The organism is Streptomyces sp. NPDC101151 (genome assembly GCF_044768335.1).
GTDB lineage: Bacteria > Actinomycetota > Actinomycetes > Streptomycetales > Streptomycetaceae > Streptomyces.
The window spans coordinates 112,033-167,906 of record NZ_JBIWPP010000010.1 but is presented as its reverse complement, the minus strand read 5'-3'; the positions used below and the strand labels follow the sequence as shown (position 1 = coordinate 167,906).

The following is a 55,874-nucleotide window of genomic DNA, read 5'->3' as shown; positions in this document are numbered from 1 at the left end:
GCGGGGTGGGCGTCGCTCTGGACCGCCTGGGCGGTCACGGTGCCGCCGACGGCCAGGGCCGCGCCGACGGCGGAGACCCCCAGGGCGGCGCGCAGCCTGCGCATACGGCGAGGGCGTGGGACACGGTGTGCGGACATGGGTTCCTTCGGTCGCTCGGGCCGGACATTCGGTCGAAGTGGAGGCCTCCACCCCGACAGACGTCCGACCCCGGGCGAGGTTGCGGGCGACGGCCGACCAATTTTCCGCACATGTGGCCGGCCGCCGCTCAGCGGGACCGCCGCATCAGCCGAGCTTCTTCAGCAGCTCCTGGGCGACCGGTGCCGAGGAGGCCGGGTTCTGGCCGGTGACCAGGTTGCGGTCGACGACGACGTACGGCCCCCAGGGGGCGGACACCCGGAGGTCGACGCCCGCCTCGGTCAGCCGGTCCTGGAGCAGCCACCTGGCCTGTGCGGCGAACCCGCTCTGCGTCTCCTCCTCGTTGGTGAAGGCCGTCGCCCGGTAACCGGCGAAAGCGTTCGAGCCGTCGGCCCGGACCGCCGCGAGCAGCGCGGCCGGACCGTGGCAGACCACCGCGAGCGGCTTGCCCGAGTCGAGGGCCGCGACGAGCAGCCGGCCCGAGTCGGCGTCCACGGCGAGGTCCTCCATGGGCCCGTGCCCACCGGGGTAGAACACGGCGGCGAAGTCGTCGAGGTCGACCTCCGCCAGCTTCACCGGCTCCCGCAGCTCGGCCATCCCGTCCAGGGCGCGCGCGATCTCCTCGGCCCCCTCCTGGCCGCCGTTGAACTCGGGCGCGAGGCTCGCCCGGTCGATGGTCGGCACCACACCGCCCGGCGTGGCGACGACGATCTCGTGGCCGGCCGCCTTGAGGGCCCGGTACGGGACCACGGCCTCCTCGGCCCAGAAGCCGGTCGGGTGCGCGGTGCCGTCGGCGAGCGTCCAGCGGTCGGCGCCGGTCAGCACGAAAAGGATCTTCGACATCAGTCTTCATCTCCTGGAACTTGCTCTGGTGAGGAAAACGTAGGCGACACCACCCATAGGCAACCAATGAAGCCGTCAATGGCAGACATAGGATCGCCTATGGGTGCTGCGGAGGGCGGCCCGGTGAATACTCGGCCTCGTGGACATCCCTTCCCTCGATCTGAACCTGCTCCGCACCTTCCTCGCGGTCCACCGCTCCGGCTCCTTCACCGGCGCCGCCCGTCTGTTGGGCCTGTCACAGCCGACGGTGACGACGCAGATGCGCACGCTGGAACGGCTGAGTGGCCGGGAGCTGTTCGAACGGCTGCCGCGCGGGGTCGCACCGACACCGGTGGCCGACGAACTGGCCGCCCGGATCGCGGCGCCCCTGGACGAGCTGGCCGCCGTCGCCGGAACCGAACCCCTGGAGGGCGCGCGCCCGGAGCCCGTCCACCTCGCAGGACCCGCCGAGTTCCTCTGCACGACCGTCCTGCCCGCCCTGGCCCCCCTGGTCACCGAGGGGGTACGCCTGCGAGTGGCCACCGGTCTGACCGAACCGCTGCTGGACGAACTGCGCGCGGGCCGCCACGACCTGGTGATCGCCACCACCCGCCCGCGCGGCCGCACACTCGACGCCGTGCCCCTCTCCGACGAGGAGTTCGTCCTGGTCGCCGCCCCCGTCTGGGCCGAGCCGCTGACGGACCGGCTGCCCACCGAAGGGCCCGCCGCTCTGCACTCCGTACCTCTGATCAGCTATGCCGACGACCTGCCGATCGCCCGCCGCTACTGGCGGCACGTCTTCGGCCGACGGCTGTCCTGTACCGCCGCCGTGACCGTCCCCGACCTGCGGGGGGTGGTGGCGGCGGTGGCCGCGGGCGCCGGATTCGGCGTCCTGCCCCGCTATCTGTGCGAGGACCTGCTGGCGTCCGGCGCCCTGGTGGCACTGCTGGAGCCGCAGGACCCGCCGATCAACACGGGCTTCCTCGTCCAGCGCCCGGGCGCCTCGGACAACCCCGCCGTGGCCCGCGTCCGCGAATTCCTGCTGCGGTCGGCGCGGACCTGGTAGCCACCGTGCCCCCGTCAGTCCGCCGCGCCGGTCCACTCCGGTGCCAGCACGGACCAGATCTCCTCGTCGTGCCGCTTCCCGCGGTACAGGTAACTCTCCCTGAGAACACCGTCCTTGCGCATCCCCAGCCGCCGGGCGACCGCGATGCTCGGGGCGTTCTGCGACGACACACACCACTCGACGCGGTGGATGCCCCGCTCCCGGATCGCCCAGTCGATGAGCACCCGGGCCGCACGGGTCACCAGGCCCCGGCCCACCGCCGCCGGCTCCAGCCAGCAGCCCGCCTCGGCAGTGCCCTGCGCCACGTCCATCCTGCGCAGGATCACCGCCCCGACCAGCGTGCCGCCGTACCGGATCCCGCAGATGCGGCCGGCGTCGGCCGCCTCCTTCTCGGCGTACGCCTGCAGGAACGCCCGGCCGGACGCCAGATCCATGACCACGTCCGGCAGCCCGTTGAACTGCCCGATGAACTCCCGTCCCCGGTCCACATGGTCGAGGAACTCCCCGGCCTGCCAGGGACCGAGGGGACACAGCTCGGCTCCGTCGTCACCGAGGGGGATCGCGTACATGGTCACCGTCGATCGATGGGATGGGACATCTGATAGGCCAGCCTACGGTCGGCTCCCTCCCCGATCCCCGACAGGGCGTCGTCCAGCTTCATGAACCACTCCCAGCCGGCCCGCCCGTCGGCGGTTGCCAGCCGAGCCACCACGAGGTCCTCCAGCTCCGGAACGCGTTTGCCCTTCCATGCTTTGTCGGCGAGGCTCACCAGCAGGTCCTCGACACCGATCCCCGGCGTGGCCCAGGAGGCGTGCGTCGCGGCGAACCGGGCCAGGCCGGCCTCCACACCGTGCTGCAGCAGCAGTTCCCGTCCGGCCTCCTCGTGCCGGTCGCCCGGGCCGGACAGCTCGGCCACGTGCACCGCCTTGCCGATGTCGTGGGTCGCGGCACCGAAGAGCACCGCCTCCGCGTCGAACTCCAGCCCGGGACAGTGCCGTTGCACCCACTCCACGAGCCGCGCCGCCACATCGTGCACCGCTCTGAGGTGGGCCACCAGACGCGGTGGGGCGTCAACCCCCGCCAGCAGTAAGGCGGCCCGCTCGGAAAGCGGCCGTAGCGGCGGATCTACGGTGGCGGCCGTGGCTATCGACACTGCACTCGTGGCTGTCATCGTGCCAGGGTAGGCACCCGGTGCGTGTGACGATCGGAATACGGAGGGCACTCATGACGGCGATGCACACGGCGTTTCTGCTCGGTACGGGACTTTTCTGGACCGTCGCGTATGTGTTGCTGATCCGTACGGGGCTGCGGGAGCGCACGTTCGGGATGCCCGTCGTCGCGTTCGCCACCAACATCAGCTGGGAGTTCATGTTCGCGTTCGTGCGGCCTCCGTCGGGGGTCATGCACGTGATCAACATCGTGTGGTTCTGCTTCGACGTCGCCATCGGCTACACCGTCGTACGCTTCGGGCGGGCCGAGTTTCCCCAGCTCCCCGACCGGTTGTTCCTGCCCGCGCTGGCCGTCCTGCTCGCTCTCGCCTACCCGGGCATGAACTACGCCTCCGAGCAGTTCGACGAGGGCGTCGGCGCGATCACCGCCTTCGGCAGCAACCTGGCCATGTCCGCCATGTTCCTGGCCATGCTGGCCGCCCGCCGGGGCACGCGCGGCCAGTCGGTGGGTATCGCCGTGGCCAAACTGCTGGGCACCGCCTGCGCCTCGCTCTCGATGCTCACCGACCCCGACGGGGAGCCGCGCTACGACAGTGCCCTCATGTACTACCTCTACATCGGCTGCTTCCTCCTCGATCTCGCCTATGCGTACGCGGTGTTCGCGGTGGGGCGCGCCGAGCGGACCTCCCACTCGGCCGAGGTGCCCGCCCAGAGCGCCCTCCAGCGCTGATCGGAACCCCCGTTGCAGCCTTATGCCGGCACCAGTTGCCACTGCTGATGGGGCCCGCCGTTCGCGGCCCACTGGATCACCGGCGCGTCCTGCGCGGTCGAGGCACCGCTGACGTCCGCCAGCAGGCCGCTGTTGCGGTTGATCAGTGTCCGGAGTCCGTCGCTCGCCGTGCCGAGCGTCCACTGCTGGTTGGCGCCGCCGTTGACGGTCCACTGCACGAGCTGTGTGCCCTGGGTGGTGGAGAAGCCGGGGACGTCCAGGGCCCGGTTGCTGCCGACGTTGACGAGCTGCACATGGGCGCCGGACGGCACCACGCGCCAGCGCTGGATCGCCGTGCCGGCGTCGGTCTGCTGCACGACCGCCGCGCCCTCCGCCGCGGAACCGGAGGCGAGCACCTTTCCGCTGTTCCGGTTCACGATCTTGTACGTGGTCGTCGGGCCCGGCGTGATCGAGAAGTTGTCGAACTGCACGGTGCGCCAGCGGTCGGCGACGGCGGTCTCCCCGACCCCCACCGCCACCCCGGCCGGACCGAGCCCGTACGCGGTGTCCTCGGCGCTGCCCAGGGTGACCCCGTCGACGAGCGCGGTCAGTGTCGAGTCCTGCAGCCGGAAGGCCACCTTGTGCCAGGTGTCCGGGTCCAGCGCGGCCCGGGTGCCGGAGGCGAGGACGGTCAGGGTGCCGGCGGTGTCGCCGCGCAGGATCTGCCAGCGGCCGGACTGGGCGATCTTCAGGTGGTACGCGTTGATCCGGCCCACCTGCCAGTAGTCCCGCGCTCCGAACCGGCCCAGCAGGGCCACCGAGCCGCCGGTGCGCTCGAACATCACATCCGACTGCACGGTGTAGTTCGTCAGCGAGTTGTCGCCGATCAGCGCGTACGCCGGACTGTCGTGGGGGTGCCAGGGGACGGGAGCCACGGGCGCCATCTGCCGCAGGCACCGCCCGCCGCGTCTGCCGCCGCAGGGCACGGTCTCGAACGAGCCGTGCTGGTCGGCGAGATAGCGGGCCTCACGGCCGGTGGCGTACCCGTCGAAGGAGTCGCTGTGCGGCAGCGGGAAGGACGCGGCCGCGGGGCCGGACGCGGTTCCCCTGCCCTGGCCGCCGGCGGTGCCGACGGAGTAGATGTGCCCCGGCTGCAGGGTCAGGGACCAGCTGCCGCCGGACGGCGTGACGTCCGGCTGCCGGACGAACCAGTCGGCCGGGTGGTCCGAGCTGAGGTCGGTGGCCCACACATGCAGCGGACCCTCGGCGGGCAGCCCGCCCGTGACGTTCGCCGTGAACCGCTCGGTGGTGGTGGCACGGGTGGTCTCGATGATCGTCGAATAGGCCGTGCTGCCCGGTGCCTTGAGGGTGACGTAGCTGCCGATGTCCCGGTCGCCGGACAGGTAGCCGCTCGCGGAGTCGAGGAACTGCCAGCCCGGCTGGGCGAACTGGTTCCAGTGCGCCTGCACCCACAGTCCCTTGCCCACGGAGTACTGGCCCGACCAGGGTTGCGGGGCCACCATCAATCCCGTGGTCTGGAACGGCAGTCCGGGTGGCAGGGCGGCGATCAGGGGCCAGTTGAGGTAGGCGGTCAGCTTGGCGTCGACATAGCCCCGGTTGAGCTGACGGGCCATCACCGGGCCGTTGGCGTAGTAGTCCTGGGAGCCGTTCTCGCTGGCCCACAGGGGCTTGCCCAGGTCCTGGGCGGCGGCCGGGGACTCGCAGCGGTCACCGGTGGACTCGGAGACGCCCTCGCACGGGTAGTGCGCGCCGACCACGTCGATCGCGTCGCGGAAGGCCTGGTCGCTCCGCAGGTCGTTCACCACGTCCCAGCCGCCGTCCGCGCCGACCAGCCGCACGTTCCCGAACCCGGCGGCGTCCAGCGCCGCCCGCAGCCGTACGAACCACCCGGCGTCCCAGCCGTTCTCGTTCCAGCCGCCCAGGTAGTCGATGGCCAGGCGGTGTGCGTCCCGGGCGCCGCGCACGTAGTTCACCAGGTAGGTGATCATGTTCTGGGTCCATACGTCGGACGTGCCGATCCAGCCCGGCGCCGACCATGCCAGAGCGGCCAGTTCGATGTGCGGATTGCGGGCCTTGGCCTGCTCCATCAGCCACCACTCGTAGCCGCGGTCGTAGTTCTGGTCGTCCGCGGTGTGCATATGGCTGGGTTCGGCGCCGTCCGTGGAGTTGGCGTCACCCCCGATCTCCACCTTCAGCAGCGAGACGCCCGCCCCGTAGCCCGGTTTGAAGAGGTAGTCGAGGATCTGGCTGCGCTGCGGCTCCGGATAGTCGTACAGCAGCTTGGAGTTGCCCCCGCCGCCGCTGACCGCGCCGACACCGTCGAAGATCCGGCCGGCCGCGGTGCCGTTGATGGTGACGGAGGTCGCGGCGTGGGCCCGGGCGGCGGGCAGGCCGAGGACGGTGGCCAGGAACGCCAGCACGAGCAGCGCACGCAGGGCGGGGGAGCGGACCGGTCGCGCACGCATCGGTGTCACGCCCTCTCCAGCTGCCACTGCTGCGAGGCCGCGTCGCTCACCGGACGCTGCACCACCGCGGCGCCGCCCGCCGTGCCGTCGATGTCCAGGGCCTTGCCGCTGTTGCGGTTGACGAGCCGCTGGTATCCGTCGCCGGCCGGCTGGAGGGCCCACTGCTGGGTGTTGGTGCCGTTGTGCGCCCACTGGTTCAGGGCGGTGCCGTCCGCGGTCGAGGAGCGCGGTACTTCCAGCACCTTGCCGCTGTTGAGGCAGGTCAGCTTGGTGTGGGCGCCGGATGTCGTGGCGATCCACCGCTGGTTGGCGCCCGTGTGCGGGGTCCAGGTGATCACTGCTCCGCCGTCCGAGAGGGAGGCGCCGCTCACGTCCATCGCCCGCCCGGTCGCCCGGTTGAGCAGCCGGAAGGTGCCGCTCGGCGCGGGTGCCGCGACCCGGTTGGCGCCGCGCAGCACGTTGCCCTCCGTGGTGAGGTAGTTGGTGGTGTAGTCGAAGCGCGGCGTCCCTGACCACAGCAGGTAGAAGTACTTCATGTTCTCCGAGTACCAGTAGCCGGGCGTCAGATCGCCCTTGGTCGTCGGTGTCGTCGTCATGTCCGACACGACCGAGTAGCCGTTCGCGACCTTGCAGTGCGCCTTCTGGGCGTCCCACAGCCACTTGGCGCGGTCCCGGTAGACCTCCTTGCCGGTCAGCAGATACAGGAAGAGCGCCGAGTCCGCGTACTCGGGGCGCAGTTGGTACTGGTTGCTGGTCGCGGCGAGCGTCGTGTAGTCGATCCCCTCCGGTGGCAGCCGGAACTGTGTCAGCGCCGCCGCCCACGACGCGTGGTACGACTCGCCCTCGCTCAGGTTGCCGCCCTGCCCGAGCAGTCCGGCGTAGAACGCGGTGAGTTCGGACTGTCCGCGGCCGGTCACCGCCCCGCTGTTCATGTTGACGGACCTGAACCACAGCCGCCCGTTGTAGGTCTCCCCGAGGCGCTGCAGGACGGCCGAGGTCAGCGTCTGGTACCAGCCGCGGATCTCGTTGTCGCCGAAGAACTGGTAGGCGTCCCACAGGTATTCGAAGTACGAGTCCACGGGCGGGTCGACCCGCGCGGTGGCGTCGGTCCACGCGCCGCTGTCCACGTTGAGCGTCGTACCGAGGAGGTTCAGCGAGGAGCGTCGGTCGTACGGGACCTTCAGTGCCTTCTTCGCCGCGTCGAAGTACTTCTGGTCACCGGTCAGCCGGGACAGCCACCCCAGCTCGGTGATGTTGCTGCCGATCTCGGCCAGCGGGACCTGATTGCCGCTGACCGCGCCGGTGCGCAGGTTCACGTACCGGTACGGCGCCCCGGTCGGCGACTTCGTGAACGCGGGCAGCAGCCGGTCGGCCAGGTCGCGGGCCTTGGCCAGCAGGGTCGGATCCCCGGTGCAGTGGTAGCCGGAGAGCAGCCCGCCGACCATCCGGATGATCGTCTCGAAGACGTGCACGCTCGCGTCGCGGTCGAAGTCCAGGTTGCCGCCGATCCAGGAGACCGCCGCGTCGAGTTCGCCGTCCAGCTCCATCAGGAAGAGGGTGTCCAGCGACTCGACGACGGTCAGCCCCAGCGGTACACCGCTGATGAAGAACTCCGAGCCGGTGCCGCTCACCGGGCGCAGTTCGTCGCGGCCCCAGGCCAGCCGACGGTAGGCGGTCCACGCCGTGAGGAACTCCTGGCGCACGTCGTCGGCGAGGGCGGGGTCGGCCGGGCCGGGCGCGGCGGACGCGGCTGCCGCTCCCGGGCCGCCGAGCACACAGAACGCGGCGGCCGCCCCTGCCGCTGTACGCAGCAGGGCGCGTCGCGTGAGCCTGGTGTCCACGGGAGTGACCGGGAAGTCGTCGGTGGGGGGTGTTGCCATGAGGGGCCTCCGTCCGGGGCGCGTTGACAACGTTGTCTCAACGTCTTGCGTGGCTCACGGTGCGGTGCGTTCGGGGCATGGGGCCGAAAAGGCGTCACGGCGGCGGCGGTTGGGGGGCGGACGCGGGCCGGCAGGGGGTGCGGGGTCGCGCAGACAGCCGAGTCTGCAGAGCGAGCATGGGCATGTCAATACTCGCGGACGAGACTACCTGCGCCGTCGGCCCATGGGCGCGGATTCTTCCGAATGGCGGTCCTGTGGGGCCGGGCCGACGATGGAGGCGTGGGGTACGGTCACCGCTGCGCCGGTGCCGTCCGAGGCCGCCGGGGGACGGGGGCCGGCCCCCGGCCGTGTGAAGCGGCCGGAAGGGAGGACACCGTGATGCTGGAAGTGAAGACGGTGGACAAGCCGGACGAGCGGCGCGACTTCCCCCGCGGCCACCTCGAAGCGCTCCATCTGACCGGGCTGGACTTCGCGGTGGGCACCTTCGAACCGGGCTGGCGCTGGTCCGAGTCCGTGGCGCCGATCGCGGGTACGGACAGCTGCATGGTCCACCACAACGGCTACGTGGTGCAGGGGCGCATGCACCTGCGCATGGACGACGGCGGGGAGTGCGAGGTCGGCCCCGGCGACGTCTTCGTGTGCTCGCCGGGCCACGACGCCTGGGTGGTGGGCGACGAGCAGGTCGTGGTGTTCGACTTCGCGGGGGGCATGGCACAGAACTACGCGAAGGCTCGGGGGGCGTGAGCCGGTCGGTGTGTGCCCCGCGGTGCGCGCGTCACCGCGGGGCACCGAACCGGCCGGCCGGCCCCGTCAGACGGTGACGACGACCTTCCCGCGTGCGTGCTCCACCTCCAGGTACCGGATGGCCTCGGGAGCCTCGACCAGCGGGTAGGTCCGGTCGATCACCGGGGCGAGTTTCCCGGCATCGGCCAGTTCCCGCAGCGCCGCAAGCACCGCCTTGGTGGGCTGAGGCCCGATGAGCGGGCGCAGCCGCTGACGGACGAAGGGGGAGAGCACGAGCCCCTTGAGGATGAGGACCGGAGCCCCGAGGAACTGCCCCGGGCTGCCCCCGCTGCCGAGGACGAGCGTCCCGGTGGGCGCGAGGGCGCGCCGGAGGCCGGAGATCCCGTGGTTGGCCGCGAGGTCGAGGACGACGTCGTACCGTCGCCCGGCGCGCGTGAAGTCCTCCCGTGTGTAGTCGACGACATGGTCCGCGCCCAGCGAACGGACCAGCTCGGTGTTGCGCGTGCTGCACACGCCGGTCACCTCCGCGCCGAGCGCCTTGGCGATCTGCACGGCGAACGTGCCGACCCCGCCGGAGGCGCCGTTGACCAGCACATGCTGGCCCGGCCGCAGCCCTGCCACGTCGCGCAGTCCGCGCAGGGCGGTGCTCCCGGCCAGCGGCAGCGCCGCCGCCTGCTCGAAGGTGAGGGCGGCGGGCTTGCGCTCCACCCAGGCGTCCGGGACACAGACGTACTCCGCGAACGTGCCGTCGACCTCGCCGAACACCTCGTCGCCCGGGCGGAGATCGGTCACGTTCCGGCCGACCGCCGCCACCTCGCCCGCGAAGTCCCGGCCCCGGATCCGGGCCCGGGGCGTGCGCGGCCCCAGCGCCAGCCGGGCCACGTACGGGTCACCGCGCATGAGGTGCCAGTCGTACGCGTTCAGCCCGGCGGCCCGCACCCGCACGAGTACCTCGTCGTCGCCGGGCACCGGCTCGTCCACGTCCCTGAGTTCCAGCACGTCCGGTGAGCCGTATTGATCCTGGACGACTGCCTTCATGGTTCTCTCCCCCTGCCGCGTACTGGCAGGTTAGAAGGAGGCCCTTCGGTGGGGAATCGGGGAAGTGCCGTAGTCCCGGGGGAGGACGAGGGCGTCTGCGTGTAGGGGGCCGCCGGTGCCGTCAGCCGTCAGCCGTCAGCCGTCAGCCGTCAGCCGTCAGCCGTCAGTGGTCAGCCTCAGCCGTCGTGGGCGAGGGCCCCCTGCTCGGCGTACGCGACGGCGTCCGCGTGGCCGAAGAGACCGGGCAGCCCACCGGTGTGCACGAACACGGTCTTCTCGCCCGGCCGTACCTCGCCGTCCCGGACGGCGGCGGCCAGTCCGGCCAGGGCCCGGCCGGTGTAGGTCGGGTCGAGGACGATTCCCTCGGTGCGGGCGGCGAGCCGGAGCGCCTGGGCCACCGAACCGGTCAGCGCCGCGTACCCGCTGCCCACCTGGTCCCGGCGCACCCGCAGCCGGTCCGCCGTGATCTTGTCCATGGTGAGCGCGCCCGCGAACTCCGTCACCGCGGCGGCCGGATCGGCCAGCGCGCCCACGTCGACACCGAGCACGGACTGCGTGCCGAGGGCGGCGACCAGGCCCGCCATGGTGCCGCCCGAGCCGAGCGCGACCACCGCCGTCCGCAGGTCCGGCACCTGAGTCCGCAGTTCCTCGCCGCATCGCACATAGCCTCGTGCGCCGAGCGCGCTGGACCCGCCGAACGGGATCAGCGCGGGACGGGCGCCGTCCGCGCGCAGCCGCGCACACACCTCGGCGGCCGCGGTGTCCAGTCCGGTCCGGTCCACGTCGCCCGCCCAGGCGAGCCGTGCCCCGAGAAGCCCGTCCAGGGCGAGGTTCCCGGAGTGCGAAAGACCCGGTGATCCGCGCAGCACAAGAACGGCGTCCAGGCCCAGCCGGGCGGCCGCGGCGGCCGTCAGCCGGGCGTGGTTGCTCTGCGGGGCGCCGGTGGTGACGAGGGTGTCCGCGCCCTCGGCCAGCGCCGCGCCCACGGTCCACTCCAGCTTGCGGATCTTGTTCCCGCCGCCGCCCAGGCCGGTCAGGTCGTCCCGCTTGATCCAGAGGTCCTCCGGTCCGAGCCCGAGCGCGGCGGCGAGCCGGGGCGCCGGTTCGACGGGCGTGGGGAAGGTGCCGAACTGCACGGGTTCGTGGCTCATGTCGTACGGTCCTCGTCTGCGGGCGGTTGGCGGGCGGTTGGCGGGCGATTGGCGGGCGGCCGACGGGCGCGGGGCCCCGTGGCCGGCCAGGGCCTGGCCCAGTCGACCATGCCCGGCCGCCCCGCGTCACACCGGCAGCAGCCGTGCGATGAGCGCGCCGAGCTGCCGGGCCGTGCGGCACTCGTGCATCTCCACCAGCTCGGCGTAGGAGGGTGCCGCCGAGTCGCCGGTGCCCCACTGGGCGCGCGGCTCGGGGTTCAGCCAGTAGACGCGCCGGGCGCGCCGGGCGACTTCGCGGACGGCCGGCAGGTTCGGGTCGCTCATGTTGGTGCGGGCGTCCCCGAGCACGAAGACGGTCGTGCGCGGGCCGACCGCGGCGTCGTACCGCTCGGCGAACTCGCCCAGGGCGACGCCGTAGTCGCTGCTGCCGTGCCAGCCGGTGAGCGTGGCCTCGGCGCGGATCCGGGCGCCGAGGCCGTCGGGGTCGGCGCGGCCGTGGTCGAGCAGGCCGGTCACCTCGTCGAGGCGGTTGACGAAGGCGAACACCCGGACCTTGCTGAACTGGTCGTGCAGCGCCTGCACCAGCAGCATCGTGAAGTCGGAGAACCCGGAGACCGAGCCCGACACATCGCACAGCAGCACCAGTTCGGGCCGGACCGGACGGCGCCTGCGCAGCACCGGCCGCATCGGCACCCCGCCCGTGGACAGCGAGGAGCGCAGTGTGCGGCGCAGGTCGACCGTGCCACGCGCGGCCCGGCGGCGGCGCGCGGCAAGCCGGGTCGCCAGCTTCCGCGCGAGCGGCTGAACCGTTCTGCGCAGCTCGGCGAGCTGGTCCCGGCCGGCGTACAGGAAGTCCACCCGGTCGGCGGTCGGCGCGACGGCCCGCCGGGCGATCTCGTCCCGGTCGCGCCGCTCGGCGACCCGGCGCCGCGCCTCCGTCGCGACCAGCTGCCGGAACACCTCGATACGGCGCCGGATCTCGTCGTCCAGCAGCCGGTCAGCGAACCCCGCGCCCCCGTCCCGGCCCCTGACGTCGGCCCGCACCCGGGCCAGCAGGGTCTGCGGACGGAGCCGGTCGAGGGTCTGGTACGCCGACCAGCCGTCCGAACCCGGTGAACTCCCGTACCCGCCGAAGCCGTCCACGGCCTCCGCCGCCAGCCGGGCCAGCAGCGACCGGTCGTCGGCGGCCAGCGCGTCCGCGAGCCGCTCGCGCAGCTCCTCCCGGCTTGTCCCGTCCAGGTCCGGACCGCCGACGCCGCGCGGGAAGTACAGGTCGAAGACCGGGTCGAAGACCGCACGTTGTCCCGGCCCGTGCAGCAGGGTCGCGGCCAGCCCCTCCCGCAGCAGGTCCCGGTCGGCGAACCCCAGGGCCCGCGCGGCGAGGGCCGCGTCGACGGTCTCCCCCGTGCCGATCCGCACGCCGTGCGCGCGCAGCGCGCCGACCAGAGCGGTGATCCGCCCGTCGACACCGCTCACAGGCTGTCCAGGTCGAGTTTGGCCGCGGCCTTGGCCACGTCGTCCTGGTGCTTGAGGATCACGCCCAGGGTGTCCCGTACGACGGTCTCGTCGAGCGTGCCGGCGCCGAGGGCCAGCAGGGTGCGCGCCCAGTCGATGGTCTCGGCGACCGACGGCACCTTGCGCAGGTCCATCGCGCGCAGCGCGCCGACCACCCGCACCACCGACTCGGCCAGCGCCGCACCGAGCCCCGGCACCTTCAGCCGTACGATCCGCCGCTCCAGCTCCTCCTCGGGAAACCCGATGTGCAGGAACAGACAGCGGCGGCGCAGTGCCTCGGACAGCTCGCGGCCGGCGTTGGAGGTGAGCACGACGAAGGGACGGCGGGTCGCGGTGATCGTGCCCAGCTCGGGGACCGTGACCTGGAAGTCGCTGAGCACCTCCAGCAGCAGCCCCTCCATCTCGACGTCGGCCTTGTCGGTCTCGTCGATCAGCAGCACGGTCGGCTCCTCACCGCGGATCGCGGTCAGCAGCGGGCGGGGGAGCAGGAACTCCTCGCTGAAGATGTCGGTGCGGGCCGCGTCCCAGCTCTCGTCGCGGCCCGCGCTGATGCGCAGCAGCTGCTTGGCGTGGTTCCACTCGTACAGCGCCCGGGACTCGTCCACGCCCTCGTAGCACTGCAGCCGTACCAGCCGCGCCTCCGCGACCTGGGCGACGGCCTTGGCCAGCTCGGTCTTGCCGACCCCGGCGGGGCCCTCCACCAGCAGTGGCTTGCCCAGCCGGTCGGCGAGGAAGACGGTCGTGGCGACGGCCCGCGAGGCGAGATACCCGGTCTCGGCGAGGCGGGCGGAGACGTCGTCGACGGATGTGAACAACGGGGCCTCCGGATGGGTCGGGATCTGTCTTCCAGTAACTATCTAAGCGCTTGTTCACCCATCTTGTCACGGAGTTCTCCGGGCGCCCCGGATGTGTATACCGATCGGTTTCCATTCGTCGGCGAAGCGGTAACCTCGCCGTATGGCCACCACGGACAAGGCGTCCCCCCGCGACCGGCTGCTCGACGCCGCCGCCCAGCTCTTCTACCGCGACGGCGTCTCCGTCGGCATCGAGGCGCTGTGCCGCACGGCGGGTGTCTCGAAGCGGTCGATGTACCAGCTCTTCGACAGCAAGGACGAGATGCTGGCCGCGAGCCTGGAGCAGCGGATCGCCCGGTACGAGGCCCAGCTCGCGCTCGCCGGCCCGGACTCCGGGACGCCGCGGGAGCGGATCCTGCACATCTTCGAGCAGGTGGAGAAGGCCTCCACCGACCCCGACTACCACGGCTGCCCGTACCTCGCCGTGCTGGTCGAGGTGAAGGACCCCGGCCATCCGGCGAGCCAGGTCGCCCGCGCGGTCAAGGAACGCCTGCAGGAGGCATTCCGCTCCCGGGCCGAACAAGGCGGTGCCCGCGACCCCGGACTGCTCGCCCGCCAGCTCATGCTGATCTTCGACGGCGCCAGCGCCCGCGCCGGCGCCCGTGTGGAACGCCTGGACGACGGACTCGCCACGGCGACGGTGACAGCGCTGCTGGACGCGGCCGGAGTGGGGTAGCCCACACCCGGTGGCCCACGTCCCCGGACGGGCCACCACAACGCGCCGACCCGCTCGCCCGCCCCGTGCAATGGACTCGTGACCGCGCCCCCGGACGACTGCCTCGCGCGCAACGAATGGATCTGCGGCGCCTACCTGAGCACCCGCCGCCAGATCCTCTTCGACGCGGTCGTCCAGCACCTCCAGCTGACGGCGGTGTCGGTCCTCATCGGCCTCGCGATCGCCCTGCCGCTCGCGGTGCTCGCCCGCCGCTGGGCCCTGGCGGCAGGCCCGGTCCTCGGCGTGACGACGATCCTCTACACCATCCCGTCCCTGGCGATGTTCTCCCTGCTCCTGCCCCTCTACGGCCTCTCGGCCACCCTGGTCGTCGCGGGACTGGTGCTCTACTCGCTCACCCTGCTCGTGCGCAACATCCTCGCCGGGCTGCGCGCGGTCCCGCAGGAGACCCGGCAGGCCGCGCGCGGCCTCGGATACGGACCGATCCGGCTGCTGCTCACCGTCGAGCTGCCCCTGGCCCTGCCCGCCGCGATGGCCGGGCTGCGCATCGCGACCGTCTCGGCGGTCTCCCTGGTCACGGTCGGCGCGATCGTCGGCTTCGGCGGCCTCGGAAACCTGATCTACGCGGGCATGAACACCTACTTCAAGGCCCAGGTGCTCACCGCGTCCGTGCTGTGCGTGGTGATCGCCGTCGCCGCCGACCTGCTCCTGCTGGGCGTGCAGTGGCTGATCACCCCCTGGGCGCGGGCGGCCCGGGCATGAACACCCTCGGCGCCACCTGGGACTGGCTCACCGACCCGGCGCACTGGTCCGGCGACGACGGCGTCTGGCACCGGCTGCTCCAGCACCTGGTGCTCACCGTCGTCTGCCTGGTCATCAGCTGTGTGATCGCGTTGCCGGTCGCGCTGGTCCTCGGCCACCTCGGCAGGGGCGGCGCGCTCGCCGTCAACATCTCCAACGTCGGCCGGGCCGTCCCCACCTTCGCGGTGCTGGTCCTGCTCCTGCTGACCCCGGTCGGGAGGTGGGGCGAGGGGCCCACGGTGGTCGCCCTGGTGCTGTTCGCCGTGCCGCCCCTGCTCACCAACGCCTACGTCGGCATGCGCGAGGTCGACCGGAGCGTCGTGCGGGCGGCGCGGGGCATGGGGATGACCGGGCGGCAGATGCTGTTCCGCGTGGAACTGCCCCTTGCGCTCCCCATGGTCATGAACGGGGTGCGGATCGCCGCCGTCCAGCTCGTCGCCACCGCGACCATCGCCGCGCTCGCGGGCGGCGGCGGCCTCGGCCGGATCATCACGGCGGGATTCAACCTGGCCAGCACCCCCCAGGTGGTCGCCGGCGCCCTCCTCGTCGCCGTGTTCGCACTGATCGTCGAGGTCGTCTTCGAAGTCGCCGAACGCCTGGCACCGGCGTGGGCGAGGGGCGGCCGATGAGGGCGCCCGCCGTGCCGACGGCGGCCGTGCTCCTCGCCCTGACCGCGTGCTCCACCGGCCCCTCCCTGGAGAACCGCGGCGACGTCACCGCACCGCCCGGCGACAGCCACCACCTGACCATCGGCTCGGCCGGCTTCACCGAGAGCGACCTGCTCGCCCAGATGTACGCACAGCTGCTCGACCAGGCCGGCTACAGGACGTCGATCCTCACGGTCAACAACCGGGAGCTGTACGAACCGGCCCTGGAGTCCGGCCAGATCGACGTCGTGCCCGAGTACGCGGCCACCTTCGCCGACTGGCTGAACGCCAAGGCCCACGGCCCCGACGCGAAACCGGTCGGCTCACCCGACCTCGCCGCCACCATGAAAGCCCTGCGCGGGCTCGCCGCCCCCCGCGGCCTGACGGTCCTGCCGCCCGGCCGCGCGGTGGACCAGAACGCCTTCGCGGTGACCGCCGCCTACGCCCGGCAGCACCACCTGAAGACCCTCAGCGACCTCGGCGCCTCGAAGCTGAAGGTGCGGCTCGCCGCCGGGGACGAGTGCGTCCAACGGCCCTACTGCGAACCGGGGTTGAAGAAGGTGTACGGCATCGACATCACCGGGGTGGACCCCAAGGGCGTCGGCACCACCCAGGCCAAGCGGGCCGTGCAGGAGGGCCGGGACCAGATGGTGCTGACCACCAGCACGGACGCCACCCTGGACCAGTTCGGGCTGGTCCTGCTCGCCGACGACAAGCACCTGCAGAACGCCGACTACGTCGTCCCGGTCGTCAATCGCTCCCGCGCCGGCAGCGAGAGTGTGGCCAAGGCCCTGGGCAGGCTCAACGACGTCCTCACCACGGCGGACCTGGCGGATCTGAACCGGCAGGTCGACAGCTGGCGCCGGCTGCCCGCCGACGTCGCCCGGACCTATCTGACGGACAAGGGCCTGCTGAAGTGAGGAGACGCGGTGACCCGCGGCCTCACGCGTCCGAGACCGAGTCGAACGGCACCTGCCCGCGCGCCACACCCCGCGCGTCCGCGTCCACCGAGCGGCGCAGCGCCTCGTGCAGCTTCGCCGGTGTCAGCACGCCCAGGAAGCGCGCCCCCTCCAGCACCGCGACCCACCCGGCGTCGTGCTGGAGCATCACCCCGAACGCCTGCTTCAGCGGGGCTCCCACCGGCACCCAGGCGGTCATCCGGTGCGCGAGGTCACCGACCGTGCCGCCCGCGGCCAGCTCGTGGCGGCCGACCCAGCCGTGCAGATCGCCGTGCGCGTCGAGGACCACCGCCCACCGCGCGCCGTCGCCCCGCAGCCGCTCCACGGCACGCTCGGCGGGCTCGTCCACCCGGGCCACCGGCGGCTGCTCCAGGTCGTCCGGCTCGATCTCGGTGACCGACAGCCGCTTCAGCCCCCGGTCGGCGCCCACGAACCCGGCGACGTACGACGTGGCGGGGGAGCCGAGCACCGCGCCGGGCGTGTCGAACTGCTCGATGCGTCCCTGTCCGTAGACGGCGATACGGTCGCCGAGCCTGACGGCCTCTTCGATGTCGTGCGTGACCAGCAGCACCGTCTTGCGCACCGCGGCCTGCATCCGCAGGAACTCGTCCTGCAACTGCTCGCGCACCACGGGGTCGACGGCACCGAACGGCTCGTCCATCAGCAGCACCGGCGGATCGGCAGCGAGCGCCCGCGCCACGCCCACCCGCTGCCGCTGGCCGCCGGAGAGCTGTTCCGGATAGCGCGGCCCGTACGTCTTCGGGTCGAGGCCCACCAGATCGAGCAGCTCGGCGGCCCGGGCCCGGGCCTTCACCCGCTTCCAGCCGAGCAGCGCCGGCACGGTCGCCGTGTTGTCCAGCACCGTCCGGTGCGGGAAGAGTCCCACCTGCTGGATGACGTAGCCGATCCGGCGGCGCAGCCGCACCGGGTCGACCCGGGCGATGTCCTCGCCGTTGACGAGGATCAGGCCGGAGGTCGGCTCGATGAGCCGGTTCACCATCATCATGGTCGTCGTCTTGCCGCAGCCCGAGGGACCCACGAGCGTGACGAGTTCGCCCTCGGACACCTCGAAGGAGAGACCGTCCACGGCCGTCGTACCGTCCGGATACCGCTTGGTGACCTGCTCGAACCGGATCATTCCCTCACGCTAACCGCGCCCGTCACCCGCCGCTCACCAGCACCACTTCCAGGGTGCGCGGACCGTGCACGCCCTCCACCCGGTCCAGTTCGATGTCGCTGGTGGCGGAGGGGCCGGAGATCCAGGTCAGCGGGCGCGCCGGAGCCAGGCGTTCGAGAGCCTGCGGCACGGACGCCACGACCTGGCCGGGGACCCGGACGACACAGATGTGGTGGTCCGGGATCAACGTGATCCGGCGGCGGCCCTGGTCCGGTCCGCCGTCCAGGACGATCGTGCCGGTCTCGGCGACGGCGACGGCGCAGCCGGTCACCACGCTCCCCACCTCGTCCAGCTCGTGGGGCGTGCTCACGGCCCGGTCGTGGACCTTGGCCGGGTCGGCCGCCGACAACCATTCCGGCGGGAGTCCCGGGGGCACCAGCACCTTCCGGGACCCGCGCTCCGCGAGCAGCCGCATGATGACGTACGGCAGCTCCTCGCCGGTGGTGCGGTGCACGATCGCCCGGTAGTCCGCCAGGTTCTCCGCCAGCAGGTCCACCGTCGCCTCGACGCCACGCTCGCCGTGCTCGCGCAGATAACTCCGTCCGACCGCCCGCTCGTACGGTGTGTCGTCCTGCGGCACGTCCGAGAGCGCGCGCCGCACCCGGCCCAGAATCCGTTCCCTGCTGCTCACTTGGCCGTGTCCTTTCCGCCGTTCGTACGCTGCCACCAGTCGCGGAACGGTTCCGCCGGCACCGGCGGGAGGTCGCGGGTCGCGCTCCAGGCCCTGCCGGGGCCCGGCAGCGAGCGGGGGTGGAGACGGCGGGTGCGGGACGCGAGCCGCTGCCCGGTGCGCAGGACGCCCGGACGGCCGAACGCCCAGGCTGCCGCCCGCATGGCCGCCCGCTCGACGGCGTGCCCCTTCGCCGGCCTCAGTACGACCTTGTTGCCCTCCCTCGTCACCTGGCCGCCCTCGGTGACCCGTTCCCGCAGGTGCACCAGCACCTCCGGGATGTCGATGGCCACCGGGCAGACCTCGTAGCAGGCGCCGCACAGTGAGGAGGCGTACGGCAGCGAGGCGTCGATCTCGCTCGCGGTGCCCCGGAGCTGCGGGCTGAGGATCGCGCCGATGGGACCCGGGTAGACCGAGCCGTACGCGTGGCCGCCGGCCCGCTCGTAGACCGGGCAGACGTTCAGGCACGCCGAGCAGCGGATGCAGCGCAGGGCCTGGCGGCCGACCTCGTCCGCGAGGGTGTCGGTGCGGCCGTTGTCCAGCAGCACCAGGTGGAAGGTCTTCGGCCCGTCCCCGTCCGTGGTGCCGGTCCACATCGAGGTGTAGGGGTTCATGCGCTCGGCCGTGGAGGAGCGCGGCAGGGTCTGCAGGAAGACCTCCAGGTCCCGCCAGCTCGGCACGGTCTTCTCGATGCCGACGACCGAGATCAGCGTGTCGGGCAGGGTCAGGCACATCCGTCCGTTGCCCTCGGACTCGACGACCACCAGCGTGCCGGTCTCGGCGACCATGAAGTTGGCTCCGGAGATGCCGACCTTGGCGCGCAGGAACTTCTCCCGCAGGTGCAGCCGGGCCGCCTCGGCGAGTTCGGCAGGCGTGTCGGTCAGGCCCTCGGGGGCGGGGCGGCCCCACTCGCCCATCTCGCGGGCGAAGATCTCGCGGATCTCCCCCCGGTTGCGGTGGATGGCGGGGACCAGGATGTGCGAGGGCCGGTCCTTGCCCAACTGCACGATCAGCTCGGCGAGATCGGTCTCGTAGGCCCGGATGCCCTCCGCCTCCAGCGCCTCGTTGAGGCCGATCTCCTGTGTGGCCATCGATTTGACCTTGACGACCTCCGACTCGCCGGTCGCCTTGACCAGGCCGGCCACGATCCGGTTGGCCTCGTCCGCGTCGACGGCCCAGTGGACGGTGCCGCCGGCCGCCGTGACCGACTCCTCCAACTGCACCAGATACCGGTCGAGGTGACGCAGCGTGTGGTCCTTGATCCGCCTGCCCGCCTCCCGCAGCTCCGCCCAGTCGGACACCTCGGCCACGGCCTTCGCCCGCTTGGCCCGGATGGTGTGGGTGGCGTGCCGCAGATTTCCGCGCAGGACCGGGTTGTCGACCGCCTCGTGCGCGGCCTTCGGGAAGGCCGGCATCCCTACGAACGTCCCGCTCATGCCGCCGGTTCCTCCTCCGTGCTCGCCAGGATCTCCGCGATGTGCACCGGCCGCATGCCGGTGCCGAGCCGGGTCATGGTCCCGCCGATGTGCATCAGACAGGAGTTGTCCGCCGCGCACAGCACCTCGGCGCCGGTCGACTCGGCGTTGCGCACCTTGTCCGCGCCCATCGCCGCCGACACGTCGGGGTTCTTGAGCGCGAAGGTGCCGCCGAACCCGCAGCACTCGTCCGCGCCCGGCAGTTCGACCAGCTCCAGCCCCTTGACGGCCTCCAGGAGCCGGCGTGGACGCTCACCCAGACCGAGGCTGCGCAGTCCGTGGCACGTCGGGTGGTAGGTGACCTGGTGCGGGTAGGAGGCGCCCACGTCCGTCACGCCCAGCACGTCCACCAGAAACTCGGTCAGCTCGTAGGTCTTGGGGACCACCGGTGCCAGCGTCCGGGCCAGGGCGTCACCGCGCCCCTCGGCCCGCGCCCGTTCGCCCATGCGCGGATACAGCTCCCGCACCATCGCACCGCACGATCCGGACGGGGTCACGATCGCCTCGTACCCACCGAAGACATCGGAGAAATGCCGGGCCAGAGGCTCCGCCTCATGCCGGTACCCGGTGTTGTAGTGAGCCTGCCCGCAGCATGTCTGCGCCATCGGGAAGTCGACCTCGACACCCAGTCTGGTCAGCAGTTTCACCACCGCCCGGCCGGTGTCCGGATAGAGCGTGTCGTTGACACAGGTCAGGAACAGGGCGACACGCATCGCGGCTCCTAGAGGTCGGTCATCGGACGAGTGCAGGGTAATGGGCGGATACCGCCGAGGGGAGTGGGCGGCTCACCCTGCGGCGAGCCGGGCCTCCGCCGCCCGCCACCGTGCCGTGTCGCCGCGCGGCTCGTACCGCGTCAGCGGCTGGGTACGGACCAGCAGGCGCCGCATGCCGGCGAGGTCGCCGACGAGCCCGTGCGCCCGGGCCTGCACCAGGACGTTGCCGAGTGCGGCGGCTTCCGTCGGGCCCGCCACCACCGGCAGCCCGCAGGCGTCGGCCGTCAGCCGGCACAGCAGCGCGTTGCGGGTCCCGCCGCCGACGATGTGGACGACGTCCACCGGACGGTCGGCCAGCCGCTGCGCGTCCGCGACGGCCCGCCGGTGGGCGAGGGCCAGTGAGTCGAGGATGCAGCGGGTGGTCTCGGCACGCGTCACGGGCACCGGCTGCCCCGAGGCGCGGCACGCCTCGGCGATCCGCTCCGGCATCCGCCCCGGCCCGAGGAACGCCGGGTCCCCGGCGTCCACCACCGACCGCAGCGCGGGCACCCCGGCCGCCTCGCGCAGCAACGGTCCCAGGTCCGGTTCGCCCCAGGCCCGTAGGCACTCCTGGAGCAGCCACAGCCCCATGATGTTCCGCAGATGGCGGACCGTGCCGTCCAGCCCCAGCTCATTGGTGAAGTTCGCGGCCCGGCTCTCCTCGGTGAGCACGGGCGCGTCCAGTTCGAGGCCGGCCAGGGACCAGGTGCCGGTGCAGATGTAGGCGAAGCGCTCGCCGACGGCCGGGACCGCGGCCACCGCCGACGCGGTGTCGTGCGAGCCGACGGCCGTCACCGGCACCGGTCCGTGGAGACCCGTCTCCTCCAGCACCTGCGTCCGCAGCACGCCGGCCGGGTCGCCGGGCCGTCGCAGCGGTGCGAAGAGGCCGAGGTCGATGCCGAGCCGGCCGGCCACGTCGTACGCCCAGTCGCGGGTGCGGGGGTCGATCAGCTGGGTGGTGGAGGCGTTGGTCAGCTCGGTGCCCTGCTCGCCGGTCAGCCAGTACGCCAGCAGGTCGGGGACGAGCAACAGCCGCTCGGCCTGCGCGAACTGGGCGGTCGAGCGGGCGGCCGTCAGCTGGTACAGGGTGTTGAACGGGGCGAACTGCAGTCCCGTCGCCGCGTACAGCTCGGCGGGCGACACGGTCGCCCAGACCTTCTCCGCGACGCCCTCGGTGCGGGTGTCGCGGTAGTGCACCGGGTTGCCCAGCAGGGCACCGTCCCCGTCCAGCAGCCCGTAGTCCACGGCCCAGCTGTCGATGCCGACGGAGTCGAGTCGTCCGCCGCCCTGGGCACCGGCCGCCCGCAACCCGTCCAGCACACCGGCGTACAGCGCGAGCACGTCCCAGCGCAGCCCCTCCGGGAGGCGCACCGGACGGTTCGGGAACCGGTGCGCCTCGCTCAGCTCCAGCGCGTCGTGCCCGACCCGCCCGACCATCACCCGCCCACTGGACGCGCCCAGATCGACCGCGGCGTACGACTTCACGCCCGCGCTCATCGCAGGAACGCGGCGGCCACACCCGCGTCGACCGGGATGTGCAGCCCGGTGGTGTGCGTGAGGTCCCCGCCGGTGAGCGCGAACACCGCGGCCGCCACATGCTCCGGCAGCACCTCCCGCTTCAGGATGGTCCGCTGCGCGTAGAACTCGCCCAGCTTCTCCTCCGGCACCCCGTACACGGCGGCGCGCCGGGCACCCCAGCCGCCCGCGAAGATCCCGGACCCGCGCACCACACCGTCCGGGTTGACCCCGTTCACCCGGATCCCGTGCTCGCCCAACTCGGCGGCGAGCAGCCGTACCTGATGGGCCTGGTCGGCCTTGGTCGCGGAGTAGGCGATGTTGTTGGGCCCCGCGAAGACGGCGTTCTTCGAGGCGACATAGACGATGTCGCCGCCCAGCCCCTGCGCGATCATCACGCGGGCCGCCTCCCGCGACACCAGGAACGATCCGCGGGCCATGATGTCGTGCTGGAGGTCCCAGTCCTCGGCCGAAGTCTCCAGCAGCGGCTTGGAGATGGAGATTCCGGCGTTGCTGACGACGAGGTCGACCCCGCCGAAGGCGAGCACGGCCGACGCGAAGGCCGCGGCGATCTGCTCCTCGGACGTGACGTCGACGGTCACGGCGACGGCCCGGTCGGAACCGCCGAGTTCCTCCGCGACGGCAGCGGCGTTCTCCGCGTCGAGATCGGCGACGACGACACAGGCGCCCTCGGCGACCAGACGGTGCGCGATCGCCTTCCCGATCCCGCTGCCGGCCCCGGTCACCAGCGCCACCCGGGTGGCCAGCGGCTTCGGTTCGGGCATCCGCCGGAGCTTGGCCTCCTCGAGGGACCAGTACTCGATGCGGAACTTCTCCGATTCCTCGATCGGCGCATACCTCGACACCGCCTCGGCGCCCCGCATCACATTGATCGCGTTGAGGTAGAACTCGCCCGCGACCCGGGCGGTCTGCTTGTCCTTGCCGAAGGAGTACATGCCCACGCCCGGGACGAGCACGATCGCCGGGTCGGCGCCGCGCATGGCGGGGGAGCCGGGCAGCGCATGCCGCCGGTAGTAGGCCGCGTACTCCTCGCGGTAGGCGGCGTGCAGTTCCCGCAGCCGGGCGACCGCCTCCGCCGGCGGCGCCGACGGGGGCAGGTCGAGGACGAGCGGCCGTACCTTCGTGCGCAGGAAGTGGTCCGGGCAGGAGGTGCCCAGGGCCGCCAGCCGCGGGTGCCCGGCGCGGGAGAGGAAGTCGAGCACCGCGTCGGCGTCGTCGAAGTGCCCCGTCCGAGGCCCGTCCTGCGAGGCGATGGCCCGCACATACGGCGCGAGTGCCGCGGCCCGCTCCCGCCGCTCGCCCTCGGGCAGCGCCTCGTACCCCTCGATCACCACCCCGAAGGGCTCGGGCTTCCCCTTCTCCTGCAGGAAGGCCTCGGCGGTGCGGATGATGTGCAGCGAGTTCCGCTCGCACTCCTCGGAGCTGTCGCCCCACGCGGTGATGCCGTGCCCGCCCAGGACGCACCCGACGGCCTGCGGGTTGGCCTTCTTGGTCGCGGCGATGTCCAGCCCCAGCTGGAACCCGGGACGCCGCCACGGCACCCACACCACTCGGTCGCCGAAGCACTCGGCGGTCAGTTTCTCCCCGTCGGCGGCGCAGGCGAGCGCGATACCGGAGTCCGGGTGCAGATGGTCCACGTGGGCGGCGTCCACGAGCCCGTGCATGGCGGTGTCGATGGAGGGAGCCGCCCCACCCTTGCCGTGCAGGCAGTAGTCGAAGGCGGCGACCATCTCGTCCTCCCGTTCCACACCGGGATGGACATCGGCGAGGGCCCGCAGTCGATCCAGCCGCAACACGGCCAGCCCCGCCTCGGTGAGCGTCCCGAGGTCACCACCGGACCCCTTCACCCACATCAGCTCCACGTCACCGCCGGTGACGGGGTCGGTGGCGGTGCCTTTGGCGGAGGCGTTGCCGCCGGCGTAGTTGGTGTTGCGGGGATCGGAACCGAGCCGGTGGGAACGAGCGAGAAGAGCAGCGGCTTCGGGGTGGTTCGCCATGAGATGCAGTCCTTGTGTCAGAAGAGGGGACGTACCGAAAGAGGCGCGGGGCCGTATCGACATGCGGCTCCGCCGCGTGGGCGCGGCCGGCCACGACCGGTCCGCACCCCGCAGACGACAGAACCCGGCGGACGCCTACGCTCCCCACCCGGCCTGTTGTCCACCGACCCGCTCGGCCACGATCTTCTCCGCCCAACCCGAGCGCGCGTACGCGGCCAGGGGATCGCCGTCCAGCCCCATCTCCCGCCGGACTTCAGCAAGCAACGGCCGCACATCCGTGTTGTACGCATCCATCAGCACGGCATTCGCCCCCAGCACATCGCCGCAGGCCTGCGCCGCGGCCAGCGCGGACCGGTCGACGAGCAGGGCCTTCGCCGTCGCTTCCTGCACATTCATCACGGACCGGATGATCGCCGGAATCTTCGCCTCGATGTTGTGGCACTGGTCCAGCATGAACGCGACCTCGGAGGTGAACCCGCCCCCACGTACGACCTCGTACATGATCCGGAACAACTGGAACGGATCCGCCGCCCCCACCATCAGATCGTCGTCCGCGTAGAACCGTGAGTTGAAGTCGAACCCGCCGAGCTTTCCCTCCCGCAGCAGCGTCGCGACGATGAACTCGATGTTGGTGCCCGGTGCGTGGTGCCCGGTGTCGACCACGACCTGCGCCTTCGGCCCGAGCTTCAGACAGTGCGCGTACGCGGTCCCCCAGTCCGGTACGTCCGTCGTGTAGAAGGCGGGCTCGAACAGCTTGTACTCGACAAGCATCCGCTGCCCCTCCCCGAGCCGCGCGTACACCTCGAAGAGCCCCTCGGCCAGCCGGTCCTGGCGAGCCCGCACATCGTCCTGCCCGGGATAGTTCGTGCCGTCCGCGAACCACAGCTTCAGATCGGCGGAGCCCGTCGCGTCCATGATGTCGACGCACTCCAGCAGATGATCAAGAGCCTTCCGCCGCACCGCCGCATCCGGATGACAGATGCTGCCCAGTCTGTAGTCCTCGTCCTGGAAGGTGTTGGAGTTGATGGCGCCCAGCCCGACCCCGCGTTCCTCGGCGTACTGGGCCAGCGCGGCGTAGTCGTCGACCCTGTCCCACGGGATGTGCAGCGCGACCGTCGGGGCCACGCCGGTGAACTTGTGGACCTGGGCGGCGTCGGCCAGTTTCTCCCGCGGGGTGCGGGGCACGCCGGCCTGCGCGAACACCTTGAAGCGGGTTCCCGAGTTCCCGTACGCCCACGACGGCGTCTCGACGGCCTGGGTCTTCAGCGCGGCCTTCACCGCGGCGAGGTCGGTCACTTCGGGGCTCCTGTGGTGTCCGCTGGAACGACTGAGCATGTGAAACGATTCAGAAGCGCAAGCTATGAGCCCTCCGTAGGGGTGTCAAGCGCTCCGACCAACCCCGTGCTCCGAGACTCCACCGTGACAGACGGCCATCGAAATCTTTTCGACACGGACCCATTGACGTGACATGGCCGGGATGCCTAACGTCCCGGCAATCCAGTTGAAACCTTTCACGACGCTGCGAGGCCAGCCTCGGGCGTCGTCGAGGAGCCTCCATGACCCACCCGCCTGACCCGGGACCGGCCCCGGTGCTGGCCCTGCGGGACGTCTCCAAGTCCTTCGGCGCCGTACGCGCCCTGCGGGGCGTCTGTCTGGAGCTGCTGTCCGGCGAGGTGCACGCCCTCGCCGGGGAGAACGGCGCGGGCAAGTCGACCCTGATCAAGACGCTCGCGGGGGTGCACCGGCCGGACTCCGGTCAGGTGCTCCTGGACGGCGAGCCCGTCGTCTTCCACGGCCCCGGCGACGCCCGCGACGCCGGCATCGCCGTGATCTACCAGGAGCCCACGCTCTTCCCCGACCTGTCCATCGCAGAGAACATCTTCATGGGCCGGCAGCCCCGCCGTTCCCTCGGCCGGATCGACCACAGGGCCACGCACGCGGCCGCCGCCGCCCTGATGCTGCGCCTGGGCGTCGACCTCGACCCCGACCGGCCCGCCCGCGGTCTGTCCATCGCCGACCAGCAGATCGTGGAGATCGCCAAGGCGCTCTCCTTCGACGCCCGCGTCCTCATCATGGACGAGCCGACGGCCGCCCTGACCGGCAGCGAGGTCGCCCGGCTCTTCGGTGTCGTGCGCACCCTGCGCGAGCAGGGCGCGGCGGTGCTGTTCATCTCCCACCGGCTGGAGGAGATCTTCGAGATCGGCCAGCGGGTGACGACCCTGCGGGACGGGGCCCGGATCGCCGGTGAGCCCCTCGACGGCATGACCGAGGACGACCTGGTCCGCCGCATGGTCGGCCGCGACCTGGACGAGCTGTACCCCAAGCAGGACGTCACACCGGGCGAACTCGCCCTGTGTGTAAGGCGATTGACCCGGGAGGGCGTCTTCGCCGACGTGTCCTTCTCGGTCCGGCGCGGTGAGATAGTCGGTCTCGCCGGGCTGGTCGGCGCCGGGCGCACCGAGGTCGCCCGGGCCGTGTTCGGCGTCGACCGGTGGGACGCGGGAGAGGTCGAGGTCGACGGGCGCAGGCTCACCAAGGGGGCACCCTCCACCGCGATGGCCGCCGGACTCGCCCTCGTACCCGAGGACCGGCGTGCCCAGGGCCTGGTGATGGACATGTCCATCGAACGCAACATCGGCCTCACCGGGCTCCGTACGAAGGCCGGGCTGGTGGACCGCGGCGCCGAACGCAGCCGCTCCCTCGACTGGGCGGTGAAGCTCCAGGTGAAGTACGCCCGGATCGCCGACGCCGTCTCCAACCTCTCCGGCGGCAACCAGCAGAAGGTCGTCCTCGCCAAGTGGCTGGCCACCCGCCCGAAGGTGCTGATCGTCGACGAGCCGACGCGCGGGATCGACGTCGGTACGAAGGCCGAGGTGCACCGGCTGCTGTCCCAGCTGGCCGCCGACGGCGTCGCCGTCCTGATGATCTCCTCCGACCTGCCCGAGATCCTCGGCATGGCCGACCGCGTGCTGGTGATGCACGAGGGCCGGATCACCGCCGAGATCCCCCGCTCCGAAGCCACCGAGGAAGCCGTGATGGCCGCAGCCACCGGGAGGGCCGCCGGATGACGGTGACCGCACCCGACCACGCACCGCCCGCCGAGGTGCCCAGGTCCAGCGGCACCCGGCTGGTGGACCGTGTCTTCAGGATGCGCGAACTCGCCATCCTGGTCGTCTTCCTGGTGATGATCGCCGTCACCCAGGCGGGCAACAGCGAATTCCTGTCCGAGCAGGGCATCAAGGACCTGCTGCTGAACGCGACCGTCCTGGTGCTGGTCGCCATCGGCCAGTCCCTGGTCGTCATCACCCGCAACGTCGATCTGTCGGTCGGTTCCACCCTCGGCATCAGCGCCTTCGCGGCCGGCGCCTGTCTGCACGACGGCGGCAACGCGGCCGTCGCACTCCTGCTCGCCGTCCTGCTCGGCGTCGGCTTCGGACTCCTCAACGGGCTGCTCGTCAGCCTCGGCCAGGTGCCCGCCCTGGTCGTCACGCTCGGCACCCTCTACATCATCCGGGGCATCGACTCGATCTGGGTGGGCTCCAGGCAGATCACCGCGGCCGATCTCCCCGGCGGATTCGTGGACTTCGGCTCCGGCGGCCTCTCGGCGATCCCCTGGCTGGCGCTGATCGCGCTCGCCGTACTCGTCGCCACCGCCTACGGCCTCAGACACTTCGGCAGCGGACGGGAGTTGTATGCGCTCGGCTCCAATCCGGAGGCCGCACGCCTGGCCGGCATCCCCGTGCGCAAGCGGATCCTGACCGCCTACACCGTCTGCGGCGCCCTCGCCGGACTCGCCGGCGCCCTGTATCTGGCCCGGTTCGGCAACGTGGACTCCGGGACCGGCAGCGGCTACGAACTCACCGTCGTCAGCGCGGTGGTGGTCGGCGGTGTCGCCTTCACCGGCGGCTCGGGCAGCGTCTACGGCGCCGCCCTCGGCGCTCTGCTGCTCACCTCCGTCAACAGCGTGCTGCCCGCCCTCGGCGTCAGCTCCGTGTGGGTGCTCGCCATCAACGGCGTCCTGCTGCTGCTCGCCATCGCGGTCGACCGGATCGTCGCGCTGCGGGTGTCCGCCGCCCTGAAGAAGAAGTCCGCCCCGCGCAGGACCGCCGCCCTGACGAAGGAGAACCCCGGTGCCTGAGTCGCTGACCCGCGCCATCCGCTGGGACACGGTCGTCGGCGCGCTTCTGATCGTCCTGCTGCTGCTGTCGTCCGGATTCGTGGACGGCTTCGGCAACGCCCTCAACCTGTCCTTCCTCATCGGCAACACCCTGCCGATCGCGCTGATCGCCCTGCCCATGACCCTGCTGGTGGTGGCCGGTGAGATCGACCTGTCGGTGGCGTCGACCGCCGGGCTGTCCGGGGCGGTGATGGGCAAGCTGTGGAACGAGGGCATGGCCATCGAGACGATCATCCCGGTCTGCCTGCTGCTGGGCGTGGTGTGCGGGCTGGTCAACGGCCTGCTCGTGACCCGGCTGGGGCTGCCCTCCCTCGCCGTCACCATCGGTACCCTGGCCGCCTACCGGGGCATCGCACAGATCGTGCTCGGCTCGGACGCGGTGACCGACTTCCCGGGCCAGTACCTGGACTTCGCCGCCGGGCGGCTCGGCAGCACCTTCCTGCCGCAGGCATTCCTGCCCTTCCTGGTGCTGCTCGCGATCGCCGTGGTCGTCCTGCACGCCACCCCGTTCGGGCGGTCGCTCTTCGCGATCGGCGCCGGCGAGGAGGCCGCGCGCTTCGCCGGGATCCGTGTCAGGCGGCACAAGCTGATCCTGTTCACGGTGACCGGTCTGATGGCCTCCCTCACCGGCGTCTTCTGGGCCCTGCACTACGCCAGCGCCCGCTACGACAACGCCACCGGCCTCGAACTCTCCGTCGTCGCGGCCGTGCTGCTCGGTGGCATCGACTTCGACGGCGGCAAGGGGACCCTGGGCGGCGCCGTCGCCGGCGTCTTTCTGCTCGGGGCGCTGCAGAACGTGATGAGCCTGCTCAATGTCTCCGCGCAGTCGCAGATCGTCGTCACCGGCGTCCTGCTCGTCGTCTCCGTGCTCGGCCCCCGGGTCGCACGCCGGCTCTCCGTCGCGAGGGCGGGCCGCACAGCCGCCGCCTCGACTCCGACGCCGTCACTCCGCTCACCCTCGTAAAGGACCTTCATGATGCGCAAGTCAACGATCCGCCGCGGCTGCGCCGCCCTCGCCGCGGCCGGCTCCCTCGCCCTGGCTGTCACCGCCTGCGGCGGAACCACCAAGGACGACGTCAAGTCCGACAACGCCTCGGCCGCCTCCGGCGGCAAGGCCGACCCGAACGCGGCCACCAAGAAGGACCTGACCGTCGGCTTTCTGCCCAAGCAGGTCAACAACCCCTACTTCACCTCCGCCGACAAGGGCGGCGAGAAGGCCGTCGCCGAACTGGGCTCCACGTACAAGGAGGTGGGCCCGAGCAGCGCCACCGACACCTCCGGCCAGGTGAGTTACGTCAACACCCTCACCCAGCAGCGGGTGAACGCGATCGCCGTCTCCGCTCAGGACCCGGGGGCCCTGTGCACCGCGCTCAAGCAGGCCATGACGAACGGCATCAAGGTCGTCACCTACGACTCCGACACCAACCCCGGCTGCCGCAACGCCTTCGTCTCGCAGGCTTCCGCCGAGGACCTGGGCCGTACCGAGGTGCAGCTGCTCGCCGAGCAGATCGGCTACAAGGGTGAGATCGCGATCCTGTCCGCCGCGCAGACCGCGACCAACCAGAACACCTGGATCGACTACATGAAGGACGAGCTGAAGGATCCCAAGTACAAGAACATCAAGCTCGTCAAGATCGCCTACGGCAACGACGACGCCCAGCAGTCCTTCCAGCAGACCCAGGGCCTCCTCCAGGAGCACCCGAACCTGAAGGGGATCATCTCCCCGACCACCGTCGGCATCAAGGCCGCCGCCCAGTACCTGTCCGGTTCCAAGTACAAGGGCAAGGTCCGGCTGACCGGCCTCGGCACCCCGAACGACATGCGCAAGTACGTCAAGAACGGGACCGTCGACGCCTTCGAGCTGTGGGACCCCGCGGCCCTCGGCGACCTCGCCGCCCGTACCGCTGTCGCCCTGGCCTCGGGGCAGATCACCGGCAAGGAGGGCGAGACCTTCAAGGCCGGCTCCACGACCCGCACCATCGGCAAGGACGGCGTGATCAACCTCGGCAGGCCGACCGTCTTCGACGCCAAGAACATCGACCAGTTCAACTTCTAGCGGCCGAGAAGCTGTTGATGCAGCGCGTGGACTTCCTGCTGAAGGTCCGGGCGGACCGCCTCGACGAGTACCGCGAGCGGCACGCCGCCGTGTGGCCCGAGATGCTCGACGCCCTGCGGGCGACGGGCTGGCACAAGTACTCGCTGTTCCTGCGCGAGGACGGCCTGGTCGTCGGCTGCCTGGAGACCGAGGACTTCGCAGCCGCCCGGGCCGGCATGGAGGCCACCGGCGTCAACCCCCGCCGGCAGGCCGAGATGGCGCCGCTCTTCGAGTCGCCGGACGGCACCCGGCCCGACGAGGCCATGAAACCGCTCACCGAAGTCTTCGACCTCGCCTGACGCCCGGAGCCTGCCCGTGCGACGACGTAGCCTCGACTCCAGCCGGCGCACGAAACCGGTCCTGGACACGTACGACGACGCCTACGCGATCTTCCCCCACGGCCGGATCGCCGGCGCCTCCGAGTCCTGCCGGTACACGGACCGGGCGCTGCTGTACGACGGCGGCGGCCTGGACGCGTTCGGCGAGGTCGTGACCGACGAGACACGGGTCGAGGCGGACCACGTGCTGTCGTTCATGTGCCAGGTGAGGTCGAGCGACACGACTCCCTCGGCTCTCCGCGTGGCCGCCTTCGCACTGCCCGCCCGACCCGTCTGTTCTGGGCCGCGGTGACGGTAATGTGAAGGCCTTCCCGCCGCCCCTCGTCCCCCTGGAGGTCTCCGCCCGATGGCCCAGTCGGTGGGTATCAAGGACGTCGCCCGCGCCGCCGGAGTGTCGGTGGGCACGGTGTCGAACGTCATCAACCGCCCGGACACCGTGGCCGGCGAGACCCGCGCACGGGTGCTGTCCGCGATCGACCGGCTCGGCTACGTCCGCAGCGAGTCGGCGCGCCAGCTGCGCGCGGGCCGCAGCCGGATCATGGGCCTGCTCGTCCTCGACATGGGCAACCCCTTCTTCGTGGACGTGGCGCGCGGCGCGGAGCGCGCGGCCCGCGCCGCCGGGCTCGGCGTGATGGTCTGCAACAGCGCGCAGAACGCGGCCGAGGAGGCCGACTACCTCTCCCTCTTCGCCGAGCAGCGGGTGCGCGGTGTGCTGCTCACCCCGGCCGACGCCACCGGACGGAACATCGAGGCCTTCCGCCGGCACGGCATCCCCTTCGTGCTGGTCGACCGGGTCGCCGAAGGCACCACCGAGTGCTCGGTCTCCGTGGACGACGTGGCGGGCGGCGCCCTCGCGGTCCGGCACCTCGTGGACGCCGGACACCGCTCCCTCGCCTACGTCAGCGGCCCGCCCGGACTCAACCAGGTGCGCGACCGCCGCACCGGCGCGCTGAACGCCCTCGCCGAGGCGGGACTCGGCCCCGACGCCCTTCGCGAACTGCCCACCGAGCGCCTGGACGTGGCCGCAGGCCGGGACGCGGGCGCCCGTCTGCTCGGCCTCGCCGACCGCCCCACCGCCGTCTTCTGCGCCAACGACCTGCTCGCGCTCGGCGTGCTCCAGGCCATGTACGCGGCCGGCGTGGTGGTACCGGACGACCTCGCGATCGTCGGCTACGACGACATCGAGTTCGCCGCAGCGGCCGCCGTACCGCTGACTTCGGTACGGCAGCCCGCCGTCACCATGGGCGCCCTCGCCGCCGAGCTGCTGCTGGAGGAGACCGAGGCCGAGGGCGGAACCCGCGCCCACGAGCACCGGCGCGTGGTGCTCCAGCCGGAGCTGGTGGTGCGGCGCTCCAGCCTCGCCGCCCGCTGACCGGTAGTTCAGTAACAATCCATGATCCCGGGGCTCTGCCCACGGCCGTCCATGTGCTGAACTGGGACGCGTCCGTCCCATCCGTCCCGGGAGACCCGTTGAGCCTCAGTTACCGCCAGCCCGGCGTCGTCCTCACCGACCGTCACTTCACCGTGCCTCTCGACCACGGCGACCCCAGCGGCGAGACCATCGAGCTGTACGCCCGTGAGGCCGTCGCGAGCGACAAGGCGGGGCAGGAGCTGCCCTGGCTGCTGTACCTGCAGGGCGGGCCCGGCTTCGGGGCGAACCGTTTCATCGGACGGCAGGCCTGGCTCGACCGCGCCCTGCAGGACCACCGCGTCCTCCTCCTCGACCAGCGCGGCACCGGCCGCTCCACGCCCGCCACCCGGCAGACGCTCCCGCTGCGCGGCGGCCCCGCCGAGCAGGCCGGCTACCTCACCCGCTTCCGCGCCGACTCCATCGTCCGCGACTGCGAGGCCATCCGCCCCGAGGTGACCGGCGGTGCCCCCTGGACCGTGCTCGGCCAGAGCTTCGGCGGCTTCTGCACGGTGTCCTACCTCTCCCTGGCCCCGGAGGGTCTCGGCACCGCCGTCATCACCGGCGGCCTGCCCTCCCTCGACGCCCACGCCGACGACGTCTACCGGGCCGCCTACCCGCGCATCGAACGCAAGGCCGCCGCGCACTACGCCCGCTACCCCCAGGACGTGGAACGGGCCCGCCGCATCGCCGACCACCTGCTCACCCATGACGTCGTCCTGCCGAACGGCTACCGCTTCACCGTGGAGGCCTTCCAGTCCCTCGGACTGATGCTCGGCACCGGCGACGGCAGCCACCGGCTGCACCACCTCCTGGAGGACGCCTTCGTCCGCACACCCGGCGGTCTCGATCTCGCCGACGCATTCCAGGAAGCGGCCCAGAGCCTGCTGTCGTACGCGGGCCACCCGCTGTACGCACTCGTCCACGAGACGATCTACGGCCAGGACACCCGCCCCACGGACTGGGCCGCCGAGCGTGTGCGCGCCGAGTTCCCGCAGTTCGACGCGGCCAAGGCACTGGCAGGCGACGCCCCGGTGCTGTTCACGGGGGAGACGGTCCACCCCTGGATGTTCGACACCGACCCGGCCCTGCGCCCCCTGCGCGAGACCGCCGACCTGCTCGCCGCCCGCACCGACTGGGAGCCCCTGTACGACCCCGCCCGCCTCGCAGCCAACGAGGTCCCGGTCGCCGCGGCGGTCTACCACGACGACATGTACGTGGACACCGCCCACTCCCTGCAGACGGCCCGCGCCGTCCGCGGTCTGCGCACCTGGGTCACCGACGAGTTCGAGCACGACGGCCTGCGCACGGGTGCACCCCGGGTCCTGGACCGCCTCCTCGCCCTGACCCGCGACGAGGTGTGAGCCGACGGGGCACGCCGCACCGGGACCTGCCACCGCCGCGGCGCCTGCCAGGACCCGCCCCGAACGCCCCGGCCTCCCGCGTGCGACGGGGCGCCCCACAAAAGCAGTTGCGGGCGGGGTGTGGCCGCATAGTCTGCGGCCATGACCGAGCCGAAGATCACCCAGCTCCAGCCGATGCCCGACGACTGGCAGCGTGCCCTCGCCGTGGTGGCGCACCCCGACGACCTGGAGTACGGGTGTTCGGCGGCCATCGCCTCCTGGACCGACGCCGGCCGTGAGGTCGCCTACGTCCTGGCCACCCGCGGCGAGGCGGGCATGGACACCATCGACCCCGCCACCTGCGGCCCGCTGCGCGAACGCGAGCAGCGGGCCGCCGCGGCCGCCGTCGGTGTGACCACCGTGGAGTTCCTCGACCACCGGGACGGAGTCATCGAGGACGGCCCCGCGCTGCGCCGCGACATCGCCGCCGCGATCCGCCGCCACCGCCCCGAACTCGTCATCACCCTCAACCACCGCGACACCTGGGGCGGTGTCACCTGGAACACCCCCGACCATGTCGCCGTGGGCCGCGCCACGCTGGACGCCGCCGCGGACGCCGGGAACCGCTGGATCTTCCCGGAACTCGTCCAGCAGGGACTGGAGCCCTGGAACGGCGTCCGCTGGGTGGCCGTCGCAGGCTCCAGCAGCCCCACGCACGCCGTGGAGGCCACGCCAGGCCTGGAGCGCGCGGTGCGCTCCCTGCTCGAACACCGCACCTACATCGAGGCGTTGACCAGCCAGGACCCCGAGACGTACGTCCGCGACTTCCTGTCCGGGACGTGCACCGCCACCGGGGAACGCTTCGGCGGGAAGCCGGCGGTGGCCTTCGAACTGTTCACCCTGTAGCCCGCCCGACGACCCACCACCGAACGGGGACGACATGAACGGCACCGACCTCCTCGCCGACCGCTTCGAGGAGCACCGCGGGCAGCTGCACGCGGTGGCCTACCGGATACTCGGCTCGCTCGCCGAGGCCGAGGACGCGGTCCAGGAGGCCTGGCTGCGGCTCGGCCGCGGTGACGCGGACGAGATCAGGAACCTCGGCGGCTGGCTGACCACGGTCGTCGGACGGGTCTGCCTGGACATGCTGCGCTCGCGCGCCGCGCGCCGGGAGGAGCCGATGGACGAGACGTTCGTCCCCGACCCGGTGATCCGCCCCCTCTCCCAGGTCGACCCGGAGAAGGAGGTGCTGGAGGCCGACTCGGTCGGGATCGCGCTGCTCGTCGTCCTGGAGATGCTGGAGCCCGCCGAGCGGCTGGCGTTCGTCCTGCACGACATGTTCGCCGTGCCCTTCGACGACATCGCCGCGATCGTGGAGCGCACCCCGGCCGCCACCCGGCAGCTGGCCAGCCGGGCCCGCCGCCGGGTGCAGGGCGCCACCCCGGCGGCCGACCCCGACCTCGGCCGGCAGCGGCAGGTGGTCGACGCCTTCCTCGCGGCGTCCCGGGCCGGCGACTTCGAGGCGCTGCTCGCCCTGCTCGACCCGGACGTGGAGCTGCGGGCCGACGCCGGCGCCCTGGTCCGGGGCGCCGCCGCCTCCAAGGCCGTACACGGGGCCCAGGCGGTGGCCGAGCAGGCGGCGATGTTCTCGCGGCTCGCGGTATTCGCACGGGTCGCGCTGGTCAACGGCGCGGTGGGGCTGGTCACCGTGCCCGAGGGGCAGCCGCTGTCGGTCACCGCGCTCACCGTCGCCGACGGGCGGATCACCGGCATGTACATCCTCGCCGACCCCGACCGGCTGGCCCGGCTCGGCCTTCCCGAGCTCAAGGAGTGAGGGGACAGGACGGTTTTGCAGGTCAGTAGGCTTGGCACCATGCCGGATCAGACAACCGACCGCTCCGCCCTGCGCGGCGACTGCGCCCAGTGCTTCGGGCTGTGCTGCGTCGCCCTGCCGTTCGCGGCCTCCGCGGACTTCGCCCTGGACAAGCCCGCGGGCAAGCCCTGCCCCAACCTGCGGGGCGACCACCGCTGCGGCATTCACGCCGACCTGCGCACGAAGGGCTTCACCGGCTGCACGGTCTACGACTGTTTCGGCGCGGGACAGAAGGTCTCGCAGATCACCTTCGGCGGGCAGGACTGGCGTACGGGGCCCGGGGAAAACGCCCGCCGGATGTCCGACGTGTTCCCGGTCGTCCGCCAGCTGCACGAACTGCTCTGGTACCTGACGGAGGCGCTCGGCCTCGACGCCGCCGAGCCCGTCCACGCCGACCTGCGCCGGGCCCTGGAGCGGACCGAACGGCTCACCCGGCAGACCCCTGAGGAACTGCTCGCGCTGGACGTGGCCGCCCACCGGCAGGAGGTCAACGTGCTCCTGCTGCGCACCAGCGAGCTGACCCGGGCGGGTGTCACCGGCGGCAAGGGCAAGAAGGGCAGGGCGAAGGACCGCCGGGGCGCCGACCTGATGGGGGCCCGGCTGAGGGGCGTCGACCTGCGCGGTGCCAGCCTGCGCGGCGCCTACCTCATCGCCGCCGACCTCACCGGAGCCGACCTGCGCGGAGCGGACATGATCGGCGCCGACCTGCGCGACGCCGACCTGACCGACGCGGACCTCACCGGCGCCTTCTTCCTCACCCAGCCGCAGCTGAACGCGGCCCGGGGCAGCGCCGGCACCCGGCTGCCCCGGTCAGTCACCCGCCCCGTGCACTGGGCAGCGGCCGGCTGACCCCGAGCCGTCGTCCGGGACCGTGACCGGCCGGCCGGCGGCGGGCACGGGGGCGGGGCGTCGCTCCAGGCGCAGCCGCAGCCCGTCCGGCATCACCGTCAGGCGTTCGGTGACCCGGAGCCGGTAGTCCGGCTCGGGCCGCAGGTCGTAGCGGCGCAGCAGGAGCCCGAGGACGAGGGTCGCCTCGTGCAGGGCGAACTGGCGGCCTATACAGGCCCGCGCCCCGGTCCCGAACGGCTTGAAGGTGTGTGGGGGACGAGCCCGTACGGCGGTGGCGTCGAACCGGTCCGGATCGAACCGCTCGGCGTCCTCGCCCCACACCTGTGGGTCGCGGTGCAGCAGCGGCAGCAGTACCAGCGCCCACGCGCCGCGCCGCATCGGATGCTCCCCGGCCAGCAGCGTGTCCTGCCGGGCCTCCCGGGCGTAGGCGGGCGCGGTCGGCCACAGCCGCAGGGACTCGTCCAGCACCCGGCGGACGTAACGCAGCTTGGCGACCTGGTCGTAGCCGGGTTCCGGGGTGTCGCCCCAGACGCGGTCCACTTCGGCGCGGGCCTTCGCGGCGGCCTCCGGGTGGCGGGCGAGGTAGTACAGGGCGAAGGAGAGCGCGCCCGAGGTGGTCTCGTGGCCCGCCACCAGGAACGTGATCACCTGCTTGCGGACGTTCTCGTCCGACAGCCGTTCCCCGGTCTCGGGGTGAGCCGTCTCCAGCATGCGGTCCAGCAGGTCCCCGTCCCCGCTGCCGGAACGGCGCCGGACGGCCACCAGATCGTCGACGGTGCGGTTCAGATGGGCGATGTCGGCCGCATTGCGCCGGGCGGGGCCGCGCAGCAGCAGCGGCGCCAGCGGCACGGGCACGCTGTTCAGCCGCTGGGCGTAGGTGAGCGTGCCCACCATCGCCGACACGAAGGGGTGCGGCCGGTCCCGCTCGAAGGAGCCGAAGTCGTGCCCGAACCCGGTGCGCGAGATCGTCTCCAGGGTCAGCTTGGTCATGTCGCCGGGCACGTCCACCGCCCGACCGGCCGCCAGCTCCCGGTCCCAGTGGCCGGTCAGCCGCTCGGCGACCGCCAGCATCATGCCGTGGTAGCCCTCCATGGCCTCCCGGGTGAAGCCGGGCGCGAGGACGTCGTGGGCCAGCTGCCAGTTCGGCTCGTGGTTGTACGCCGTGAACAGGCCGTCGCCGGCGACCGGACGCAGATTGGCGATCCCGAGGCCCACATGCTTGGCGAACCGGGACTCGTCGGCGAGATCGGCGACCAATCGGGAGCCCCACAGGAAAACGAACTCGTTCCCGAAGGCCCGGCGCCGGAAGATCGGGCCCAGGTCGCGCCCGAAGCGCATCGAGTCCTGCACGGGCCGGCGCCGGTCGACGCCGAGCACATCGCCGAGCAGCGGCACCCGTCGCGGCGGGTGCGGGATGCGGTGCAGTTCGGGCCAGCCCTGTTCGGCGCCCCGGAATCCCCTCGGCAGCCCGGTCTCCGTCGTCTCCGCCATGACGCGATCTCCCTTGATCCAGCGGATGGTTGAACCTGTGACCTGCGCGTGTTGTACGTGAGTTCAATAACGTGTTTCAGTGTGGTCCGCTTGTTGAACCCGCGTCAAGTAAAGTGACGGCATGCCCGCGAACCAGGGGGAGCGAGCCCGGCGCAGACTCAGCACCGAGGAGCGTCGTGAGCAGCTGTTGTCGGTCGGGGCGAAGCTGTTCTCGGAGAGTCCCTACGACGACGTGTGGATCGAGCAGGTCGCCGAGATCGCCGGAGTCTCCCGCGGGCTGCTGTACCACTACTTCCCGACAAAGCGGGACTTCTTCGCCGCGGTCGTGGAGCGCGAGAGCGAGCGGATGCTGCGCATGACGGCGGCCGTGCCCGGCACGCCCGTGCGCGAACAGCTCGCCGCAGGCCTCGACACCTACCTCGCCTACGTGCAGGCCCACGCCCACGGTTTCCGCGCCTTCCATCGTGCCGACGCGGCCGGTGACCAGGCCGTGCGCCGCGTCTACCGGCGGGCCCTCGCCGCCCAGGAGCAGCAGATCCTGGCGGCCCTCGCCGCGGATCCCGAGTTCGGGCCCGCCCCGGAGGATGCCCCGCAGGTGCGGCTCGCCGTGCGTGGCTGGCTCGCGTTCACCACGGCCGTCTGCCTGGAGTGGCTGCGCGACGACGAGCTGACCCTGGACCAGGTGCGCGACCTGTGCGCGCGTGCCCTGCTGGGTGTCCTCGCCTGACTCCTCGTCCTGCGCCTGCGGGGCCGTCGACCTCTCGGCTTCGCGCGGCGTGGTTGGCCTGCGGCCGGATCTTCGATAGGTTAGGCAAGGCTTACCTAAGGAGGTCTCGGGATGGGTGACACGCAGGACTGGGCGGCTGAACCCGGCGCGGCGGAGCGGGCACGGTCGGTGCTCGCCGCCGCATGGTCGTGCGGGGTGACCGCCGACGGTGCCCGTGAGGAGTACGTCGGCGCGCACTCCGTGACCGAGGACGGCGGGGTGCTGCTCGACGTGCCCGAGGACAGCGCCCTGGTCGCGGCCGCGCTGTGCGCCCCGCGCGGAGAGCCCTCCGCCGTGCTGGAGTTCGCCGACGTCGCCCCCGTCCCGGTCCGGCAGCGGATCCGGGCCCGGCTGTGGCTGGCCGGCTGGTTCGCCCCGGCCGACGGCCCGCTGCTCTTCCGGCCCACCCGTGCGGTGCTGCGGCAGCCGTCCGGTGCCCTGCTCGTCGACCTCGACGAGTACGCCGCCGCCCGGCCCGACCCGCTGGCCACCGCCGAGGCCCGGCTGCTGACCCACCTCGCCGACGCCCACCCGGACGCCGTCGAGCGGCTCACCCGGCTGGTACGGCCCGAGAGCCTGCACGCCGCGACCCGTGTGACCCCCCTCGCCGTCGACCGGCACGGTCTCACCCTGCGCATCGAACGCACCCGCGCCCACGGCGACGTACGGCTGCCGTTCCACACGCCCGCCGACGACGTCAGCCAGCTCACCGAGCGCATGCACGCACTGCTGGCCCAGGCGATCGCCGGCGCCTGCCCCCGCGCGCTGGGGCCGGTCCGGCGCATGAAGTCGCAGGGAGGCAACGGTGCCTGACCGGCCGGCCCCGCCTCTGCGGCCCGACCCGCCGGACAGAACGCCTAGAGCGGCAGCGTGCAGACCGCGACGGGTGACGCGAACGGCTCGCCCGTCAGACGCAGCCCGCCGCTCTCGGCGTCCACCTGGAAGACGCTGACCGTGCCGGAGCGCTGGTTCGCCGCGAACAGCAGCCGGCCGTCCGGCGAGAAGGCGATCTGCCGCGGGAAGTCCCCGGCCACCGGCACCGTGCCGAGCAGCCGCAGCCGGGCGCCGTCCGCCTCGACGGCGTACCGCGCGATGCTGTTGTGGCCGCGGTTGGCGAGGAAGGCGTAGGAGCCGTTCGCGGTCACCAGGATCTGCGCCGGGTAGTTGGTGCCGCCGGCCGAGCCCGTGGGCTGCGGGTCGCCGATCGTCAGGCGCCCGGTGGCGGGGTCGTAGGCGCAGACGGCGACCGTGTCGTCCACCTCGTTGGCCAGGTAGGCGTACCGGCCGCCCGGATGGAAGGTCAGATGCCGCGGGCCCGCACCCGGCCGGGTGTGCGCCTGGGCCACCTCGGTGAGCGTGCCCTTCGCCTGGTCGAGGCGGTAGGTGTAGACGGTGTCGGTGCCGAGGTCCACGGCGAGGACGTGACCGCCGTCGGGACCGGTGCTGAACTGGTGCGCGTGCGGGCCCTGTTGGCCGGGGCCGGGTGGCGGTGTCGAGTGCGTGACCAGCTCCGTGCGCTCGCCGAGGGCGCCCGAGGCGTCGATGGGATGCACGGCGACGCTGCCCGACTGGTAGTTGGCGCTCAGCAGCCAGCGGCCGCTCGGGTGGACCGAGAGATGACAGGGGCCTGCCCCGCCCGTGCTGCGGCTGCCGAGGACCCGCCGGTCCGCCAGACGTACGGCGGTGACCGCGCCGTCCTGACGCTCGTCCACCGCGTACAGCGTGCGGCCGTCCGGGTGCCGCGCGAGGTACGACGGGTCGGGCACCCCGGTGAGCGTCCCCGAGCCGGTGATCCGGCCCGTCGCCGGGTCGTACGAGGCCAGTCCGATGCCGGTGCCGCCGCCCTCGACCGAGGTGTACGTGCCGATGTAGAGCGGGTGGGGGGCGGTGGCCCTCCCGGGCGGCGGCGGGGGCGCCGTCCGCTGCCGCGCCGCGGGCGTGGTGTCCGCCGGCGGGGCCGCCGGTGCGGGCACCGCCACGACGGCGGCCGCGCCCGCCACGGCTGACACGAACCGCCGTCTGGTCCAGCCTCCCCCGAGTTCTCGACCCTGTCCGGGCGGGGGAGACCCCCGTCGCGCCGCCCGCGCGTCGCTGTCCATGCCGCACCTCAGGTCGTCGGTTGCCCCGCTCGTGACAGCCACCTTGGCGCGAATCCACCGGCAAAGGCAAGACGGGCAACAGGCGTTGCACAGAGTGCAACGCGATCGGCCTACCAGTCCCCGTCCTCGACCGGCTTGCCCGGCGCGTCCTTCAGCGGTGTCACCTGGTCCGCGGACGGCTGCTGCCAGGGATCCAGGTCGTCCCCGAGCCATTCGCCGACCGGCTTGACGGCCTCCAGGGCCTGTGCCGGGGCCAGGTCCTCGGCGTCCTCGTCGTAGTAGTCGTACCAGGGCAGTCCCGCGCTCGTGTACGCCGCCCGGTCCACCGGTGACGACGGCGGCTCCTCGCCCGTGATGCGGCGCCACTCCGGGGGTGTGACCAGGTGGACGAACACCCGCCCGGCGGCCGTCCCGGACCAGTCGGTGAGCGGCCGGTCGTCCTGGTGGACCTCCTGGCGCATCGAGCCGCCGACGCCCAGACCCATGGCCGCCGCGCGCCGCGGGGGTCCGCCGGGGGCTGCCGGGGCCGAGGGAGGCAGCAGGGGTCCGCCGGGTGCGGCGGCGGCCACGGGGAGAGGTCCGCCGTAGCCGCCGAACGCCCCGGCCGCCCGCGACCGCCGCTGCCGCGCCTGCTCCCGGAGGCGCCACTCGGCCAGGACGTCCTCGCGCAGCGGGAACGACTGCAGCTGGACGCCGCCCCACACCTCCTCGCCGGAGACCTGACCCTCCACGGTCGCGCCGAGACCGAGGGGCACGGCGACGAACTGGCGGACCGTCCCCTTGCCCGAATTGATGCCGTCCAGCCAGGGCTGGGCGGGCAGCACCACGTAGTTCTGCGGGCCGCGCGAGAGCCGCCCTTGCCACGGCCGGCCGGAGACGGCGCAGACCTTCCCCACGCCTACCTGGAGGGCGGCCGGCTCCGTGGTACCGGCGAAACTCAGCCACATCGCCTCGCGCAGGTACACCGGCAGCATCACGCCACCGCGCGCCCGCCACTCGGCGGGGACGCGGTCGGCGTAGTCGGAGACCCGTCGCACCGGGAACTCGCCGAGCCCCGGTGGCAGTGGATGCGTGCCCGTCTCGGGCAGTCGCAGCGTGCGCACGAACCGCACCACCACCCCGCCCGGCAGCCGCAGCGCGTTCCCGTCGATCCGTACCCCGGTGCCGGCCATCGGCCCGCCCCCTCGCTTCCAGTGCCGGTCCCGCCCCGGCACTCCCTCATCGAGAACGCTCGCCGATCCCGGTGCGGTTCCGCCACAGATCCTGCTGGATGCCGAGGCGCTCGCGCAGCCGGGCCATCCGCGGCAGCTTCGCCCGCTGTTCCCGGGAGACCCGGTCCAGCTCCTCCAGCAGGCGGCGGGTGCGGTGCTCGGTGTTCAGTTCGTCGAGCATCCGGTTCACCTCGGTCAGTACGGCGCCCATCAGATGCCAGTCCGTCCAGTCCGCGCCGACCTCCTCCCGGAGCAGTTCGGCGAGCCGGTCGCGGGTGCCGGCCGCCGCGTGCAGCTCGGCGGTGAGCCGCGCCTCCGCCGACTCGGCGTTCTCGCTCAGATGGGTGGTCACCAGCACCGCGAAGCTGACCACCGCGTCGGCGATCTCGGAGAGCAGCTGCTCCACGGTGGCTGCGACCCGGGGCGGGAACAGCTCCTCGGGCTCGCGGGCCTTCGCCAGGTCCGTCAAGGTCCGCGCCAGCACCCGCAGGACGACCGTGCAGATCTCCAGCGTGTCCAGGCCCGTACGCAGCACCACCTTGTGCAGCAAGCCCTCCTTGACCCGCGGATTGAGCCGCAGACTGTCCTCCGCCTGCCGCAGCGCCGCGTCCACCCGGACGATGTCGTGGTCCAGCCGGCGCGCCTCGTGCAGCCGCTCGGCCGCCCGCTCCCAGGGGATGCGGCCCGCGGCCTCCTCACCCATTCGCAGCATCAACTGCCGTACCCGGCGCGCCAGGTCCTCGATGGACTGGCCGGCCTCGCCCACCCATACCGGGGGCGGCAGCAGCAGATTGCAGGCCATGCCGACGACCGCCCCGATGAGCGTCTCCACGATCCGCGCCCAGGCGGTGAACCCGACGGTGGTGACCCCGAGCACCAGCATGGCGCTGATCGCCACCTCGGCCACGTACTCGTCGACCCGCACCAGATGCCCCACGGCCAGCGAGGCCACGATCAACAGCGCCAGGCTCCACCAGGTCAGACCCACCAGGAGGCTGAAGGCGATGGCCACCAGTACGCCGGCCACCACCGAGTTCACCCGGCGGATGCCGTTGGTGAGCGTGGCGTAGAAGGTGACCTGGACGACCAGCAGGGCGGTGAGGGGAGCGGTCAGCGGTGCCGGTTCCGGGCTCAGACGCAGCGCGATCACATAGGCGATCGTCGCCGCCGTGGCCGACCGCAGTGTCTGGACGACCACCGGCTCCCGGCGGCGGCTCACCAGGCGCTGCAGTTCCGCGTTCCACTTCCGTACGTCGCGCATCCCTTGGCCTGTTCCCGTTCATCGGGTGCGACGAACGTGACTGATCGAGGACCGAGTCTGTCCGCAAAGCCTTCTGGATCGGTCTCATCGGTCAGGACACCACGGGAGGGGACGGAAGATGAGGGCGAACCGGGCCGTCGGGGGCGTCGAGTTGCTCATCCAGGCGCATGCCTACCTGCGCGAGGTGGTCACCGCCGTGCCGGAGGCGGCGTGGGCCGCGCCGACACCGTGCGCCGAGTGGACCGTACGGCAGGCGCTCGACCACGCGCGGACCGACCAGCAGGCGTACGACCTCACACTCACCGGTGGCCGGCCCGACACCGATCCTTTCCAGCCGGCCCCGCGCCCCGACCTGCGCGAACTGGCCGAACGCGTGGCCGCGGGCGTCTACCGGGCACCGGTCGAGACCGCACTGCCCCTGTCCGAGGCGCGCGCCGCGCACGAGCGGCTGGAGAGCCGGGACAACCGGGGCAGGACCGTGCTCATCCCGGGGCGGCTGACCGGTTCCGGGGGCGTCAGGCGCAGAGCTTTTCGACGAACGCGGACAGGTTGCCCGTCATCCGGGCTATCTGCTCCTCCAGGGTCAGGCTCTCCTCGAAACGGCCCCCGGACTCCGGCACCTTCTTCCCGCGCACGTACAGCGAGCACGCCAGGTCCGTGCACATGTACACCCCGACCGAGTTGCCCTCGCGGCCCGCCGCGCCCGCCTTGCGGGCGGTCATCAGGGACACCCCGCCACCGGGATGCGTGGTCAGGCACACCGAACACATGCTGCGGTGCTGGGACCCGCGCCGCGCGGCCGGGAAGCGCAGCGCCACGCCGACGAGCCGGCCGTCCCGCTCGGTGACCAGACAGCTGCGGTCGGGCGCCCCGGGATCCCGCCAGCCGAGGAAGTCCAGGTCGTCCCACGGGCGTTCACCGAGGTCGCGCGGGACCGCCAGGCGCTTGGCCTCCCCCTTGGAGCAGTTGATAAATGAGTTGCGGATGTCCTGCTCGGTGAGGGATTTCATGGGGGAGTCCTTATGGTTTCGATGCCATCAACCTAGGGGGTCTAGGTTGATGGCTAGCCTAAGTAGCCAAGGGGAGGGTGGGCGAATGGATTTCCGGGCTGTGCAGCCGCCGCGCGTCCGGCGGGCGGTGGACCATGTGGCCGAGCGGACGTCCGGCCCGCCGCTCGACCCGGACCTGCGGATCACGCTCAACTTCCACCCCGACCGGCTCTCCGCCGGACTGACCGTCCTCGAGGCCCTGGCCCGCGACGGCGCCTACCACTCGCAGTTCGTCACCGGTACCAGCAACGGCGGGCTCACCGCGCACCCGGGCGGCGACCGCTGGCGCTGGGAGAGCCGTATCTTCGGCGGCGCGTACGACGACGCCACCCCGGCGGAGCGCCCGGTGTACGGCGCGCTGGACTTCCGCCGCCAGGTGGTCGGCGCGGCACCCCGCTTCGGCTCCTCCCACCTCAGGCTCGCCGGCCCGGTCCTGGCCCGGGCCACCTTCTGCTACCCGGACAGTGCTGCCGAGCCCACCGACTTCGGCGTGTCCCCGGCCATGCCCCTCATCGCGCTCGCCGAGACGGACCGGCGGGACGCCCTCGACGACTACATCGAGAGCCATGTGCACGGCGGTGTCCTGCTCGCCAGGGACGTCGAGGCACTGGTACTCGACGCGAGCTACCGGGGCACGCCCGTGGCGAGGGCGGCCCGGCGCCTGCCCTTCCCGCTCGCCTGGCACCCCGGCTACCGGCTCACGGTCGAGGAACTGCGCCGCCACGCCGACTACCGGGGGCCGGAGTACGCCGACCTCGGCGCGCGGATCGCCGAGCGCGGCATCGTCACCCCGCGCGTCATCGGCGACGCGGCCCGCACCGGCCGGTACCACCTCCAGGACCTGAAGATGGTGTGGCACACGCTCGCCCGCTTCGGGGCGCCCGAGGGTGCGGGTACGGCTTACACGGGGCCCGCCCCGGCCGCCTCCGCCTCCGCCTCCGCTTCCGCCCCGGCCGCCTCCGCCGCGGCTCCCGCGGTCCCCGCCCCGGCCGCCTCCGCCCCTCCTTGTGCCGCCACCCCTGCCCCCGCCTGATCCGACGGGCCTGCCTCCGCGCCCGCCTGCGTCGAGGCCCGCGCGGGCGCAGGCCAGTCCGCCTGCGGTTCGGCTTGCGCCGAGGCCTGAGCCTGGGCCTGTGAACGGTGACGCGGTCCAGGTCGTCCCTGTACTGAGGCGTGCGCCCGCGCTGACGAGCCCGCCTCCGCCCCCGCCCGGCCCGCGTCCACCGTCCCGCCCCGGAAGCGGGCGCCGGCTACTCCACCGCGGAGCCGCGCGGCTCGGGCGGCCACACTCCCGGTACGAGCACCCCCAGGGCGTAGCCGCGGGCGACCAGTTCGGTGCGGTTGGCCGCGCCCCAGCGGGCCGACAGCCGCCGTAGGTGGTAGGCGACGCCGTCTCTGCTGAGGCCCAGTTCGCGGGCGGCCCGGGCCGTGGTGGCGCCCCCTGCCAGCAGCGCCAGCACCCGGCCCTCCACGGGTGTGACCGGTGCGGGCTCCGGCTCTCGGCGGGGGGTGCGCTCGCCCTGCACCCGCAGCATGACCAGCAGCGCCGGCGTCTCGTCCACGGTGTCGCTCACCGGATCGGCCGTCAGCTCCCCGTACCGCTCCGCCCCGCCGGGCGAGTGCCAGCGCACCGACACCTGGTAGCGCGAGCGGCGACGCAGTCGCAGCGCCTCGGCGATCCGGTCCACCTGCGTACTCTCCTGCGGCCGGAACAGCTCCAGCACGTCCCGGCCGCGCAGCCGCCCCGGCGTCGTACCGCACTCGGCGGCCATCGCCGGATTGGCGAGCACGACGCGGCCGTACACATCACAGACCGCGACCGGTACGGAGACCCGGTCGAAGAGGGTCAGGGCGCGGTTGCGCCACACCACGGCGTCGACCTGGCCTGCGTCCACCCGCACCTCCCGATGTCCCGCCCATCCAAGACGAAAAGCCAGGTCAGCAGCAACTTCGCGGGCTGCTCGGGGCACCGTCGTGGCGGCGCAGCCGCTCTGGCGCAAGACCCCATGCCGACTTTTGACTGCACGATCGTGTAGTGCCGCGGCCCGTGCGCCCCCTGCCGGTCGACCACCCTGGAGCGCAGTACTCCCGTACCGCGAAAGGCAGTTGTCGCGCCATGCCCCCCACCGCACTGCACCCCGAGACGGCCGGTACCCTGCCCGGCGTCCCCGTCGTGGACATCACCGCCACCGGGCCCGGCCGTACCCCCATCCAGCAGGTCATGGAGCTGATGCGCGCCCATGGGCCGGTGCTGGTGCGCCGGCTGCACGGGCGCGAGGCCATGTTCGTCGCCGACGCCGACCTGGTCGCCGACCTCGCCGACGAGCAGCGGTTCGCCAAGCACATCGGGCCCGCCCTGGAGAACGTGCGCGCCTTCACCGCCGACGGCCTGTTCACCGCCTACAACGACGAGCCCAACTGGGCCAAGGCGCACGACATCCTCATGCCCGCCTTCGCGCTCGGTTCGATGCGGACGTACCACCCGGTGATGCTGAAGGTGGCCCGCCGGCTCATCGAATCCTGGGACCGGGCGGCCCGCGCCGGACAGCCGGTCGACGTTCCGGACGACATGACCCGCATGACCCTCGACACCATCGGACTGGCCGGATTCGGCTACGACTTCGGGTCCTTCGAACGGGCCGAGCCGCACCCCTTCGTCGAGTCGATGGTCCGCTGCCTGGAGTGGGCCATGACCCGCCTCGCCCGCACCCCGGACCACGACCACACGGCGGCCGACGCCGCCTTCCGGGCGGACGCCGACCACCTCGCCGGAGTCGTGGACGAGGTCATCGCCTCCCGCACCGGCACCGACCAGAGCGCGGCCGAGGACCTCCTCGGGCTGATGCTCACCGCCCGCCATCCGGCCGACGGCACCACTCTGGACACGGCCAACATCCGCAACCAGGTCATCACCTTCCTGATCGCCGGCCACGAGACCACCTCCGGCGCGATGTCCTTCGCCCTCTACTACCTCGCCAAGCATCCGACCGCGCTCCGGCTCGTCCAGCGCGAGGCCGACGCGCTGTGGGGCGACACCCCGGACCCCGAACCGACGTACGACGACATCGGCCGGCTCACCTACACCCGCCAGGTCCTCAACGAGGCGCTGCGGCTGTGGCCGACGGCCGCCGCCTTCAGCCGGCACGCCCGCGAGGACACCCTGCTCGGGGGCCGGGTGCCGCTGCGCGCCGGGCAGGCCGTCACGGTGCTCGCCCCGATGCTGCACCGGCAGCCCGTGTGGGGCGACAACCCGGAGCTGTTCGACCCGGAGCGGTTCACGCCCGAGGCAGAGGCGGCCCGCCCGGTGCACGCGTTCAAGCCCTTCGGCACCGGTGAACGCGCCTGCATCGGACGGCAGTTCGCGCTCCACGAGGCGACCATGCTGCTGGCCATGCTGGTCCACCGCTACCGGCTGCACGACCACGCCGACTACGCGCTCACCGTGAAGGAGACCCTCACGCTCAAGCCCGAGGGCTTCACCCTCACCCTGACCCCGCGCACCGAGGCCGATCGCGCCCACGCCCCGCTGCCCGGTGCGGTGGCAGCCCCCGGCGCCGGGACCCCGGCCCCAGACACCCTGCCCGCCCGGGTGCGGCCGGGAGTCGGCACACTCCTGCTGCACGGCAGCAACTACGGCACCTGCCGCGCCTTCGCCGCCCAGCTCGCCGACGAGGCCGCCGCCGTCGGCTGCGCCACCGAGGTCGCCGCCCTGGACGACTACGCGGACGGTCTGCCCACCCACCGGCCCGTCGTCATCACCGCAGCCTCCTACAACGGCCGCCCCACCGACGACGCCACCGCCTTCACCGCCTGGCTCGACGGCACCCCGGACCTCACCGGCGTGACCTACGCAGTCCTCGGCGTCGGCGACCGCAACTGGACCGCCACCTACCAGCAGGTCCCCACCCGCATCGACGCCCGCCTCGCCGAACTCGGCGCCACCCGGCTGACCGACCGCGCCGCCGCCGACGCCTCCGGCGACCTGACCGGCACCGTCCGCGACTTCACCGCCCGGCTGCGCACCGCCCTGCTCCAGGAGTACGGCGACCCCGACGCCGCCACCGGCACCCCGGACGAGCCCGCCACGGCGTACGAGGTCCGTACCCTGACCGGCGGCCCGCTGGACGCCCTGGCCGAGCGGCACGGGCTGGTCCCGATGACCGTGACCGAGGCGCAGGACCTCACCGCGCCGGGACACCCGCGCACCAAGCGGCTCCTGCGCATCGCCCTGCCCGACGGCGTCACCTACCGCACCGCCGACCACCTGACCGTCCTCCCCGCCAACGCCCCGGACCTGGTGGACCGCGCCGCCGCCGCGCTCGGCGTCGACCTCGACGCCGTCCTGGACATCCGGGCCACCCGCCCGCGCCGCGACGGCCTCGCCGTGGACCGCCCGCTGTCCGCTCGTCACCTGCTCACCCACCAGGTCGAGTTGCAGGAGTGTCCGACCGCACGGCAGCTGGCGCTGCTCGCCGAGGCCAACCCCTGCCCGCCCGAGCGCGCCGCCCTCGCGGCCCTGGCAGGCGACGACCCGCGCACCCTGGTGGAGATCGTCGAGGACCACCCCGCCCTGCGCGGCGCCCTGGACTGGCCGGACCTCCTCGACCTGCTGGCGCCGCTGCGCCCTCGCCACTACTCCATCTCCTCCTCCCCGGCGGCCGACCCGCGCCACGCGGACCTCATGGTCTCCGTGCTGGACGCCCCCGCGCGCTCCGGCAGGGGCCGCTACCGGGGCACCGGTTCCGGGCACCTCGCCTCCCTGCGGCCCGGCGACTCCCTGTACGCCCGTGTCCAGCCCTGCCGGGAGGTCTTCCGGGCCGACGCCACCGCACCCCTCGTGATGGTCGCCGCGGGCACCGGCCTCGCGCCGTTCCGCGGAGCCGTCGCCGACCGCACCGCGGCCCGAGCCGCCGGCGCCGAACTTCCCCCGGCACTGCTCTACTTCGGCTGCGACGCCCCCGACGCCGACTTCCTGCACGCCGGTGAACTCCGCGCCGCCGAGGCCGCCGGAGCCGTGTCCCTGCGCCCGGCCTTCAGCGCCGCCCCCGAGAACGGCGCGCTCTTCGTGCAGCACCGCATCGCCGCCGAGGCCGACGAGGTCTGGGAACTGCTCGGCGCCGGGGCCCGGGTCCACGTCTGCGGCGACGGCTCCCGTATGGCACCCGGAGTCCGCGATGCGTTCCGTACCCTGTACCGGGAACGGACGTCCGGCGCCGACGAGGCGGCGGCCGGCCGGTGGCTCGACTCGCTGGTGGCGGACGGGCGTTACGTGGAGGATGTGTACGCGGCGGGCTGACCCGCGCGACAGGGGGTGCACGGTGGGGGAGCGTGCGGAGCGGGCCCGGCGGGTCCTGGCCGCGGCGGGCATCGGGCCCGGCCGGCCGGCCGGGGTGCGCCCGCTGGGCGGCGGCACCTGCACCACCGTCGAGGAACTGCGGCTCACCGACGGCGGCCGGTGCGTCCTCAAAACCGCGCCGACCGCCCCGGGCCTGCGCTACGAGGTCCGGCTCCTGCGCTCCGAGGCGGAGTTCGGCCGCGCCGCCGCCGAGGCCGGTGTCCCCGCACCGCGCACCCTCCACGCCGACGACACCCCACAGGTGCGCCACCTGCCGCAGACCGCCTGCCCCGGCGCCCCCTGGGACGACTCCATCACGGACACCGAACGGGCCGCCCCGCGCCGGGAGCCGGGCGGTCATGTCGCCCCGCTGCGCCGGGTGACCGGGCCGGGCTTCGGCTGCCCGACCGGTGCCCTCGGCCCGCCGGCCCCCGACCGGCGGACGGCGTTCACGACGATGTTCGAGGCGGTCCTGGACGACGCCCGCCGCTACCGGGCCCGGCTGCCGCGCCCCGCCGACGGGGTGACCCGTACCGCCCGGGCCGCCCTCGACCCCCTGGACGAGGTCACCGTCCCGCGCCCCGTCCACTTCGAACTGTGGCGGGGCAATGTCCTCGTCGATCGCACACCCGACGGCCCCCGCATCGGCGGCCTCGTCGACGGCGAGCGCATGTTCCGGGGCGATCCCCTCGCCGACTTCGTCTCCCTCGTCCTGCTGGACGACATCGAGAAGGACGAGGCCTTCCTCGCGGGCCACCGGCAGGGCGGCGGCCGTGCCGCGTTCGGGCGCGCCGAGGGCCTCCGGATCGCCCTCTGCCGCGCCTACCGTTACGTGATCATGCTGGTGGAGACGGTCCCGCGGGCGGTCGACGAGGAGCATGCCCGCCGGGTCCAGAAGGCGGTCGCACCCGAACTCGTCGCCGCGCTGGGCGTGCCCACGGCGGCCCACGCTTAGCTCACCTCATGAAATAAGGGTTGTCGGAAAGTCGCGTCCAGCCTGTTCCGAGGGGTATGTTGCAGGTCGGGACAGGGTTCGAAGGGAGCCACATGGCGGGGCGGAACGGGCGCACGGTACGCGACCTCAGGCGGGGCAACCGCACGGACGTGCTGCAGCGGCTGTACTTCGACGGTCCGCTCAGCCGCTTCGAGCTGGGCCCGGTCACCGGACTGAGCTCCGGCTCGGTCAGCAATGTGGTCGCGGACCTCGTCGCCGACGGACTGGTCGAGGAGGCCGGCAGCGTCGACTCCGACGGCGGCCGTCCCCGCACCCTGCTGCGCGTCGCCCCGCACAGCGGACAGATGATCGGCGTCGACGTCGGCGAAACCCGGGTGCGCGTAGAGCTGTTCGACCTGGCCCTCACCGAACTCGCCCGCACCGAACGCCCGCTGACCCAGCCGGGATACGACGTCGACACCATCGTCGGCCACATCCGCGACGGCATCGCCGAGGTCCTCGCGGCCGAGGAGGCCTCGCCCGAGCGGCTGCTCGGCGTCGGAGTCGGCGTCCCGGGCATCGTCGAGTACACCGCGGACCGGGGTGCCGTCGTGCACGGGCAGACCATCGGCTGGGACTCGGTACCCCTGGAGGAACTGCTCCGGTCGACCTCCGAACTTCCGGACCGCGTGCGGTACTTCATCGACAACGGGGCCAAGACCCTGGGGCAGGCCGAGATGTGGTTCGGCGCCGGGCGCGGCGCGCGCAACGCGGTGGTCGTGCTCTTCGGCTCCGGTGTCGGCGCCTGCCTGGTCACCCCCGAGGTGGAGAACGGGCGGGCCGTCGAGTGGGGCCATCTGACCGTGCGGGTCCGGGGGCGCCGCTGCCGCTGCGGTGCGCCGGGCTGTCTGGAGGCCTACGCGGGTGCCGAGTCGCTGCTCGCCCGCTGGCGCGAGGAGGGCGGACGGCCGCCCGAGGGCGTCGACGAGGAGACCGCGCTCACCGCGATGCTCGCCGCTGCCTACCCGACCGAGGGCAGGGACCCCGATCCGGTCGCGCTCGCCGTCCTGGAGGAGACCGCCGAGTATCTGGGGGCCGGCCTGTCCGACCTGATCAACCTCTTCCAGCCCGAGCGGATCCTCATCGGCGGCTGGGCCGGACTCCAGCTCGGCACCCGGTTCCTGCCCGCCGTGCGCCGCCACGCGACGACGTACGCCCTGCGCCACCCGGCCGACAAGGTCACCATCGACCTCGGCCGGCTCGGCCCCGACGCCGTCACCGTGGGCGCGGCGATCCTTCCGCTGGCCGACTTCTTCGCCCGCGGCGGCCGCCGCGCCGAACCTGCCACCGAGGACCGCCACCCCGCCTGGCGGGCCGCGCTGGAGGAGCGGTCGCCGCGCTGACGGCTCAGCCCGAGGGCTCGTCCGGCGTCGGATGTTCCGGGTGCACGGTCCCCGGGCGCGGCGCGCCGCGCGGGCCGGTGCCGGCCTCGTCGGTGTCGGGCAGGTCCTCGTCCACCCCGAGCTCGTCGGCGGGTGGACTCTTCGGGGACGCGTCCCACCGGTCGCCGGCGGAACCGGCCTGCTGATCGGGCGGATCGCGCGGGACCGGGCCGTCGTCGCTGGTCACCTGAGGCTCCTCTCGGTCGGGGGCTTCGGTGGACCGGCCGGGTACCCGGGTGGGGCGCACACACACCGCGGCGGCAGAGAAGGCCCCGACCGTGACGGGGGAATCACGGCCGGGGCGGTCTGGTGGTGGGCGCGGACGGTGGTCGCCTCTCGGCGAAGGGCTCCACAGGGCTTCAGCCGGACGATCGTCCCTGAGGGCAAATGGCCAGGCCCGGGGACACTGTCCCGTCCACACCCACAGCTCGTTCAACGGGCAATCACCTGCTGGTGTTCCAGCCGGAGCCGTGATGCCCGTCACCGGCACCGGCTGGAACAAGGCTCACACCGGCGTCCGGCCCACGTGCGTCCAGGCCAGCAGCTCCTCGGCCGGCCAGGTGGTCACCACCCGCTCGGCGGGCACCCCGCACTCCTCGGCCCGGGCGCAGCCGAGGATCTGCCAGTCCAGCTGGCCGGGCGCGTGGGCGTCGGTGTCGATCGAGAACAGCACCCCGGCCGCCACGGCCCTGCGCAGCAGCCGGCGCGGCGGGTCCAGCCGCTCGGGACGGCTGTTGATCTCGACGGCGGTACCCGACTCGGCGCAGGCGGCGAACACCTCGTCCGCGTCGAACTCCGACTCCGGCCGGCCACGGCCCGTGACCAGGCGTCCGGTGCAGTGACCGAGGACGTCCGCGTGCGGATCTCGTACGGCGGCGACCATCCGGCGGGTCATGGAGCGGGCGTCCATGCGCAGCTTGGAGTGCACGGACACCACCACCACGTCAAGCCGCTCCAGCAGATCGGGCTCCTGGTCCAGCGAGCCGTCCTCCAGGATGTCGCACTCGATGCCGGTGAGCAGCCGGAACGGCGCCCACCGCGCGTTCAGCTCCGCCACCGCCTCCAGCTGCCGGCGCAACCGCTCCGGCGACAGGCCCCGGGCCACGGTCAGCCGGGGGGAGTGGTCGGTCAGGGCCGTCCACTCGTGGCCGAGCCGGGCCGCCGCGCGCCCCATCTCCTCGATCGGACTGCCGCCGTCCGACCAGTCCGAGTGGGTGTGGCAGTCCCCGCGCAGCAGCGCCCGCAACTCGGTGCCGCCCTCGGCGGCGACCGGCCCGCCGACCTCCTCCTCCAGCGTGCGCAGATAGCCGGGCACCTCCCCGGCCAGGGCCTCCCGCACCACCTGCGCGGTCTTCGGCCCGACCCCCTTCAGCGACTCCAGCGTCCCGGCCGCCGCCCGCTCGGCGACCTCGCCCTCGGGCAGCGCGGACAGCACCCGGGCGGCGGTCCGAAAGGCCCGTACCCGGTAGGTGGGGGCCAGCGAGCGCTCCAGCAGGAAGGCGATCCGGTCCAGGGCCGCGACGGGATCCATGGGCACCTCCACCTCGGCATGCCCCTCCAGAGTTCCCCAGGGCCGCATCCGCCGCACCACGGGGCGGGCCGCCGGTGCACCGGCGGCCCGCTGTGTCTCCTGGACGGCTCCCGCGGACGAGTCGTCGGCCCGCGTTGCGTTCTACGCTCTATTGCATGACCGAACAAGCAGTGCCCTACATCTCCCATCCGCGGATCATGGTGCTGGGCGTGTGTCCGGGCAAGCCGGGCGAGCCGCCTTTCCGGATCATGGAGATCGACGGTCAGGTGGTCGGCCGGGCCAGGACCGCGATGGACGTACTGGAGGCCGCGGCCTCCCACGGCATCGCCGTCCACGACATGGACGACCCGGATCTGATCCGCTGGGTCGGCGGCGACAAGTACACCTGGACCCTCCGCTGAGCCGGACGTCGCTCAGCCGACCGTCCACTTCTGGTTGGCGCCGCCTCCGCACGTCCAGATCTGCAGCCGGGTGCCGTTGGCCGGGTTGTTCCCGGTCACGTCGAGGCACTTGTTCGCCTGCGGATTGACGATGTCGTGCGCCGCCGAGACGGCCCACTTCTGGTTCGGGCCGCCCGTGCAGTCCCACAGCTGGACGGTCGAGCCGTCCGCCGTGCCGTTGCCGGTGACGTCCAGGCACTTGCCGAGCGCCCGGATCGTGCCGTCCGAGCCGACCGTCCACTGCTGGGCGCCCGTGCCGTTGCAGTCGTAGAGCTGGACCGCCGTGCCGTTGGCGGCGTTCGCGCCTGCCACGTCCACGCACTTGCCGGCCAGGCCGCGGATCGGGACGCCGGCCGCGCTGTCGCTCGTGGTCACCGAGACCGAGTCGACCACCAGTTGCTGCGGGAACTGCGTGGAGCCGTCCGGGTCGCCCGGCCAGTAGCCGCCGACGGCCAGGTTCAGGATCAGGAAGAACGGCTTGTTGAACACCCAGGTCTTCCCGCCCAGGTCGGCGGGCGTGCGCCGCTGGTAGACGTTCCCGTCCACGGACCAGGTGATCGAGTCGGGCGCCCAGTCGACGGCGAAGGTGTGGAAGGCGTCCGCGAAGGCCTGCCCGCCCGGCAGGGTGTAGCCGGCGCCTATGCCGCCCGAGCCGGAGTAGCCGGGGCCGTGGATGGTGCCATGCACGGTCGAGGGTTCGAATCCGACGTTCTCCATCACGTCGATCTCGCCCGAGTCCGGCCAGTTGACCGGCGTGCCGAGCATCCAGAACGCGGGCCACATGCCCTGCCCGCGCGGGATCTTCATCCGGGCCTCGACATGACCGTACTGCGCGTTGAACTTTCCGGCGGTGTTCAGCCGGGCCGAGGTGTACTGGCAGCTGCCGTACCAGCACTGGTAGCCCGCCGGGTTCTCCTTCCGGGCCGTGATCACCAGATGGCCCTGGCCGTCCAGGGCCGCGTTCTTGGTGCCGGACGTGTAGTACTGCCGCTCGTGGTTGTTGACGTTGTCGCCGGTCTCCAGCGTCCACTTCGAGGAATCGACCCCGGAGCCGGCGGGCCCGTCGAAGCCGTCGGAGAAGGTGCTGACGGCGGCGGCCGCCGGAGCTGCGGTCTGCGCACCGGCCGGGCCGACGGCGACCGCGCCGACCAGTGCGGCGGACAGCGCGGCGAACAGGCATCTGCGGAGCAGGCGTGGGGAGGCCATGACTCTCCGTTCACGTGGGGGGTGAGATGCCTCTTGATTTAAGGAGTGAAGTAAGAGGGCGTCAATACCTTGGTACGGACCTCTCGCTGACGATCACTCAGTCGCCGCCCTGCGGACCCGCGCATGCACCGCACGCCCGAGCCGCCGCCCGAGAAGCAGCCAACCGACCAGCGCCCCAGAGGTGTTGAGGATGACGTCGTCGATGTCGAAGGCCCGCCCGGTGACCAGCGCCCCCTGGACCAGCTCCACCATCAGCATCACGAGCGCCGTGAGGGCGAGCACCTGGAGAACTCCTCGGGCACGCGGTGCGAGGACGGGTACCAGCACCCCGAACGGCACGCCGAGCAACACGTTCCCGCCGATCTGGCGGACCGCGTCCCGTAGCTGCGCGTGATCCACATAGGCCCGCAGGGAGCGGCCGGGGTGCAGGTTGGCGTGCGTCAGGGACACCGACGCCGGGGAGGGCTGCAGTGTGAGCCGGGCCAGGATCACGGCGAAGGCCACCATGAACGCGAAGGCGACCAGCATCGCCAGCAGCCGTACGGGGAGCACGAGCGCATGCCGTGTGGCCGCAGGGCGGGCCTTCTCGGCCTGCTCCCTCTTCCTCGGAACGCGCAGAATCTCGGGCAGACGCAGGGCGGTACGGGTCATTCGGTCCTCCAGTGTTCAACGTCCCCGTGCTTCAAGGCGGTTACCCGCGCAGCGCCCAGGGATGCCGCCGCCCGGACGCCGCCGGGTGCGCGCCGACGGTTTCCGTTCACGCTCCCGGG

The 55,874-nt window shown here is 72.5% G+C and carries 51 protein-coding genes and 2 pseudogenes (1 of these 53 running past the window's edge); 26 read left to right on the top strand and 27 right to left on the bottom strand.

Annotated elements, in window-relative coordinates; genetic code table 11:
* Positions 1 to 137 carry the start of a hypothetical protein gene (locus tag ACIRU3_RS20840; RefSeq protein ID WP_404058212.1) on the bottom strand. 322 nt of this gene lie to the left of the window's left edge, so the window shows 137 of its 459 coding nt (coding positions 1-137); its start codon is at positions 135 to 137; its stop codon lies beyond the left edge, outside the window.
* A gap of 145 nt (positions 138 to 282) precedes the next feature.
* Positions 283 to 978 (bottom strand): type 1 glutamine amidotransferase domain-containing protein, encoded by a 696-nt coding sequence (locus ACIRU3_RS20835; protein ID WP_404058210.1) that lies wholly within the window; start codon positions 976 to 978, stop codon positions 283 to 285.
* Positions 979 to 1,117: 139 nt separating this feature from the next.
* Here ACIRU3_RS20835 and ACIRU3_RS20830 point away from each other — a divergent pair, with 139 nt between their 5' ends.
* Positions 1,118 to 2,023, top strand: coding sequence for a LysR family transcriptional regulator (locus ACIRU3_RS20830; protein WP_404058208.1), 906 nt, complete (start codon positions 1,118 to 1,120; stop codon positions 2,021 to 2,023).
* 14 nt (positions 2,024 to 2,037) lie between these two features.
* On the opposite strand, the gene ACIRU3_RS20825 is transcribed toward ACIRU3_RS20830, so the two are convergent.
* Together ACIRU3_RS20825 and ACIRU3_RS20820 are read right to left on the bottom strand one after the other, a co-directional pair.
* Entirely contained in the window at positions 2,038 to 2,592 is a 555-nt protein-coding gene (locus tag ACIRU3_RS20825; RefSeq protein WP_404058206.1) for a GNAT family N-acetyltransferase, read from the bottom strand.
* A gap of 2 nt (positions 2,593 to 2,594) precedes the next feature.
* Entirely contained in the window at positions 2,595 to 3,194 is a 600-nt protein-coding gene (locus ACIRU3_RS20820) for an HD domain-containing protein (protein ID WP_404058204.1), read from the bottom strand.
* 53 nt (positions 3,195 to 3,247) lie between these two features.
* On the opposite strand from ACIRU3_RS20820, the gene ACIRU3_RS20815 reads away from it, so the two are divergent.
* Complete coding sequence (locus ACIRU3_RS20815) at positions 3,248 to 3,922, top strand: hypothetical protein (protein WP_404058202.1); 675 nt, start codon at positions 3,248 to 3,250, stop codon at positions 3,920 to 3,922.
* Between the two features lie 20 nt (positions 3,923 to 3,942).
* On the opposite strand, the gene ACIRU3_RS20810 is transcribed toward ACIRU3_RS20815, so the two are convergent.
* On the bottom strand, positions 3,943 to 6,387 hold the full coding sequence (locus ACIRU3_RS20810) for an RICIN domain-containing protein (protein WP_404058200.1): 2,445 nt from the start codon (positions 6,385 to 6,387) through the stop codon (positions 3,943 to 3,945).
* Between the two features lie 5 nt (positions 6,388 to 6,392).
* Positions 6,393 to 8,267: a glycoside hydrolase family 47 protein gene (locus ACIRU3_RS20805; protein ID WP_404058198.1), complete on the bottom strand. Its 1,875-nt coding sequence runs from the start codon at positions 8,265 to 8,267 to the stop codon at positions 6,393 to 6,395.
* Positions 8,268 to 8,645: 378 nt separating this feature from the next.
* Between ACIRU3_RS20805 and ACIRU3_RS20800 the strand changes: the two genes are divergently transcribed.
* Complete coding sequence (locus ACIRU3_RS20800) at positions 8,646 to 9,011, top strand: cupin domain-containing protein (RefSeq protein ID WP_404058469.1); 366 nt, start codon at positions 8,646 to 8,648, stop codon at positions 9,009 to 9,011.
* Positions 9,012 to 9,077: 66 nt separating this feature from the next.
* Here ACIRU3_RS20800 and ACIRU3_RS20795 read toward each other — a convergent pair whose 3' ends face one another.
* The 4 genes from ACIRU3_RS20795 to ACIRU3_RS20780 all read right to left on the bottom strand — a co-directional run bounded on the left by ACIRU3_RS20795 (position 9,078) and on the right by ACIRU3_RS20780 (position 13,530).
* Positions 9,078 to 10,049: an NAD(P)-dependent alcohol dehydrogenase gene (locus ACIRU3_RS20795; RefSeq protein WP_404058196.1), complete on the bottom strand. Its 972-nt coding sequence runs from the start codon at positions 10,047 to 10,049 to the stop codon at positions 9,078 to 9,080.
* A gap of 176 nt (positions 10,050 to 10,225) precedes the next feature.
* Positions 10,226 to 11,200: a pyridoxal-phosphate dependent enzyme gene (locus ACIRU3_RS20790; protein ID WP_404058194.1), complete on the bottom strand. Its 975-nt coding sequence runs from the start codon at positions 11,198 to 11,200 to the stop codon at positions 10,226 to 10,228.
* A 126-nt stretch (positions 11,201 to 11,326) separates the two neighbouring features.
* Complete coding sequence (locus tag ACIRU3_RS20785; protein ID WP_404058192.1) at positions 11,327 to 12,676, bottom strand: VWA domain-containing protein; 1,350 nt, start codon at positions 12,674 to 12,676, stop codon at positions 11,327 to 11,329.
* Positions 12,673 to 13,530, bottom strand: coding sequence for an AAA family ATPase (locus tag ACIRU3_RS20780; RefSeq protein WP_404058190.1), 858 nt, complete (start codon positions 13,528 to 13,530; stop codon positions 12,673 to 12,675). Before ACIRU3_RS20780 ends, ACIRU3_RS20785 begins: the two co-directional genes overlap by 4 nt.
* A 142-nt stretch (positions 13,531 to 13,672) precedes the next feature.
* On the opposite strand from ACIRU3_RS20780, the gene ACIRU3_RS20775 reads away from it, so the two are divergent.
* The 4 genes from ACIRU3_RS20775 to ACIRU3_RS20760 all read left to right on the top strand — a co-directional run bounded on the left by ACIRU3_RS20775 (position 13,673) and on the right by ACIRU3_RS20760 (position 16,610).
* Positions 13,673 to 14,245, top strand: coding sequence for a TetR/AcrR family transcriptional regulator (locus tag ACIRU3_RS20775; RefSeq protein ID WP_404058188.1), 573 nt, complete (start codon positions 13,673 to 13,675; stop codon positions 14,243 to 14,245).
* 78 nt (positions 14,246 to 14,323) lie between these two features.
* A complete protein-coding gene (locus tag ACIRU3_RS20770; RefSeq protein WP_404058186.1) occupies positions 14,324 to 15,004 on the top strand; it encodes an ABC transporter permease in 681 nt (226 codons plus the stop codon).
* A complete protein-coding gene (locus tag ACIRU3_RS20765; RefSeq protein WP_404058467.1) occupies positions 15,001 to 15,672 on the top strand; it encodes an ABC transporter permease in 672 nt (223 codons plus the stop codon). Before ACIRU3_RS20770 ends, ACIRU3_RS20765 begins: the two co-directional genes overlap by 4 nt.
* The gene (locus ACIRU3_RS20760; protein ID WP_404058184.1) at positions 15,669 to 16,610 is read left to right on the top strand and encodes an ABC transporter substrate-binding protein; all 942 of its coding nucleotides are present in this window, start codon (positions 15,669 to 15,671) and stop codon (positions 16,608 to 16,610) included. Before ACIRU3_RS20765 ends, ACIRU3_RS20760 begins: the two co-directional genes overlap by 4 nt.
* A 22-nt stretch (positions 16,611 to 16,632) precedes the next feature.
* Here ACIRU3_RS20760 and ACIRU3_RS20755 read toward each other — a convergent pair whose 3' ends face one another.
* The 7 genes from ACIRU3_RS20755 to rhaI all read right to left on the bottom strand — a co-directional run bounded on the left by ACIRU3_RS20755 (position 16,633) and on the right by rhaI (position 25,552).
* Positions 16,633 to 17,787: an ATP-binding cassette domain-containing protein gene (locus ACIRU3_RS20755; RefSeq protein WP_404058182.1), complete on the bottom strand. Its 1,155-nt coding sequence runs from the start codon at positions 17,785 to 17,787 to the stop codon at positions 16,633 to 16,635.
* Between the two features lie 22 nt (positions 17,788 to 17,809).
* Positions 17,810 to 18,457, bottom strand: a complete 648-nt coding sequence (locus ACIRU3_RS20750) for a lactate utilization protein C (RefSeq protein WP_404058180.1) — start codon at positions 18,455 to 18,457, stop codon at positions 17,810 to 17,812.
* Positions 18,454 to 19,932 (bottom strand): LutB/LldF family L-lactate oxidation iron-sulfur protein, encoded by a 1,479-nt coding sequence (locus ACIRU3_RS20745; protein WP_404058178.1) that lies wholly within the window; start codon positions 19,930 to 19,932, stop codon positions 18,454 to 18,456. Before ACIRU3_RS20745 ends, ACIRU3_RS20750 begins: the two co-directional genes overlap by 4 nt.
* The gene (locus ACIRU3_RS20740) at positions 19,929 to 20,684 is read right to left on the bottom strand and encodes a (Fe-S)-binding protein (RefSeq protein WP_404058176.1); all 756 of its coding nucleotides are present in this window, start codon (positions 20,682 to 20,684) and stop codon (positions 19,929 to 19,931) included. Before ACIRU3_RS20740 ends, ACIRU3_RS20745 begins: the two co-directional genes overlap by 4 nt.
* A gap of 72 nt (positions 20,685 to 20,756) precedes the next feature.
* Positions 20,757 to 22,220: a rhamnulokinase family protein gene (locus tag ACIRU3_RS20735; protein ID WP_404058174.1), complete on the bottom strand. Its 1,464-nt coding sequence runs from the start codon at positions 22,218 to 22,220 to the stop codon at positions 20,757 to 20,759.
* The gene (locus ACIRU3_RS20730; protein WP_404058172.1) at positions 22,217 to 24,256 is read right to left on the bottom strand and encodes a bifunctional aldolase/short-chain dehydrogenase; all 2,040 of its coding nucleotides are present in this window, start codon (positions 24,254 to 24,256) and stop codon (positions 22,217 to 22,219) included. The genes ACIRU3_RS20735 and ACIRU3_RS20730 overlap by 4 nt, the downstream gene beginning before the upstream one ends.
* A 135-nt stretch (positions 24,257 to 24,391) precedes the next feature.
* Entirely contained in the window at positions 24,392 to 25,552 is a 1,161-nt protein-coding gene (gene rhaI / locus ACIRU3_RS20725) for an L-rhamnose isomerase (RefSeq protein ID WP_404058170.1), read from the bottom strand.
* A 260-nt stretch (positions 25,553 to 25,812) separates the two neighbouring features.
* Between rhaI and ACIRU3_RS20720 the strand changes: the two genes are divergently transcribed.
* From ACIRU3_RS20720 to ACIRU3_RS20670, 11 genes and pseudogenes are all read left to right on the top strand, one after another.
* Positions 25,813 to 27,324: a sugar ABC transporter ATP-binding protein gene (locus ACIRU3_RS20720; RefSeq protein WP_404058168.1), complete on the top strand. Its 1,512-nt coding sequence runs from the start codon at positions 25,813 to 25,815 to the stop codon at positions 27,322 to 27,324.
* Positions 27,321 to 28,394, top strand: coding sequence for an ABC transporter permease (locus tag ACIRU3_RS20715; protein ID WP_404058166.1), 1,074 nt, complete (start codon positions 27,321 to 27,323; stop codon positions 28,392 to 28,394). Before ACIRU3_RS20720 ends, ACIRU3_RS20715 begins: the two co-directional genes overlap by 4 nt.
* The gene (locus ACIRU3_RS20710; RefSeq protein WP_404058164.1) at positions 28,387 to 29,397 is read left to right on the top strand and encodes an ABC transporter permease; all 1,011 of its coding nucleotides are present in this window, start codon (positions 28,387 to 28,389) and stop codon (positions 29,395 to 29,397) included. The genes ACIRU3_RS20715 and ACIRU3_RS20710 overlap by 8 nt, the downstream gene beginning before the upstream one ends.
* 12 nt (positions 29,398 to 29,409) lie before the next feature.
* Entirely contained in the window at positions 29,410 to 30,489 is a 1,080-nt protein-coding gene (gene rhaS / locus ACIRU3_RS20705) for a rhamnose ABC transporter substrate-binding protein (RefSeq protein ID WP_404058465.1), read from the top strand.
* Positions 30,490 to 30,506: 17 nt separating this feature from the next.
* Positions 30,507 to 30,827, top strand: coding sequence for an L-rhamnose mutarotase (locus ACIRU3_RS20700; protein WP_404058162.1), 321 nt, complete (start codon positions 30,507 to 30,509; stop codon positions 30,825 to 30,827).
* A gap of 31 nt (positions 30,828 to 30,858) precedes the next feature.
* A pseudogene (locus ACIRU3_RS20695) lies at positions 30,859 to 31,158 on the top strand (Tat pathway signal sequence domain protein); the annotation flags it as partial.
* A 54-nt stretch (positions 31,159 to 31,212) separates the two neighbouring features.
* Positions 31,213 to 32,238, top strand: a complete 1,026-nt coding sequence (locus ACIRU3_RS20690) for a LacI family DNA-binding transcriptional regulator (protein ID WP_404058160.1) — start codon at positions 31,213 to 31,215, stop codon at positions 32,236 to 32,238.
* A gap of 98 nt (positions 32,239 to 32,336) precedes the next feature.
* The gene (locus tag ACIRU3_RS20685; protein ID WP_404058158.1) at positions 32,337 to 33,638 is read left to right on the top strand and encodes an alpha/beta fold hydrolase; all 1,302 of its coding nucleotides are present in this window, start codon (positions 32,337 to 32,339) and stop codon (positions 33,636 to 33,638) included.
* A 141-nt stretch (positions 33,639 to 33,779) separates the two neighbouring features.
* Positions 33,780 to 34,523: a PIG-L deacetylase family protein gene (locus ACIRU3_RS20680; RefSeq protein ID WP_404058156.1), complete on the top strand. Its 744-nt coding sequence runs from the start codon at positions 33,780 to 33,782 to the stop codon at positions 34,521 to 34,523.
* Between the two features lie 34 nt (positions 34,524 to 34,557).
* Positions 34,558 to 35,451, top strand: a complete 894-nt coding sequence (gene sigJ, locus ACIRU3_RS20675) for an RNA polymerase sigma factor SigJ (protein ID WP_404058154.1) — start codon at positions 34,558 to 34,560, stop codon at positions 35,449 to 35,451.
* Positions 35,452 to 35,490: 39 nt separating this feature from the next.
* A complete protein-coding gene (locus tag ACIRU3_RS20670; protein ID WP_404058152.1) occupies positions 35,491 to 36,339 on the top strand; it encodes a pentapeptide repeat-containing protein in 849 nt (282 codons plus the stop codon).
* On the opposite strand, the gene ACIRU3_RS20665 is transcribed toward ACIRU3_RS20670, so the two are convergent.
* Entirely contained in the window at positions 36,301 to 37,830 is a 1,530-nt protein-coding gene (locus tag ACIRU3_RS20665; protein WP_404058150.1) for a cytochrome P450, read from the bottom strand. The two genes, ACIRU3_RS20670 and ACIRU3_RS20665, sit on opposite strands and share 39 nt — an antisense overlap.
* Positions 37,831 to 37,951: 121 nt before the next feature.
* Here ACIRU3_RS20665 and ACIRU3_RS20660 point away from each other — a divergent pair, with 121 nt between their 5' ends.
* Both ACIRU3_RS20660 and ACIRU3_RS20655 read left to right on the top strand, forming a co-directional pair.
* Positions 37,952 to 38,557, top strand: coding sequence for a TetR/AcrR family transcriptional regulator (locus tag ACIRU3_RS20660; protein ID WP_404058148.1), 606 nt, complete (start codon positions 37,952 to 37,954; stop codon positions 38,555 to 38,557).
* 111 nt (positions 38,558 to 38,668) lie between these two features.
* Positions 38,669 to 39,409: a DUF2470 domain-containing protein gene (locus ACIRU3_RS20655; RefSeq protein WP_404058146.1), complete on the top strand. Its 741-nt coding sequence runs from the start codon at positions 38,669 to 38,671 to the stop codon at positions 39,407 to 39,409.
* Between the two features lie 44 nt (positions 39,410 to 39,453).
* Here ACIRU3_RS20655 and ACIRU3_RS20650 read toward each other — a convergent pair whose 3' ends face one another.
* From ACIRU3_RS20650 to ACIRU3_RS20640, 3 genes are all read right to left on the bottom strand, one after another.
* Positions 39,454 to 40,596, bottom strand: a complete 1,143-nt coding sequence (locus ACIRU3_RS20650) for a lactonase family protein (RefSeq protein ID WP_404058463.1) — start codon at positions 40,594 to 40,596, stop codon at positions 39,454 to 39,456.
* Positions 40,597 to 40,805: 209 nt separating this feature from the next.
* The gene (locus ACIRU3_RS20645) at positions 40,806 to 41,867 is read right to left on the bottom strand and encodes a hypothetical protein (RefSeq protein ID WP_404058144.1); all 1,062 of its coding nucleotides are present in this window, start codon (positions 41,865 to 41,867) and stop codon (positions 40,806 to 40,808) included.
* A 46-nt stretch (positions 41,868 to 41,913) separates the two neighbouring features.
* Complete coding sequence (locus ACIRU3_RS20640; RefSeq protein WP_404058142.1) at positions 41,914 to 43,167, bottom strand: aromatic acid exporter family protein; 1,254 nt, start codon at positions 43,165 to 43,167, stop codon at positions 41,914 to 41,916.
* 118 nt (positions 43,168 to 43,285) lie between these two features.
* Between ACIRU3_RS20640 and ACIRU3_RS20635 the strand changes: the two are divergent.
* Positions 43,286 to 43,666 (top strand): annotated as a pseudogene (locus ACIRU3_RS20635) (zinc-binding dehydrogenase); the annotation flags it as partial.
* 16 nt (positions 43,667 to 43,682) lie between these two features.
* Here the strand turns inward: ACIRU3_RS20635 and ACIRU3_RS20630 are convergent.
* Positions 43,683 to 44,177, bottom strand: coding sequence for an FBP domain-containing protein (locus ACIRU3_RS20630; protein WP_404058140.1), 495 nt, complete (start codon positions 44,175 to 44,177; stop codon positions 43,683 to 43,685).
* An 85-nt stretch (positions 44,178 to 44,262) separates the two neighbouring features.
* Between ACIRU3_RS20630 and ACIRU3_RS20625 the strand changes: the two genes are divergently transcribed.
* Positions 44,263 to 45,249 (top strand): DUF3626 domain-containing protein, encoded by a 987-nt coding sequence (locus ACIRU3_RS20625; protein ID WP_404058138.1) that lies wholly within the window; start codon positions 44,263 to 44,265, stop codon positions 45,247 to 45,249.
* Positions 45,250 to 45,466: 217 nt separating this feature from the next.
* On the opposite strand, the gene ACIRU3_RS20620 is transcribed toward ACIRU3_RS20625, so the two are convergent.
* Positions 45,467 to 46,111, bottom strand: coding sequence for a PAS domain S-box protein (locus ACIRU3_RS20620; RefSeq protein ID WP_404058136.1), 645 nt, complete (start codon positions 46,109 to 46,111; stop codon positions 45,467 to 45,469).
* A gap of 221 nt (positions 46,112 to 46,332) precedes the next feature.
* On the opposite strand from ACIRU3_RS20620, the gene ACIRU3_RS20615 reads away from it, so the two are divergent.
* From ACIRU3_RS20615 to ACIRU3_RS20605, 3 genes are all read left to right on the top strand, one after another.
* Positions 46,333 to 49,512 carry a cytochrome P450 gene (locus ACIRU3_RS20615; protein ID WP_404058134.1) on the top strand — a complete coding sequence of 1,060 codons (3,180 nt, stop codon included), beginning with the start codon at positions 46,333 to 46,335 and terminating at the stop codon, positions 49,510 to 49,512.
* 22 nt (positions 49,513 to 49,534) lie between these two features.
* Positions 49,535 to 50,506: a phosphotransferase family protein gene (locus tag ACIRU3_RS20610; protein WP_404058132.1), complete on the top strand. Its 972-nt coding sequence runs from the start codon at positions 49,535 to 49,537 to the stop codon at positions 50,504 to 50,506.
* Between the two features lie 92 nt (positions 50,507 to 50,598).
* On the top strand, positions 50,599 to 51,888 hold the full coding sequence (locus tag ACIRU3_RS20605) for an ROK family protein (RefSeq protein ID WP_404058130.1): 1,290 nt from the start codon (positions 50,599 to 50,601) through the stop codon (positions 51,886 to 51,888).
* A 4-nt stretch (positions 51,889 to 51,892) separates the two neighbouring features.
* Here ACIRU3_RS20605 and ACIRU3_RS20600 read toward each other — a convergent pair whose 3' ends face one another.
* Together ACIRU3_RS20600 and ACIRU3_RS20595 are read right to left on the bottom strand one after the other, a co-directional pair.
* Positions 51,893 to 52,114, bottom strand: a complete 222-nt coding sequence (locus ACIRU3_RS20600) for a hypothetical protein (RefSeq protein ID WP_404058128.1) — start codon at positions 52,112 to 52,114, stop codon at positions 51,893 to 51,895.
* A 318-nt stretch (positions 52,115 to 52,432) separates the two neighbouring features.
* Positions 52,433 to 53,458, bottom strand: coding sequence for a PHP domain-containing protein (locus tag ACIRU3_RS20595; protein WP_404058126.1), 1,026 nt, complete (start codon positions 53,456 to 53,458; stop codon positions 52,433 to 52,435).
* A 155-nt stretch (positions 53,459 to 53,613) separates the two neighbouring features.
* Here ACIRU3_RS20595 and ACIRU3_RS20590 point away from each other — a divergent pair, with 155 nt between their 5' ends.
* Complete coding sequence (locus ACIRU3_RS20590; protein ID WP_404058124.1) at positions 53,614 to 53,859, top strand: hypothetical protein; 246 nt, start codon at positions 53,614 to 53,616, stop codon at positions 53,857 to 53,859.
* 12 nt (positions 53,860 to 53,871) lie between these two features.
* Here ACIRU3_RS20590 and ACIRU3_RS20585 read toward each other — a convergent pair whose 3' ends face one another.
* Positions 53,872 to 55,104, bottom strand: coding sequence for a ricin-type beta-trefoil lectin domain protein (locus ACIRU3_RS20585; RefSeq protein ID WP_404058122.1), 1,233 nt, complete (start codon positions 55,102 to 55,104; stop codon positions 53,872 to 53,874).
* Between the two features lie 93 nt (positions 55,105 to 55,197).
* A complete protein-coding gene (locus tag ACIRU3_RS20580) occupies positions 55,198 to 55,755 on the bottom strand; it encodes a VanZ family protein (RefSeq protein WP_404058120.1) in 558 nt (185 codons plus the stop codon).
* Between the last annotated feature and the right edge of the window lie 119 nt (positions 55,756 to 55,874).

Bases quoted from the DNA above. Each gene is read 5' to 3' on its own strand.
- ACIRU3_RS20670 (WP_404058152.1), top strand. From the start codon at position 35,491: ATGCCGGATCAGACAACCGACCGCTCCGCCCTGCGCGGCGACTGCGCC.
- ACIRU3_RS20825 (WP_404058206.1), bottom strand. From the start codon at position 2,592: ATGTACGCGATCCCCCTCGGTGACGACGGAGCCGAGCTGTGTCCCCTC.
- ACIRU3_RS20690 (WP_404058160.1), top strand. From the start codon at position 31,213: ATGGCCCAGTCGGTGGGTATCAAGGACGTCGCCCGCGCCGCCGGAGTG.
- ACIRU3_RS20655 (WP_404058146.1), top strand. From the start codon at position 38,669: ATGGGTGACACGCAGGACTGGGCGGCTGAACCCGGCGCGGCGGAGCGG.
- ACIRU3_RS20680 (WP_404058156.1), top strand. From the start codon at position 33,780: ATGACCGAGCCGAAGATCACCCAGCTCCAGCCGATGCCCGACGACTGG.
- ACIRU3_RS20605 (WP_404058130.1), top strand. From the start codon at position 50,599: ATGGCGGGGCGGAACGGGCGCACGGTACGCGACCTCAGGCGGGGCAAC.
- ACIRU3_RS20625 (WP_404058138.1), top strand. From the start codon at position 44,263: ATGGATTTCCGGGCTGTGCAGCCGCCGCGCGTCCGGCGGGCGGTGGAC.
- ACIRU3_RS20790 (WP_404058194.1), bottom strand. From the start codon at position 11,200: ATGAGCCACGAACCCGTGCAGTTCGGCACCTTCCCCACGCCCGTCGAA.
- ACIRU3_RS20820 (WP_404058204.1), bottom strand. From the start codon at position 3,194: ATGACAGCCACGAGTGCAGTGTCGATAGCCACGGCCGCCACCGTAGAT.
- ACIRU3_RS20720 (WP_404058168.1), top strand. From the start codon at position 25,813: ATGACCCACCCGCCTGACCCGGGACCGGCCCCGGTGCTGGCCCTGCGG.
- ACIRU3_RS20835 (WP_404058210.1), bottom strand. From the start codon at position 978: ATGTCGAAGATCCTTTTCGTGCTGACCGGCGCCGACCGCTGGACGCTC.
- ACIRU3_RS20745 (WP_404058178.1), bottom strand. From the start codon at position 19,932: ATGAGCGGGACGTTCGTAGGGATGCCGGCCTTCCCGAAGGCCGCGCAC.
- ACIRU3_RS20800 (WP_404058469.1), top strand. From the start codon at position 8,646: ATGCTGGAAGTGAAGACGGTGGACAAGCCGGACGAGCGGCGCGACTTC.
- ACIRU3_RS20590 (WP_404058124.1), top strand. From the start codon at position 53,614: ATGACCGAACAAGCAGTGCCCTACATCTCCCATCCGCGGATCATGGTG.
- ACIRU3_RS20740 (WP_404058176.1), bottom strand. From the start codon at position 20,684: ATGCGTGTCGCCCTGTTCCTGACCTGTGTCAACGACACGCTCTATCCG.
- ACIRU3_RS20805 (WP_404058198.1), bottom strand. From the start codon at position 8,267: ATGGCAACACCCCCCACCGACGACTTCCCGGTCACTCCCGTGGACACC.
- ACIRU3_RS20760 (WP_404058184.1), top strand. From the start codon at position 15,669: ATGAGGGCGCCCGCCGTGCCGACGGCGGCCGTGCTCCTCGCCCTGACC.
- ACIRU3_RS20645 (WP_404058144.1), bottom strand. From the start codon at position 41,867: ATGGCCGGCACCGGGGTACGGATCGACGGGAACGCGCTGCGGCTGCCG.
- ACIRU3_RS20595 (WP_404058126.1), bottom strand. From the start codon at position 53,458: ATGGATCCCGTCGCGGCCCTGGACCGGATCGCCTTCCTGCTGGAGCGC.
- ACIRU3_RS20615 (WP_404058134.1), top strand. From the start codon at position 46,333: ATGCCCCCCACCGCACTGCACCCCGAGACGGCCGGTACCCTGCCCGGC.
- ACIRU3_RS20665 (WP_404058150.1), bottom strand. From the start codon at position 37,830: ATGGCGGAGACGACGGAGACCGGGCTGCCGAGGGGATTCCGGGGCGCC.
- sigJ (WP_404058154.1), top strand. From the start codon at position 34,558: ATGAACGGCACCGACCTCCTCGCCGACCGCTTCGAGGAGCACCGCGGG.
- ACIRU3_RS20580 (WP_404058120.1), bottom strand. From the start codon at position 55,755: ATGACCCGTACCGCCCTGCGTCTGCCCGAGATTCTGCGCGTTCCGAGG.
- ACIRU3_RS20810 (WP_404058200.1), bottom strand. From the start codon at position 6,387: ATGCGTGCGCGACCGGTCCGCTCCCCCGCCCTGCGTGCGCTGCTCGTG.
- ACIRU3_RS20775 (WP_404058188.1), top strand. From the start codon at position 13,673: ATGGCCACCACGGACAAGGCGTCCCCCCGCGACCGGCTGCTCGACGCC.
- ACIRU3_RS20765 (WP_404058467.1), top strand. From the start codon at position 15,001: ATGAACACCCTCGGCGCCACCTGGGACTGGCTCACCGACCCGGCGCAC.
- ACIRU3_RS20640 (WP_404058142.1), bottom strand. From the start codon at position 43,167: ATGCGCGACGTACGGAAGTGGAACGCGGAACTGCAGCGCCTGGTGAGC.
- ACIRU3_RS20660 (WP_404058148.1), top strand. From the start codon at position 37,952: ATGCCCGCGAACCAGGGGGAGCGAGCCCGGCGCAGACTCAGCACCGAG.
- ACIRU3_RS20795 (WP_404058196.1), bottom strand. From the start codon at position 10,049: ATGAAGGCAGTCGTCCAGGATCAATACGGCTCACCGGACGTGCTGGAA.
- ACIRU3_RS20730 (WP_404058172.1), bottom strand. From the start codon at position 24,256: ATGGCGAACCACCCCGAAGCCGCTGCTCTTCTCGCTCGTTCCCACCGG.
- ACIRU3_RS20715 (WP_404058166.1), top strand. From the start codon at position 27,321: ATGACGGTGACCGCACCCGACCACGCACCGCCCGCCGAGGTGCCCAGG.
- ACIRU3_RS20815 (WP_404058202.1), top strand. From the start codon at position 3,248: ATGACGGCGATGCACACGGCGTTTCTGCTCGGTACGGGACTTTTCTGG.
- ACIRU3_RS20630 (WP_404058140.1), bottom strand. From the start codon at position 44,177: ATGAAATCCCTCACCGAGCAGGACATCCGCAACTCATTTATCAACTGC.
- rhaS (WP_404058465.1), top strand. From the start codon at position 29,410: ATGCGCAAGTCAACGATCCGCCGCGGCTGCGCCGCCCTCGCCGCGGCC.
- ACIRU3_RS20735 (WP_404058174.1), bottom strand. From the start codon at position 22,220: ATGAGCGCGGGCGTGAAGTCGTACGCCGCGGTCGATCTGGGCGCGTCC.
- ACIRU3_RS20700 (WP_404058162.1), top strand. From the start codon at position 30,507: ATGCAGCGCGTGGACTTCCTGCTGAAGGTCCGGGCGGACCGCCTCGAC.
- ACIRU3_RS20755 (WP_404058182.1), bottom strand. From the start codon at position 17,787: ATGATCCGGTTCGAGCAGGTCACCAAGCGGTATCCGGACGGTACGACG.
- ACIRU3_RS20585 (WP_404058122.1), bottom strand. From the start codon at position 55,104: ATGGCCTCCCCACGCCTGCTCCGCAGATGCCTGTTCGCCGCGCTGTCC.